This is a genomic window from Streptomyces sp. SID13031, assembly GCF_010548305.1.
Lineage (GTDB): Bacteria > Actinomycetota > Actinomycetes > Propionibacteriales > Kribbellaceae > Kribbella.
The window spans coordinates 110500-168170 of the sequence record NZ_JAAGLV010000018.1 but is presented as its reverse complement, the minus strand read 5'-3'; the positions used below and the strand labels follow the sequence as shown (position 1 = coordinate 168170).

General features: G+C 68.5%; 50 protein-coding genes and 1 pseudogene (2 of these 51 only partly in view). 35 read left to right on the top strand and 16 right to left on the bottom strand.

Features of this window, described 5'->3' with window-relative positions:
* From dnaJ to G3I17_RS30910, 3 genes are all read left to right on the top strand, one after another.
* Positions 1-1096, top strand: partial view of a molecular chaperone DnaJ gene (dnaJ, locus tag G3I17_RS30920; protein WP_164601161.1) — the 3' portion only. It extends 92 nt beyond the left edge of the window; only the last 1096 of its 1188 coding nucleotides appear in the window; its start codon lies beyond the left edge, outside the window; its stop codon occupies positions 1094-1096.
* Positions 1096-1554 carry a helix-turn-helix transcriptional regulator gene (locus G3I17_RS41810; RefSeq protein ID WP_164601160.1) on the top strand — a complete coding sequence of 153 codons (459 nt, stop codon included), beginning with the start codon at positions 1096-1098 and terminating at the stop codon, positions 1552-1554. The genes dnaJ and G3I17_RS41810 overlap by 1 nt, the downstream gene beginning before the upstream one ends.
* A 248-nt stretch (positions 1555-1802) precedes the next feature.
* Entirely contained in the window at positions 1803-2339 is a 537-nt protein-coding gene (locus tag G3I17_RS30910; RefSeq protein WP_164601159.1) for a GNAT family N-acetyltransferase, read from the top strand.
* Here G3I17_RS30910 and G3I17_RS30905 read toward each other — a convergent pair.
* Positions 2306-3490 (bottom strand): glycosyltransferase 87 family protein, encoded by a 1185-nt coding sequence (locus G3I17_RS30905; protein ID WP_164601158.1) that lies wholly within the window; start codon positions 3488-3490, stop codon positions 2306-2308. The two genes, G3I17_RS30910 and G3I17_RS30905, sit on opposite strands and share 34 nt — an antisense overlap.
* Positions 3487-4713, bottom strand: coding sequence for a glycosyltransferase 87 family protein (locus G3I17_RS30900; protein WP_164601157.1), 1227 nt, complete (start codon positions 4711-4713; stop codon positions 3487-3489). Before G3I17_RS30900 ends, G3I17_RS30905 begins: the two co-directional genes overlap by 4 nt.
* 142 nt (positions 4714-4855) lie before the next feature.
* Between G3I17_RS30900 and G3I17_RS42320 the strand changes: the two genes are divergently transcribed.
* From G3I17_RS42320 to G3I17_RS41210, 6 genes and pseudogenes are all read left to right on the top strand, one after another.
* Positions 4856-6727, top strand: coding sequence for a sensor histidine kinase (locus G3I17_RS42320; RefSeq protein WP_164601156.1), 1872 nt, complete (start codon positions 4856-4858; stop codon positions 6725-6727).
* Positions 6724-8634: a sensor histidine kinase gene (locus tag G3I17_RS30890; RefSeq protein ID WP_164601155.1), complete on the top strand. Its 1911-nt coding sequence runs from the start codon at positions 6724-6726 to the stop codon at positions 8632-8634. The genes G3I17_RS42320 and G3I17_RS30890 overlap by 4 nt, the downstream gene beginning before the upstream one ends.
* A 59-nt stretch (positions 8635-8693) precedes the next feature.
* The gene (locus G3I17_RS30885; protein ID WP_164601201.1) at positions 8694-9341 is read left to right on the top strand and encodes a response regulator transcription factor; all 648 of its coding nucleotides are present in this window, start codon (positions 8694-8696) and stop codon (positions 9339-9341) included.
* 217 nt (positions 9342-9558) lie between these two features.
* Positions 9559-12141, top strand: a complete 2583-nt coding sequence (gene clpB / locus G3I17_RS30880; protein ID WP_164601154.1) for an ATP-dependent chaperone ClpB — start codon at positions 9559-9561, stop codon at positions 12139-12141.
* A gap of 1271 nt (positions 12142-13412) precedes the next feature.
* The gene (locus G3I17_RS30875; RefSeq protein ID WP_164601153.1) at positions 13413-13970 is read left to right on the top strand and encodes a hypothetical protein; all 558 of its coding nucleotides are present in this window, start codon (positions 13413-13415) and stop codon (positions 13968-13970) included.
* 11 nt (positions 13971-13981) lie between these two features.
* Positions 13982-14074, top strand: a pseudogene (locus G3I17_RS41210) (arsenate reductase family protein); the annotation flags it as partial.
* 387 nt (positions 14075-14461) lie between these two features.
* Here the strand turns inward: G3I17_RS41210 and G3I17_RS30870 are convergent.
* A complete protein-coding gene (locus G3I17_RS30870) occupies positions 14462-15613 on the bottom strand; it encodes a pyridoxal phosphate-dependent aminotransferase (RefSeq protein ID WP_164601152.1) in 1152 nt (383 codons plus the stop codon).
* Between the two features lie 97 nt (positions 15614-15710).
* The gene (locus G3I17_RS30865; protein WP_343238473.1) at positions 15711-17720 is read right to left on the bottom strand and encodes a glycosyl hydrolase family 28-related protein; all 2010 of its coding nucleotides are present in this window, start codon (positions 17718-17720) and stop codon (positions 15711-15713) included.
* 146 nt (positions 17721-17866) lie between these two features.
* Here G3I17_RS30865 and G3I17_RS30860 point away from each other — a divergent pair, with 146 nt between their 5' ends.
* Complete coding sequence (locus G3I17_RS30860) at positions 17867-18733, top strand: DMT family transporter (protein ID WP_164601150.1); 867 nt, start codon at positions 17867-17869, stop codon at positions 18731-18733.
* On the opposite strand, the gene G3I17_RS30855 is transcribed toward G3I17_RS30860, so the two are convergent.
* The 3 genes from G3I17_RS30855 to G3I17_RS30845 form a co-directional block, all read right to left on the bottom strand.
* Complete coding sequence (locus tag G3I17_RS30855) at positions 18730-19170, bottom strand: VOC family protein (RefSeq protein ID WP_164601149.1); 441 nt, start codon at positions 19168-19170, stop codon at positions 18730-18732. The genes G3I17_RS30860 and G3I17_RS30855 overlap by 4 nt on opposite strands.
* A 45-nt stretch (positions 19171-19215) precedes the next feature.
* Positions 19216-19944, bottom strand: coding sequence for an FCD domain-containing protein (locus tag G3I17_RS30850; protein WP_164601148.1), 729 nt, complete (start codon positions 19942-19944; stop codon positions 19216-19218).
* A gap of 112 nt (positions 19945-20056) precedes the next feature.
* Positions 20057-20761 (bottom strand): pyrimidine 5'-nucleotidase, encoded by a 705-nt coding sequence (locus tag G3I17_RS30845; protein ID WP_164601147.1) that lies wholly within the window; start codon positions 20759-20761, stop codon positions 20057-20059.
* Between the two features lie 53 nt (positions 20762-20814).
* On the opposite strand from G3I17_RS30845, the gene G3I17_RS30840 reads away from it, so the two are divergent.
* Together G3I17_RS30840 and G3I17_RS30835 are read left to right on the top strand one after the other, a co-directional pair.
* The gene (locus G3I17_RS30840) at positions 20815-21582 is read left to right on the top strand and encodes an SDR family oxidoreductase (RefSeq protein ID WP_164601146.1); all 768 of its coding nucleotides are present in this window, start codon (positions 20815-20817) and stop codon (positions 21580-21582) included.
* An 84-nt stretch (positions 21583-21666) separates the two neighbouring features.
* Positions 21667-22458 (top strand): hypothetical protein, encoded by a 792-nt coding sequence (locus tag G3I17_RS30835; RefSeq protein ID WP_164601145.1) that lies wholly within the window; start codon positions 21667-21669, stop codon positions 22456-22458.
* Here G3I17_RS30835 and G3I17_RS30830 read toward each other — a convergent pair.
* A complete protein-coding gene (locus G3I17_RS30830) occupies positions 22451-23311 on the bottom strand; it encodes an SDR family oxidoreductase (protein WP_164601144.1) in 861 nt (286 codons plus the stop codon). The genes G3I17_RS30835 and G3I17_RS30830 overlap by 8 nt on opposite strands.
* Positions 23312-23437: 126 nt before the next feature.
* Between G3I17_RS30830 and G3I17_RS30825 the strand changes: the two genes are divergently transcribed.
* From G3I17_RS30825 to G3I17_RS30815, 3 genes are read left to right on the top strand one after another with little or no spacing between them, the layout of a single operon-like run.
* Positions 23438-23809, top strand: coding sequence for a helix-turn-helix domain-containing protein (locus G3I17_RS30825; RefSeq protein WP_164601143.1), 372 nt, complete (start codon positions 23438-23440; stop codon positions 23807-23809).
* A gap of 21 nt (positions 23810-23830) precedes the next feature.
* Positions 23831-26314, top strand: a complete 2484-nt coding sequence (locus G3I17_RS30820) for a helix-turn-helix domain-containing protein (protein ID WP_164601142.1) — start codon at positions 23831-23833, stop codon at positions 26312-26314.
* Between the two features lie 35 nt (positions 26315-26349).
* Entirely contained in the window at positions 26350-28704 is a 2355-nt protein-coding gene (locus tag G3I17_RS30815) for a helix-turn-helix domain-containing protein (RefSeq protein WP_164601141.1), read from the top strand.
* Here the strand turns inward: G3I17_RS30815 and G3I17_RS30810 are convergent.
* The 4 genes from G3I17_RS30810 to G3I17_RS30795 all read right to left on the bottom strand — a co-directional run bounded on the left by G3I17_RS30810 (position 28690) and on the right by G3I17_RS30795 (position 32097).
* Positions 28690-29598 (bottom strand): LysR family transcriptional regulator, encoded by a 909-nt coding sequence (locus tag G3I17_RS30810; protein ID WP_164601140.1) that lies wholly within the window; start codon positions 29596-29598, stop codon positions 28690-28692. The genes G3I17_RS30815 and G3I17_RS30810 overlap by 15 nt on opposite strands.
* Before the next feature lie 44 nt (positions 29599-29642).
* Positions 29643-30467, bottom strand: coding sequence for an aldo/keto reductase (locus G3I17_RS30805; protein WP_164601139.1), 825 nt, complete (start codon positions 30465-30467; stop codon positions 29643-29645).
* Between the two features lie 62 nt (positions 30468-30529).
* A complete protein-coding gene (locus tag G3I17_RS30800) occupies positions 30530-31615 on the bottom strand; it encodes a winged helix DNA-binding domain-containing protein (protein ID WP_164601138.1) in 1086 nt (361 codons plus the stop codon).
* A complete protein-coding gene (locus tag G3I17_RS30795; protein WP_164601137.1) occupies positions 31612-32097 on the bottom strand; it encodes an RDD family protein in 486 nt (161 codons plus the stop codon). Before G3I17_RS30795 ends, G3I17_RS30800 begins: the two co-directional genes overlap by 4 nt.
* 362 nt (positions 32098-32459) lie before the next feature.
* Between G3I17_RS30795 and G3I17_RS30790 the strand changes: the two genes are divergently transcribed.
* The 13 genes from G3I17_RS30790 (at position 32460) to G3I17_RS30735 (ending at position 46301) form a co-directional block, all read left to right on the top strand.
* A complete protein-coding gene (locus G3I17_RS30790; RefSeq protein ID WP_203590992.1) occupies positions 32460-33431 on the top strand; it encodes an ABC transporter ATP-binding protein in 972 nt (323 codons plus the stop codon).
* A complete protein-coding gene (locus G3I17_RS30785; RefSeq protein ID WP_164601136.1) occupies positions 33428-34261 on the top strand; it encodes an ABC transporter permease subunit in 834 nt (277 codons plus the stop codon). Before G3I17_RS30790 ends, G3I17_RS30785 begins: the two co-directional genes overlap by 4 nt.
* A 42-nt stretch (positions 34262-34303) precedes the next feature.
* Positions 34304-36301: a hypothetical protein gene (locus G3I17_RS30780; RefSeq protein WP_164601135.1), complete on the top strand. Its 1998-nt coding sequence runs from the start codon at positions 34304-34306 to the stop codon at positions 36299-36301.
* A gap of 5 nt (positions 36302-36306) precedes the next feature.
* A complete protein-coding gene (locus G3I17_RS40105; protein ID WP_203590991.1) occupies positions 36307-36483 on the top strand; it encodes a hypothetical protein in 177 nt (58 codons plus the stop codon).
* Between the two features lie 30 nt (positions 36484-36513).
* On the top strand, positions 36514-36699 hold the full coding sequence (locus G3I17_RS30775) for a hypothetical protein (RefSeq protein ID WP_164601134.1): 186 nt from the start codon (positions 36514-36516) through the stop codon (positions 36697-36699).
* 165 nt (positions 36700-36864) lie between these two features.
* On the top strand, positions 36865-37080 hold the full coding sequence (locus G3I17_RS30770; RefSeq protein ID WP_164601133.1) for a hypothetical protein: 216 nt from the start codon (positions 36865-36867) through the stop codon (positions 37078-37080).
* Complete coding sequence (locus tag G3I17_RS30765; RefSeq protein ID WP_077018662.1) at positions 37077-37262, top strand: hypothetical protein; 186 nt, start codon at positions 37077-37079, stop codon at positions 37260-37262. The genes G3I17_RS30770 and G3I17_RS30765 overlap by 4 nt, the downstream gene beginning before the upstream one ends.
* A gap of 133 nt (positions 37263-37395) precedes the next feature.
* Entirely contained in the window at positions 37396-39303 is a 1908-nt protein-coding gene (locus G3I17_RS30760) for a TOMM precursor leader peptide-binding protein (RefSeq protein ID WP_164601132.1), read from the top strand.
* A 46-nt stretch (positions 39304-39349) separates the two neighbouring features.
* The gene (locus G3I17_RS30755; protein ID WP_164601131.1) at positions 39350-40978 is read left to right on the top strand and encodes a SagB/ThcOx family dehydrogenase; all 1629 of its coding nucleotides are present in this window, start codon (positions 39350-39352) and stop codon (positions 40976-40978) included.
* Positions 40975-43770, top strand: coding sequence for a lantibiotic dehydratase (locus G3I17_RS30750; protein ID WP_164601130.1), 2796 nt, complete (start codon positions 40975-40977; stop codon positions 43768-43770). The genes G3I17_RS30755 and G3I17_RS30750 overlap by 4 nt, the downstream gene beginning before the upstream one ends.
* Positions 43760-44791 (top strand): thiopeptide-type bacteriocin biosynthesis protein, encoded by a 1032-nt coding sequence (locus G3I17_RS30745; protein WP_164601129.1) that lies wholly within the window; start codon positions 43760-43762, stop codon positions 44789-44791. The genes G3I17_RS30750 and G3I17_RS30745 overlap by 11 nt, the downstream gene beginning before the upstream one ends.
* Entirely contained in the window at positions 44788-46029 is a 1242-nt protein-coding gene (locus G3I17_RS30740; RefSeq protein ID WP_164601128.1) for a M50 family metallopeptidase, read from the top strand. The genes G3I17_RS30745 and G3I17_RS30740 overlap by 4 nt, the downstream gene beginning before the upstream one ends.
* Complete coding sequence (locus G3I17_RS30735) at positions 46029-46301, top strand: hypothetical protein (protein ID WP_164601127.1); 273 nt, start codon at positions 46029-46031, stop codon at positions 46299-46301. Before G3I17_RS30740 ends, G3I17_RS30735 begins: the two co-directional genes overlap by 1 nt.
* Here the strand turns inward: G3I17_RS30735 and G3I17_RS30730 are convergent.
* Together G3I17_RS30730 and tdh are read right to left on the bottom strand one after the other, a co-directional pair.
* Positions 46298-47479, bottom strand: a complete 1182-nt coding sequence (locus tag G3I17_RS30730) for a glycine C-acetyltransferase (protein WP_164601126.1) — start codon at positions 47477-47479, stop codon at positions 46298-46300. The two genes, G3I17_RS30735 and G3I17_RS30730, sit on opposite strands and share 4 nt — an antisense overlap.
* Entirely contained in the window at positions 47479-48522 is a 1044-nt protein-coding gene (tdh, locus tag G3I17_RS30725; protein WP_164601125.1) for an L-threonine 3-dehydrogenase, read from the bottom strand. Before tdh ends, G3I17_RS30730 begins: the two co-directional genes overlap by 1 nt.
* 107 nt (positions 48523-48629) lie before the next feature.
* On the opposite strand from tdh, the gene G3I17_RS30720 reads away from it, so the two are divergent.
* The 6 genes from G3I17_RS30720 (at position 48630) to G3I17_RS30695 (ending at position 55795) form a co-directional block, all read left to right on the top strand.
* Positions 48630-49262 (top strand): class E sortase, encoded by a 633-nt coding sequence (locus G3I17_RS30720; protein ID WP_203590990.1) that lies wholly within the window; start codon positions 48630-48632, stop codon positions 49260-49262.
* 19 nt (positions 49263-49281) lie between these two features.
* Complete coding sequence (gene pyrE, locus G3I17_RS30715; protein WP_164601123.1) at positions 49282-49827, top strand: orotate phosphoribosyltransferase; 546 nt, start codon at positions 49282-49284, stop codon at positions 49825-49827.
* 66 nt (positions 49828-49893) lie between these two features.
* Complete coding sequence (locus tag G3I17_RS30710) at positions 49894-50667, top strand: LemA family protein (RefSeq protein ID WP_164601122.1); 774 nt, start codon at positions 49894-49896, stop codon at positions 50665-50667.
* 318 nt (positions 50668-50985) lie between these two features.
* Positions 50986-53967: a BTAD domain-containing putative transcriptional regulator gene (locus tag G3I17_RS30705; RefSeq protein WP_164601121.1), complete on the top strand. Its 2982-nt coding sequence runs from the start codon at positions 50986-50988 to the stop codon at positions 53965-53967.
* Positions 53968-54110: 143 nt separating this feature from the next.
* Entirely contained in the window at positions 54111-54515 is a 405-nt protein-coding gene (locus G3I17_RS30700) for a hypothetical protein (RefSeq protein WP_164601120.1), read from the top strand.
* Positions 54516-54568: 53 nt separating this feature from the next.
* Positions 54569-55795, top strand: coding sequence for a hypothetical protein (locus tag G3I17_RS30695; RefSeq protein ID WP_164601119.1), 1227 nt, complete (start codon positions 54569-54571; stop codon positions 55793-55795).
* Between the two features lies 1 nt (position 55796).
* Here G3I17_RS30695 and G3I17_RS30690 read toward each other — a convergent pair whose 3' ends face one another.
* Complete coding sequence (locus tag G3I17_RS30690) at positions 55797-56486, bottom strand: DedA family protein (protein ID WP_239063082.1); 690 nt, start codon at positions 56484-56486, stop codon at positions 55797-55799.
* 33 nt (positions 56487-56519) lie between these two features.
* Between G3I17_RS30690 and G3I17_RS30685 the strand changes: the two genes are divergently transcribed.
* Positions 56520-57188, top strand: coding sequence for a TrmH family RNA methyltransferase (locus tag G3I17_RS30685; protein ID WP_164601118.1), 669 nt, complete (start codon positions 56520-56522; stop codon positions 57186-57188).
* 89 nt (positions 57189-57277) lie between these two features.
* Here G3I17_RS30685 and G3I17_RS30680 read toward each other — a convergent pair whose 3' ends face one another.
* Positions 57278-57671, bottom strand: the 3' portion of a protein-coding gene (locus tag G3I17_RS30680; RefSeq protein ID WP_164601117.1) for a hypothetical protein. The gene runs 377 nt beyond the window's last position; 394 of the gene's 771 nt are visible here — the last part of the coding sequence; the start codon falls outside the window, past its right edge — the gene reads right to left on this strand; the stop codon is at positions 57278-57280.

Sequence of the window (57671 nt, the reverse complement as noted above, 5' to 3'; positions counted from 1 at the left end):
CAAGCTGGCGCGTAAGTTCCACCCGGACTCCAACGCCGGGGACCCGTCGGCCGAGGCCAAGTTCAAGGAGGTCTCCGAGGCGTACGACGTCGTCGGGGACGCCAAGAAGCGCAAGGAGTACGACGAGGCACGCCGGCTGTTCGGCAGTGGTGGCTTCCGGATGCCGGGCAGCGGCGGGGCGCAGGGTGGACAGGGGTTCGGCTTCGACGTCGGCGACCTGTTCAACCGGTCCGGCCAGACCACCGGCGGTGGCAGTGGCGGTGGTGGTCTCGGCGACATCCTGGGCGGCATGTTCGGTGGTGGTGGCCGCTCGACGACCACCACCTCGACGGCCCGTCCGCGGCGTGGCGCCGATATCGAGACCGAGGCGACGATCGAGTTCGCCGAGGCCGTCAACGGTGTCACCGTCGCACTCCGGATGACCAGCGACGAGCCCTGCAAGACGTGCCGCGGGACGGGCGCGAAGTACGGGACCGTGCCGAAGGTCTGCCTGAAGTGCGAAGGCACGGGGATGCAGACCTCGGTCCAGGGTGGCGTCTTCGCGATGACCGAGCCGTGCACCGAGTGCAAGGGTCGTGGCCTGGTCGTCGACCAGCCCTGCGAGACCTGCCACGGCTCCGGCCGCGGCCAGTCGAGCAAGACCATGCAGGTCCGCATCCCCGCGGGCGTGCAGGACGGGCAGCGGATCCGGCTCAAGGGCAAGGGTGCCGCCGGCGAGCGAGGTGGCCCCTCGGGCGACCTCTACGTCAGCGTGCACGTCAAGGCACACCGGATCTTCGGCCGGCAGGGTGAGCACCTGACCCTGCCGGTGCCGGTGAGCTTCACCGAGGCCGCGCTGGGCGCCGAGATCAAGGTCCCGACGCTCGACGGCCTGCCCGTCACGGTCCGGATCCCGGCCGGTACCGCGAACGGCAGCAAGTTGCGCGTTCGCGGCAAGGGTTCGACCAGGCGGGACGGGTCGAAGGGCGACCTGTTGCTCACCATCGAGGTCCAGGTGCCGCACGAGCTGACCGACGAGCAGCGCGAGAAGCTGCAGGAGTACAGCACGGCGTCGGCACAGACTGATCTGCGCGCCGGGTTGTTCGGGAGTTCCTGATGGGTATCCCGTTCAGCCAGGTGCCGACCTGGGACGACCGCACCCCGATCTACGTCATCTCGGTGGCGGCCCAGCTGGCCGGCATGCACCCGCAGACGTTGCGGCAGTACGACCGGCTCGGGCTCGTGACGCCGAGCCGGGCGAGCGGACGCGGGCGGCGCTACTCGGCGTACGACGTGGCCAGGCTGCGCTATGTGCAGCACCTCTCGCAGGATGAGGGGGTGAACCTGGCGGGGATCCGGCACATCCTCGACCTCCAGTCGGAGGTCGAGGACCTGCGCCACCGGGCGAGCCAGCTCCTCGCCGAGGTCCAGCGTGGCGTCGGCGTTTCCCGCCAGCAGACCCAGCGCAGCCGGGTCTTCTCGGCGGGCCCCGCCGGCGACGTGACCGCGATGGGTCGCCAGCAGACCACCACCCGCTGGATCCGTACCCAGCCGCTGGAGCTGGGCCCGCGTTAGTGCCTTGGGCACTAGTGGTGTGTCGCTAGTACTTCCGGAAGCCCCCACCCCCGCGGGGCTTCCGGTTCGGCCGGTGGCTTCACCCCCTGAAGTCACCGGTGCCCGGAGTCACCGCATCCCCCCAGGTGGCTCCGGCCCTGGCCGGAGCCTGTCTCACCCCCAGACGGCTCCGGCCGAAGCCCCCGGACCTACCCCGGTCCGGGGGCTTCCTGCTGTCGGCGTTCTAGGTGACCGCCTACGCTGGCGAGGTGACGCTCACCTTGCAGACCGACCGGTTGCTGATCCGGGACTGGGAAGAAGACGATGCCGACGCCGCGCTGGAGATCTACGGCTCGGCCGATGTGGCTCAGTGGTTGTCGCCGGCGATCGACAAGGTCACCGATGCCGCGACCATGCGGGTCATCCTGCAGGCCTGGATCGAGGCCCAGCCGAACTTCGTCGTACCGGCCAGGCGATGGGCCGTGACCCGCAAGGACGACGGCGAGGTGGTCGGCGGGTTGCTGATCCGCCTGCTGCCGCCGTACGAGGAGGACCTGGAGATCGGCTGGCAGTTGCGGCCGACCGCCTGGGGCAACGGGTTCGCGAGCGAGGCGAGCCGTGCGCTGATGACGTGGGCGTTCGCCGAGGGCTCGACCGACGAGCTGTTCGCGGTCGCCCGGCCGAACAACAAGCGCGCCATCGCTACCTCGGTCCGGCTGGGGATGGAGTGGGTCGGGGAGACCGACAAGTACTACGACCTGAACCTCCAGGTTTACCGGATCCGCGCCTCCGAGTTCAAAGCCTGAGCCTGCTGGCTCCGGTCGTGCCGGAAGGTCCCTGACAGGGCCGCTGTGGTGAGGAATGCCAGGCCCAGTACGACGTAGCCGGCACCGAAGAACTGTTCGGGCCAGGACCAGTGGCGGCCCTCCGGGTCCAGCATGGTGTGTGGGCCGAGCGTGAAGACGATCGTTGCCGCGAGCATCCACCAGTGGCGGTGATGCCAGAAGTAGAGGGCAGCGGGAGCGATCCACACCCAGTGGTGCGACCAGGTGATCGGTGACGCGAGCAAGCCCCAGGTGGCGATGGCCAGCAGCGCCAGGACGTCGTCACCTGCCGCGCGCGCCCGGCGAGCGACCACGGCAGCCAGTACGCCGGTAGCCGCCACCAACCCGAGCCACAGGAGCGACTGGATCGGGCCGTCGGCCATCACGCGGCTCAGGAACGCCTGGACGTTCTGGTTGTAGGCGTAGGTCACGCCGCCGATCCGGCTGGGGTCGAACAGCACTCCGAACCAGTACTTCGCGGAGTCGGCCGGGGCGAGCGCGAATCCCACCACGGCCAGGCCGGCGAAGGTCGCCACGGCGACAGCCGCCTCGCGGTACTGACGGCGTACCAGGAAATAGACCACGAACACAGCGGGCGTGAGCTTGATCGCCGCGGCGAGACCGACCAGGGCGCCGCGGGGCCAGCGGGTCTTGGGCAGCAGGCAGTCCAGTGCCACCAGAGCCATCAGCATGAGGTTGATCTGGCCGAAGCCGATCGTCGACCGGATCGGTTCGAACGCGAAGGCCGCGACAGTCGCGGTCAGACCGAGCACGATGGCCGCCTTGTTCCACCCACGCAGCCGGGAGGCGACCACGAGCAGGGTCGCCGTCAGCGCCGCCGCGCTGCCCACACACACCGCCAGATCGGCCAGCGGCATCGGCAGTAGGTGCAGTGGGACGAAGAACACCGCGGCGAGCGGCGGGTAGGTGAAGGGCAGTGCTACCCAGGGTACGAGCTGCCCGAAGCCTTCCGAGTAGAGGCTGATGTCGTGGAGCCAGGCGTAGCCACCGGTTCGGTAGACGTTCAGATCGACGTTGCCGGACCAGCTGAAGTAGAGCAGCGGGGTGAGAGCGACCGCCAGCCACAGGAACTGTAGGCGGCGGCGCATTAGTCCGTCGTAGACCGCTTTCATCGGAGCACCTTCGCTGAATCGGAACTCTTGGCAGTCGAGCCGGCGATGATCAAACCCGTTGCCAGGAAGGCGATCGCGGCGATCCCGTACGAGTTTCCGACCAGGGCCTGCGGGAAGGTGTGGTGGAATTCCTGGTCGTGCGCCCACGGGGCCATCCATGGCAGCCCGATCAGGAAGACGACCGTCCAGGCGGCGGCGAAGGCCTTCAGCGCGTTGCTCCGAGCGGCCCAGGACCAGACCACGGCGACGGCGGGGAGCGCCCAGACCCAGTGGTTCGACCAGGAGATCGGCGAGACCAGCAGCCCGGTGATGCCGGTGGCAACGATCGCGTCCAGCGGTCGCCCGGCGGCGTACAGGCGGCGGGCGGTCATCAGGCCGGCACTGCCGATGACGACTGCGGCGAGCAACCAGAGCGGGCCGGTCATGCTGGAGTTCTCGAGCAGCCGGGCCAACGTGCCGCGCACTGACTGGTTGCTGATGTAGTGCGCCGGGCCCGGGCGGCCCGGGTCGAAGATGTAGCGGGTCCAGAAGTCCACTGTCGGGCCGGGCATGACGAGGTAGCCCAGCAGCAGCGTGCCGGCGGTCGCCGCCGACGCGACGGCTGCCTCCCGGAAGCGCTTGGTCACCAGCAGGAAGACGATGAAGATGCCCGGCGTCAGTTTGATGCCGGTGGCAACACCGATCAGTACGCCGCGGAACCGCCGGGGCGTGTGGCCGAGCAGGTCGGTCATCAGCAGGGCCAGCAGGACCAGGTTGATCTGGCCCATCCCGAACGTGGAGCGGACGGGCTCGAGGGCGATCCCCAGCGTCCCGAAGGCCAGCCCGGCGGCCAGAACCCGGTTCCTCGACCACTGCGGGCGGACCGCACGGACGGTGACCAGACCGATCACCATCACCGAGATGGCCGACAGTACAGTGATCAGCAGCCGGGCGAAATGCTCGCCGATCGCCAGCGGGGCCATGATCATCGCCGCGAACGGCGGGTAGGTGAAGCCGAGGCCCATCCCCGGGTACTTGTGATGGATCGTGTAGATGTCCTCGCCGTCGACGAAGCCCTTGGCCGCCGCGTAGTACACGCGCAGGTCGGACATCGTGGACGACGGGGGCCAGATCGCCAGGCAGAGGGCGATGATCGCGGCAGCTGCCAGCCCGACGGCGGCAAGGGTGAATCCGGGCGACAGATTCCGGGTTTTCACCGGCTCGAGAACGGAACTCTTGGTCATGATTCGACCCTCGCCGCCGGACCAGGGCCGGCACATCGCCGTCAAGAGCCCTCCTGGGTCACTGCAACGGATGACCAATCGCAATGGGTCATCACTCCAAAGAGTGACGGCCCGGACCCTTCCGAAGTCGCAGAATGAACAGGTGAGTGGACACAGCACGCCTGCCGTCGCCTCCGCCGCGGGCGCGCGCTCCGGTGGGCTTCGGGGCGTCCGCCCGGAGGTCTTCGACTGGGTGCTCGGAGCCGTTGCGACGGCCTTGTGCGCCGTCGACCTGTTCGTGCTCGGGCGGGACGATCCGTGGGGGATCGCCAACCGCTGGGTGCTGGTCGTCATCGGGCTCGCGCCCGCAACGCTCGCAGTACGCCGTCGCTGGCCGTTCCTGCCCGCACCCGCGCTGGCCCTTGCCGCCATCCTGGCCTATCCGGTAGCCGGCCGGTCCTGGGTGCTGATCGCCTTCCTGGCGGTAGCCCTCTGCCTCCTGGCTGCCACCCACCCACCCCTGTACGCCGCCGCGGTGGGCGCGCTCGCTGTCGCCCTCCCCACGGCTGTTGCCTTGATCAACTGGTTCCGGCTGACCACGCTGGCAGCCAAGTTCCCCGGGATCGAGTGGGCCGGGTGGTCGCTCCCCGGCTACCCGCAGTACCGGATCCCCGCGTTCGCCGATCCACTCGAGTGGTCGGCGTCCGTCTGGCTCTATCCGCTACTGATCGGCGCTTGGTTGCTCGGCGTCGCCTGGAAGCACCTCGACGCGGGTCCGACGATGCTGCAGGCGATCCAACGGTTCTTCACCGATCCGGCCAACCGGCTCTGGCTGGACGGGCTGCTGGCCGCCGCCCTGGTCGCGGCCATGGTCTACGACATCACCGCCAACAGGAGCCTCGGGACCGAGTGGGCCTGGGCCGGCGCCCGGCAGTGGCTGCTCCTGTTCGCTTGCGCCGCGCCGGCCTCGCTCACCCTGCGGCGGGTGATCCCGGAGATCCCGTGCGTGGTCCTCGGCCTCGCCGGGCTCCTCAGCTATCCGGTGACGCAGACTCACTTTGTACTGACGCCGGCTCTCGCCGTGGCGCTCTACTCGCTCGGGGTCTGGCGGCCCTGGCCACGGTCGCTGGCAGTGGCGGCGAGCGGTCTCGCAGCCCTGCCGCTGCTCGGCTGGCTGATCGGGGGCAAGCCGATCGTCCGGTTGGTCACTGTCATCGGCAACCTCGATGAAGAGGAGCCGTCGATGCTGCGGGCCTGGCCGGTCTGGCTGTCGGCGATCATGCTGGCGGCCTGGGCCGTGGGTCTGCTGGTCCGGCTGGCCCGGGAGAACCGGCTGGCGGCGGTGCGCGAGTCCGAGCTGGTCAAGCAGAACCAGCAGCGCGAGCAGGTCCAGGTACTGCTCGAAGGCCGCTCGCAGATTGCGCGCGACCTGCATGATGTCGTCGCCCACCACGTGAACCTCATCGTGATCCAGGCCGAGACCGGGCCCGATCTGGTCCAGCGCGACGAACGGGACGTACTGCAAGGGTTCCAGCGCATCGGCGACGCCGGCCGCAAGGCGCTGGGCGAGCTCGACCGGATGCTGTCGGCTCTCCGCGACGCGCACGGTGTCCCCGACCCGTCGTTGACACCCCAACCGGGCCTGAAGGATCTGCAGCAGCTCACCGATGGCCTGTCCGAGCAGGGACTGCCCGTCTCGCTGGAGCTGCGGGGCGACCTCGCGCAGATTCCCGACGGGGTCCAGCTGACGGCGTACCGGCTGGTACAGGAGGCGCTGACCAACGTGGTCAAGCACGCGCGAGCGAGCGCAGTACGGGTGCTGGTCGACGTGAGCTCCGGCGGCGTCGGCGTGTGGATCACCGACGACGGCCAGGGCTTCGACCAGAACAGCCCACCCGACGGCCGGCACGGCCTGACCGGCATGCGCGAACGCGTTCGCGTCCACGAGGGCACCCTCACCATCAGCTCCCACCCAGGCGCCGGTACGGCGATCAGCGCCCATCTCCCGTACGCCGAAGAACAGGCCAACGCATGATCGCCAGGATCCGCAAGCTGCTCGCCAACCGGATCACGGACGTGGTGCTGGCCGTCCTAGGCCTGGCGATCACCCAGGTGTGGATCTACGCCCAGCCGGCGGCCTGGCCGAACGCTCCGGTCGTCCTGGTGGCCGTGGTCGCGCTCGCACCTGCCCTGATCGCCTTCCGCCGGGTCGTACCGGTGGTGGCTTCCGTCGGTCTGGTCGGCGCGGCCTACGTGGCGCTCCTGCTGGGACCGGTCGACTGGGTCCTCCTGGTAGGCGCCGCGCTGGCCGTCTGGGCGCTGCCGAGGCGGTGCCATCCCGTCACGGTCCTGGCCACTCTGGCTGTGGTGACGGGTCTGCCGCTGCTGGTCAACGTCGTGTGGATCAACCTCGTGGAGTGGCTCTACGTCGATCAGGATGTGCGGCACGACAACCCTGGGCTCAGCCTGATGGGGATCACCGAGCGCCGGTACGACCAACTGGTGAACGGGGGCTGGTATTGGTGGCAGTCGCTGGCCCTGCTGCTGGTCGGTCTGATGGCCATCGCTGTCTGGCTCCAGCGGCGGCCATCGAGACCGGTCCGGGGCCCGGAGGAGCTGACCCGCTTCCTCACGGCACGCGAGAACGCCGTGGCTCTCGATGTGCTGCTCGCCGCGATGGTGACGCAGGCGATCCTGGTAGAGCTCTGGCGTGACCAGTTCTGGGGGAACTGGTGGACTGCGCCAGGCTGGATGCCTTATGTCATTGCGTATTCGGGCCTCACGCTCGTACTGCGACGTAGGTGGCCGGCTTTGCCGGTCGCGGTCCTCGCCTGCTGTGCGCTGCTGAGCTATTGGCAGACGTCGACGAGCTGGAGTGTGCTGACGGCGTTCTCGATCGCGCTCTTCACCTTGGCGATGGATCGGTCGTTGCGGTTCTCGTTGCCGGTAGCAACTGTTCCGCTGGTCGCGCTGCCGGTGATCGCCGAACTCGTGCGCTACTCGCAGCTGGTGCTGGTCTTCCCGGCCCTGAAGTTGCAGCCGCTGGAGTTCGGCTTCAGTGGCGGCGGACTCCACAACTTCGCCTACGAGAAGATCGTGGACCGGCAGTGGCCGGCGACGTTGTCGCTGATCCTGGCTCTGCCGGTCTGTGTCGGCATCCTCGCGCGGGTCTACCGGCGCTACCGGGTGGCGGCCGCACGAGAGGCTGCGCTGGAGAAGCTGACCGCCGAGCAGGATGCGGCCAAGGTGGTGCTGACCGAGCGGTCGCACATCGCGCGCGACCTGCACGACGTCGTCGCCCACGCGGTGAACCTGATGGTGATCCAGGCTGAGACCGGCCCCGATCTGCTGCTTCGCGGCGATCGCGACGTACTGGACGGCTTCCAGCGGATCGGGGACGCGGGACGGCGGGCGCTCGGCGAGCTGGACCGCTTGCTGTCGGCACTCCGCGACGCAGACGGGGTCCCGGATCCGCAGCTGACCCCGCAGCCCGGGCTCGCGGAGCTACGGCAGCTGACCGAGGTGGTGTCGCACGAACGACTGACGGTCGGGCTGGAGGTACGGGGTGATCCGGGCCGCTCGCCGACCGGGCACCAGCTGACGGCGTACCGGCTGGTGCAGGAGGCGTTGACGAACGTCGCGCGGCACGCCAAGGCGACGAGCGCGATGGTCGTGGTGGAGGTCGACGAGTTTGGCATTGTGGTGCAGGTGACGGACGACGGGGTTGGGTTCGATCTGGACGCGGCGCGCAGTGCCGGGCGGCACGGGCTGGCCGGGATGCGGGAGCGGGTGCGGATCCACTCCGGCCGGCTGGACATCAGGACCGCGCCGGGCGAAGGGACGACGATCAGTGCGCGCCTCCCGGTCAGCGGGGCCGCGGCCTCGGTGAGTGCGGCGGACGGTGCGGCCGAAGACGCGGCCGACGGTGAGGCGGGCCGGTGAGCGGCGACGGGGGTGAGTCGATCGTGAGCGCTGCCCGGGTGAGCGCGCCGATCAAGGTGATGGTGGTGGACGACCAGGATCTGGTCCGGGACGGGATCGCGATGATCCTGGACGGGCAGCCGGATATCGAGGTGGTGGCGCAGGCCATCGACGGTGCGGATGCGATCCGGCAGGCGGCTGCCGTGCTTGATCTGGGCGTCGTGCTGATGGATGTCCGGATGCCGGTGATGGACGGGATCGAGGCGACCCGGCGGCTGGCCGCGCAGGTGAATGCGCCGCGGGTGCTGATCCTGACCACGTTCGACCTCGACGAATACGTGTACGACGCGCTGCGGGCCGGCGCGAGCGGTTTCCTGCTGAAGCGGTCGTCGCGGGACGAGCTGATCAACGCCGTCCGGGTGATCGCGGCCGGCGAGGCGCTGCTCGCGCCGCCGGTGACCCGGCGCCTGATCGACCGTTTCGCCGACAGCCGGCTCGATCCGGCCGTGGCGGCCCGCCTCGACGTCCTGACCGCGCGCGAGCGCGAGGTCCTCGTACTGGTTGCCAAAGGCAACTCAAATGCCGAGATCGCGGCCGAGCTGCACCTGACCGAGCACACCGTGAAGACGCATGTCAGCCGGATGCTCGCCAAGACCGGCCTGCGCGACCGGGTCCAGGCGGTGATCCTCGCCTACGACGCGGGCCTGGTGACCGCAGGCCAACGCTGACCCTGAGCTGCGCTCCTCCCGGAGGCCTTGGTGATCTCCTGCCCGAATTGTCGGTGGCGTCGGGCACGCTGGGTGATGGCCGGCCACTTGCTGTCATCGATCCGAGGGGAATCCCTGACTTATCCCCAGGTTTCATCAGAGTTGAGTGGAATGGACTCAAGTTTGGATAAGTTGTCTCTAGTAGGACTTGTTACTGAGCTTGAAAGGCTGGAACCAGATGGATGTTCAGCGGTTGACGACGCTGGCCCGGGAAACCCTGTCGGTCGCGATCCGCCAGACCTCCGCGGCGGGCAACCCGACCGTGGAGCCGATCCACTTGTTGTCGGCGCTGCTCGCGCAACCCGAGGGGACCACGGTGGGTCTCCTGGAGGCTGCCGGCGGCGACCTCGACGCAGTACGCCGCCGCACGGCGGAGCAGTTGTCACGCTTGCCCAAGGCGAGCGGCGGAAGCGTGCAAGCGCCAAGCCTGTCGCCGAGGACGAGCGACGTGCTCAACCAGGCGGAGCAGCGCGCGCTGGGGCTGGGAGACGAGTTCGTCTCCACCGAGCACCTGCTGATCTCGCTGGCGACCGTCGAGGGGGTGGCGCAGACCGCGCTCGGGGTGACCGCCGACGCGCTACTGCAGGCGTTCGACGGGATGCGCGGCAATCGGCGGATCACCTCGCCGGAGGCCGAGGGGACCACGAAGACGCTGGAGAAGTACGGCGTCGACCTGACCGAGCGCGCCCGCGACGGCAAGCTCGACCCGGTGATCGGGCGCGACTCGGAGATCCGGCGCGTGGTCCAGGTGCTGTCCCGGCGGACCAAGAACAACCCGGTGCTCATCGGTGAGCCCGGCGTCGGCAAGACGGCCGTCGTCGAGGGGCTCGCGCAACGGATCGTGGCGGGTGACGTGCCGGAGTCCCTTCGGGGTCGCCGGCTGATCAGCCTCGACCTCGGCGCGATGGTCGCGGGCGCGAAGTACCGGGGTGAGTTCGAGGAGCGGCTGAAGGCCGTGCTGACCGAGATCAAGGAGTCGGACGGCCAGGTCATCACGTTCATCGACGAACTGCACACGGTCGTCGGCGCGGGCGCCACCGGCGAGGGCGCGATGGACGCCGGCAACATGCTGAAGCCGATGCTGGCCCGCGGCGAGCTGCGGATGATCGGCGCGACGACTCTGGATGAGTACAGGACTCGCATCGAGAAGGACCCGGCGCTGGAGCGACGGTTCCAGCAGGTGTTCGTGGGCGAGCCCTCGGTCGAGGACTCGATCGCGATCCTGCGTGGCCTGAAGGAGCGCTACGAGGCGCACCACAAGGTCGCCATCTCCGACAGCGCGCTGGTCGCGGCCGCCACGCTGTCGAACCGCTACATCTCCGGCCGGCAGCTGCCCGACAAGGCGATCGACCTGGTCGACGAGGCCGCGTCCCGGCTGCGGATGGAGATCGACTCCTCGCCGGTCGAGATCGACTCGCTGCGGCGGACGGTCGACCGGTTGAAGATGGAGGAGCTCGCGCTGTCGCGCGAGGAGGACGCCTCGTCGCAGGACCGGCTGGCCCGGTTGCGCGCCGACCTCGCGGATCGCGAGGAGGAGCTGCGTGCGCTGGAAGTCCGCTGGGAGAAGGAGAAGTCCGGCCTGAACCGGGTCGGCGAGATCAAAGAACGGATCGACGACCTGCGCGGCCAGGCCGAGCGCGCCCAGCGTGACGGCGAGCTTCAGCGTGCCTCGGAGATCCTGTACGGCGAGATCCCCGAGCTGACCAAGGAGCTCGAGGCCGCCGCGGCGGAGCCCGCCGCATCGGAGGCGCCGGACGCGATGGTCAACGAGGAGGTCGGGCCGACCGAGATCGCCGAGGTGATCGCGATGTGGACCGGCATCCCGACCGGCCGGCTGCTCGAGGGCGAGACCGGCAAGCTGCTCCGGATGGAGGACGAGCTGGGTCGCCGGCTGATCGGCCAGCGCGAGGCGGTCAAGGCCGTCAGCGACGCCGTCCGCCGGGCCCGTGCGGGCATCTCCGACCCGGAGCGGCCGACTGGTTCGTTCCTGTTCCTCGGTCCGACGGGTGTGGGTAAGACGGAGCTGGCCAAGGCGCTGGCCGACTTCCTCTTCGACGACGAGCGGGCGATGGTCCGGATCGACATGTCGGAGTACGGGGAGAAGCACAGCGTCTCCCGGCTCGTCGGTGCCCCGCCCGGCTATGTGGGCTACGAGGAAGGCGGTCAGCTGACCGAGGCGGTCCGCCGCCGGCCGTACTCGGTGATCCTGCTGGACGAGGTGGAGAAGGCGCATCCCGAGGTCTTCGACATCCTGCTGCAGGTGCTCGACGACGGCCGGCTGACCGACGGCCAGGGTCGTACGGTCGACTTCCGCAACGTCATCCTGGTGCTGACCAGCAACCTCGGCTCGGCGTACCTGGCCGACCTGTCGACCGATGACGCCACGAAGCGCGACCAGGTGATGAACGTGGTCCGGCAGGCGTTCAAGCCGGAGTTCATCAACCGGCTGGACGAGATCGTCCTGTTCGACGCCCTCGGCAGCGAGGAGCTGACCAAGATCGTCGGCCTCCAGATCGCCGCCCTCCAAAAGCGCCTCACCGACCGCCGAATCACCCTGGAGGTAGGCGAAGACGCGATGGAATGGCTGGCCATGACCGGCTACGACCCGGTCTACGGCGCCCGCCCCCTCCGCCGCCTGGTCCAATCCGCCATCGGCGACGAACTGGCCCGAGGCCTGCTGGCCGGCACCATCCGAGACGGCGACAAAATCCACGTCCGCCTAAGCGAAGCCAAAGACACCCTAGAAGTCACCCCCGCCTAACCCCACCCCACGGCCCGGCCCCGGATTCCCCAATCCGGGGCCGCGCTGTACCCCCTCCACCCCAGCCCTGGCCCCCAATCCGGGCTGCGCCGCGCCCCCTCCACCCCCAGCCCCGCATCCCCCAATACGGCTGCGCCGTGCCCCCTCCGCCCCGGCTCCGGATCCCGCAATACGGCTGCGCCGTGCCCCCTCCGCCCCGGCTCCGGATCCCGCAATACGGCTGCGCCGTGCCCCCTCCGCCCCGGCTCCGGATCCCGCAATACGGCTGCGCCGTGCCCCCTCTGCCGTGGCTCCGGATCCCCCGATCCGGGGCCGTGCCGCGCCCCCTTCGCACACCACCAGGGGGCTAGCCCGCGTCACGCCCCCGCGCGCGATGGCGGCCTGCCGCTCCTTGACCCCGCCGTCTCGGGGGTTAACCCCTCAGACGGTGGGTTGCCTAGCCAGAAACTCAGGGGGCAACCCGCACTCTGAGGGGTTAACCCCCGAGACGGCGGGTCAAGGTGAGCGTCGCGCTGTCAAGAAGGTCGGCCGGTGACACGCAGCGGCCGTACGGACCGGTCCGCAGCGTGATGGCTGGCTGCTGCCAAGTTGCTGGTCGTCGAAGGTGCGGTCGGCCGAGGCGTCTAGTGCTTCAGCGGGGGTTCGTGGTGGTGGGCGGCGGGCGCGGACGGCCACCACTCACCAACCTGCTGTTTCCGTCCGGGAGCGGGCCTGCGCACGGTGGGCTGGGTGTGATCAGGTGAGGTTGGTGAGTGGTGGCGGTCCGGCGTATCGCGTCGACCGCACGCTGAACATCACGAACTCCGGCGGTAGCACTAGAGACGCTGGGGCAGGGCTGTGGAAGGCGCAGGCGTGGACAGCGTGGTGCTCATTAACCGGTCCGGGGAGGATTTTCGCTGGCGCCCGGGGTGTGCGCCCGGGGCGGATTTTCCCCCGGATCAGAACACACCCCGGATCGGGGGTGAAAGTCTCCCCGGTCGCTGTTCCTCACGGCGCTGTCGCGCGGCTGGCAGTTCGTCGGCGGCCAGTGGTCGGAGAGCGCGTCATGGGCCGACCTTCTTGACAGCGTGACGCTCGGCTTAGCTAACCGACATTGGGGTTAACCCCTCAGACGGTGGGTTGCCTAGCCAGAAACTCGGGGGGCAACCCGCACTCTGCGGGGTTAACCCCCGAGACGGCGGGCGTGAGGTGCGGGGCTGGGGGAGCGTGGTGGTTTTGTGTGGGTCTGGGAGGATCGGGGGAGGACTCGGGTGGAAGGAAATGTGTAGGAGATGAGTGACCAGTACGGCGGAGCTGGTGAGGATGGGCCGGGGCCTTATCAGGGCGCCTTCGGCTCGTCCGGTCAGCAACCTCCACCGCAGCAGCCGCCAGCACAGCAATCGCCGTACGGCGGACAGCCCGGTCCGTATGCGGGTGCCTTCGGGCAGAACCCGTACTCCTCCGCGCAGCTCTCGAGCGCGCCACCCAAGCAGGTGGCGATCGCCAGTGTCATCTCCTTCGCCCTCGGCGGCCTGTGCGTGCTGCTCGGGCTCTTCACGCTGACGTCGGCCGGCTCCGAGATCGCCAAGACCCTCACCGGCGACCCTTCCGCCAAGAACCTGGTCGTCGGCGTCATCCTCGGCACGAGCATCGCCTACCTCCTCCCGGCGTACTTCGTCCGCAAACGCCGCCGCTGGGCCCGCACGATGCTGATCGTCGTCGCCGCCCTGGGCATCGCCGGCGGAATCACCGCCCTCCCCGCCTCCCTCCTTGGCCTGGCCCTCCACGGCACCCTCCTCTACCTGATGCTCCAAGAACCCACCAAACGCTGGTTCGCCGCCCCGCGCTGACGGAGATCTGAATCAACCCGGAATGCTCCAAGTGCCAGTCCGCCACAACAACCCTTGACGAAGCCGGCTTCCCCTACCCAGTCCGCCGCTACCTGGACGCCCCAGCCTGGTTCGAGTCGCGTGCGGCAGCGCAGAACCGGCGGGACCTGAGGCTGGTCGACGGCGCGCGGCAGAAGGGGCTGATTGCGCCCCAACTGTCGGTCGACTTCGCGCAGCCGGATCGAGAGCCGCTCCTTTGGTTGCCCGATGCCATAGCTGGTGCTGTGACGGCCGCGCAGTTGGGGGAGCCGCGGTGGTTGCTCACATTGTCCGAGTCGGTTGATATCCACCAGGTCACCGTGCGCTAGAAAGCGCGAAAGCTGGGCCCCACCGTCCGGAGGGAATCCCAGCTTCACTTCTCCACAAGGAACCCTAGGGAGCTGACGCAAGTCTTGCATGCGGTCGAGTGGGCTGTCACGTCGATTGGCGGGGCAGATGTGGGGCAGATTGGATCAGAGTTTGGTGAGGCGGGTTAGGGCTTCTTCGAGGACTTCGGGTTTTTTGCAGAAGGCCCAGCGGACCAGGGGGCGGCCGGCTTCGGTGTTGTCGTAGAAGACCTGGGTGGGGATGGCTACTACGCCGGTGCGTTCGGGGAGCATGCGGCAGAAGTCGATGCCGTCGGTGTGGCCGAGGGGGCGGATGTCGGTGGTGACGAAGTACGTGCCCTGGGGGCGGTGGACGCCGAAGCCGAGGGACTGCAGGCCGTCGCAGAGGAAGTCGCGTTTGGCCTGCATGGTGGAGCGCAGGGTGCCGAAGTAGTCGTTGCCGAGGGCAAGGGCTCCGGCGACGGCCGGCTGGAAGGGGGCGCCGGAGACGTAGGTGAGGAACTGTTTGGCGGTGTTCACCGCCGTGACCACCGAAGGGCTGCCGGTGATCCAGCCGATCTTCCAGCCGGTCACCGAGAAGGTCTTGCCCGCGCTGCCGATCGAGACGGTGCGCTCGGCCATTCCCTCGTACGCCGTCAGCGGAAGGTGCTGCAGTCCGTCGAAGATCAGGTGCTCGTAGACCTCGTCGGTGATGACGACCAGGTCGTGCTCGACCGCGATCGCCGCGATGCCGCGCAGTTCGGTGTCGTCGAGCACCGTGCCGGTCGGGTTGTGTGGGGAGTTGATCAGCAGCACCTTGGTCCGCGGCGTCACGGCAGCGCGGAGCTCATCGAGATCCAGCCGGAAGTCGGGCGCGCGCAACGTGACCGGCACGCGACGCCCGCCGGCCATCGCGATACAGGCGGCGTACGAGTCGTAGTACGGCTCGAGTGCGATTACCTCGTCGCCGGGCTCGACGTACGCGAGCAGAGAGGCGGCGATCGCCTCGGTGGCGCCGGTGGTGACGAGCACCTGCGTGTCCGGGTCGTACGACAGGTCGTAGAAGCGCTTCTGGTGATCGACGATCGCCTGCCGCAGTGCGGGGATGCCGCGCCCCGGCGGGTACTGGTTCGCGCCACCGCGGATGGCGGCGACGGCGTCCTCGAGCAGCGAGTCCGGCCCGTCCGTATCGGGGAACCCCTGACCGAGGTTGACCGACCCGGTCCGTACCGCCAACGCGGACATCTCCGCGAAGATCGTCGTCCCAAGCCCCTGCAACCGCTGAGCGTGTTCGCGCATGCCCCGACCCTAACCCGCAAGCCGATCGACCGCTGAAAACAGGGGTGCCGTGCGGTGGGGCTGAGGGGGCGGGCCCCACCGCACGGCGGGTTGTGGGTCAGTTCCAGGGGCTCGGAGGTGCCGGGGGAACCACCGGGGGACGGTCTTCGCAGTGGCCGGGAGCGCCGGCGTCTGCTGTCCAGTTGCCGTCGTTGCCGGTGCCGACGAGTCGTACGTCGAACTCCGGCGTGCCGGTGAAGTGGAAGGTGCCGCAGTTGTTGACGAACGGCGCACCCACGTTGCGGGCGTCGACGTTCTCGAAGGTGGCCCAGCCGCCGACCCGGGCGTTCAGCACGTTGGTGCCGGTGCCGTCGACCTTGATGTTGCGGAAGGCAACGTTCGTCAGCGCGTAGTCGTCCTTGACCGGCCAGTCGACGACGAACATGAACGCGTTGTACGTCGAGTCCAGGAACGAACTGTCCGTGACCTCGATCTTGCCGGACATGTTCGACTGCAAGGCGTAGAGCCAGATCGCGCCCAGCCCGAGATCCCAGTTGAGATCCCGCGGCCCGCCGCGCACCGTCGTGTTGCGCGCGAACGACAGCGTCCCCTCGAACGGCGTCGAACCGAACCTCGACCCGGCGTGCAACGTGCTGCCCTCGCGAATCGGGTCAGCCACCAGGTTGTCCGTCACCGCATTGTCCCGACCGCCGTAGATCGCGATGTTGTTCGCCAGTACCGGCGTCTGGACCGTGTTGTGGTCGTACACGTTGTCGTGGTTGACCAGCCCCTCCGCGTTGGCCTCCGACCACATCGCCAACCCGTCGTCACCGGTGTTGCGGACGAAGTTGTTGGTCGCCCGGACGTGCGAGACGCCCAGATGCAGGTTCATCCCGTCGGCGACCGCGTCGGTGATCACGTTGTTGCGGATCAGCAGCCCGCTCATCGGCCCGTCCAGCCAGATCCCGACCTTGGTGTGGTGCAGGTAAAGGTTCTGGATCGTCGACCCGCCGCCGATCGCGCCGCCGACGCCGTTCACCTGGTCGGTGTCGATCCGGTCCCGGACGTCGCTCTCGATCGCGAAGTCGGACAGGTGCACCTTCGTGCTGCCACCGTCCGCGGCGTACTTGCCGTAGAAGCCCGGCGCGCTGTGCACCGAATTGTCGGGAGCGGGCTGTGCGAGCGGCAGCACCTTGCCCTTGATGATCGTCCACCAGTTGCCGGCGCCCTGGACGGTGACCTTGTCCACGATGATGTGCCGGTTGACCTGGTACGTGCCCGGCGGGATGAAGACCGTCCAGCCGAGCTTCTTCGCGACCGCGATCGTGGCGTCGATCGCGGGTGCGGCGTCTCGCTTGCCGGTCGGGTCGGCCCCGAAGAGCCTGACGGACAAGGACTTCGCGGGCTGCCGTAACGGTTGGGCGACGAGCTCGAAGTCCGCGACGTCGAGTACCGTCCAGGCGGCCGTAGTACCGGCCGGGAGCTGGAAGCGGACCTTGTCGCCGGCCTTGTAGGTCTTGCCGAGCAACAGTCGCTGCTCGTCGTAGAAGTGGTTCGGCCGGAACGGCTTGGTGACCGGGTCTGGCTCGGGCTTCCACCAGCCGGGGTTCGGGTCGACGTTGGGGTCGTTGGAGAACGGATACATGCCGTACAGCCACGAGTACTCCGACGTCAGCGTCATCGTGTTCGTGCGCTTGCCGTTCACCAGAACGTCAAGCGGGGAACGCAATCCGCCACCCGACGCGCTGTCCGGGATGCTGTAGCGCAGGGTCAGGGCGTTGGCCGGTTTGGAGAGCGTGAACTCCACGTACTGCCCGGCCTGACTCAGCCGTACGGCGGTGCGCCCCGAAGCCTCGGCGGGTAGGGAGTAGGCCTCGCGACCGGGGCCGAGCTTCTCGCCATTGGTGGCGGCGTTCTCCGCCTCCTGCTCGATGAAGGGCACGGTGGCGCCGCGGCCCTGCACCAGAGCAGGGTCGAGCCCGGCCCGCGTCACCACGGGGGCGGTTTGCGGTGGATGGCTGGGGTGGGTAGTGGACGTGGCGGCGGCAGAAAGACCTGGAACTGCGAGCAGGGCGCCGACGACGGCGCCGATCACCGCCGGGCGGCGGCGAAAAGGAAGGTGGGACACAGGCGACATCCCCTCGAACTCACGGCCGCCCCACAGGCGGTGCCGTACTGAGCCCGGACATTACGCATGACGACGTTTCTCTGCAAGATCCCGACAGATGAAAGAAAATTCCGCGCAAGACCCGCGACTCGATACGATGACACGCCTTGAATATCCACGCTCTGTCCCTCGTCCTGACCGCCGCCGTCCTGCACACCGGGTGGAACTTCGCCGCGAAACGAGTCCGCCATGGCGGCGCGACCTTCGTCTGGGCCTACTACACGGCCGCCGCCGTTCTACTGCTCCCGGCGCTGGTCATCAGCTTGCTCACGACGGACGCGCGGCCGCACTGGAACTGGCTACTCGCCGCTGCCATCACCGCGGTACTACATGTGGCCTACGGGATCGTCCTGCAACGCGGGTACGACGTAGGCGACCTGTCCGTCGTCTACCCGGTCGCGCGGGGGACCGGCCCACTGCTGTCAGTACTACTGGCTGTGCTCCTACTGAACGAGCGCCCAGGACCCGTCGGCCTCGCGGGTGCGGGGCTGATCATCATCGGAGTCCTCACCATCAGCACCGGTGGCGCCAAACTCGCCCGCCGTCCAGCTGTCCGAGCGGGCGTCCTGTACGGCGTAGCGACCGGCGCGCTGATCGCCGGCTACACCCTCTGGGACGCGTACTCCGTGACGACTCTCGCTGTGCCGCCGATCATCTACTTCGCCAGCGGCTCCATCCTGCAGAGCGCGATACTCACGCCGAAGGTGCTCCGCAACCAGGACCAGCTACGCCTGCTCTGGAAGGAGAACTGGCGCGAGGTCTGCATCGTCGCCCTGCTCTCGCCGATCGCCTACCTGATGGTCCTGTTCGCGATGCGCCTGGCACCGGTCAGCCTCGTCGCCCCCGCCCGCGAAGTGAGCATCGTCCTCAGTGGACTGGCCGCCTGGCTGGTCCTCGGCGAGCCCGGCGCCCGCCGACGCCTACTCGGCAGCGCCGTAGTACTAGCCGGCATCGTCGCCATCGCTCTCGCCTAGCTGAGCTGCTCGGCGAGTGCGACGATGATCCCCTCGGGGCCGCGGAGATAGCAGAGCCGGTAGCTGTCCTCGTACTGGGCCAGCTCGCCGACGAGTTCGGCGCCGTGAGTGCGCAGGCGGGCGACGACGTCCTCGATGTCGTCGACGGCGAACATGACGCGATGCATGCCCAGCGTGTTGTGTGGCGGGTTCCGCGGCCCGGCGTCGATCGCCGCGGGGGTCTGGTACTTCGCCAGCTCGAGCCGGCTGTGGCCGTCCGGGGTCCGCATCATCGCGATTTCGCATCGGATGCCGTCCAGTCCGACGGTGCGGTCAGCCCAAGCGCCCTCGATCTGCGCCTGACCCTCCAGTTCCATCCCGAGTTCCCGGAAGAACGCAATCGCGGCCTCGAGGTCGCCGACGACAATGCCGACGTTGTCCATCCGCTGAATCGCCATGGTGGTTCTCCTTTCGTCGCGCAACCTGTCGTGGCCGCTGTGTAACTAGGACGAAGCGGGCGCTGCCTTCTCGACGTCCGGAAGCAGGACTTGTGGATCCGGACGGAGGGCGCGGAGCCAGAGTTCGGTCTGGGCGATGTGGGCGGAGGCGGCGGTGGCGGCTGCGGCTGGGTCGCGGTGGGTGATGGCGGCGAGGATCGCGCGGTGGCCCCGGTCGCTGGCCTGCTTGATCGCGTCGAAGTCCGCGCCCGGCTCGAAGATCCGGTAGTGCCCGCCGCGGCCGCGGATCACCCCGGTCAGCGCGGTCACCGTCGGATTGCCGCCCGCAGTACAGATCGCGCCGTGGAACTCCGCGTCCAGCGCCTGGATCTCCGCCGCGTCGGTGGTCGCCTCCAGCCGGTCGAGGATGTCGCCCAACTGCTCGCCCAGCGACGGATCCTGCCGGGCCGCGGCCGCCGCGGTCGCGTGCGCCTCGAGGACGCGGCGTACTTCGAGCAGCTGCAGAACCCCTTCGAGCGGGATCAGCTCGACCGAGAGCGAGAACCGGCTGATGATCTCGGCCGGGTCCAGTGCGGAGACGTAGGTGCCCGAGCCGTGCCGCGACTCGATCACGCCCAGCGCCGCGAGCGAGCGAGCCGCCTCGCGCAGGGAGCTGCGGGAGACCCCGAGGTGGTCGCAGAGCTCGGGCTCAGGCGGGAACTTCTCGCCGGGCCCGAGCTCGCCGGACGCGATCATCTGCCGCAGACCGGCCAGCGCCTTGTCCGTCGCTGCCATCAGCACCTCCCCTGTGAGAACACCCCTCAGAGAGTAAGTCCTCAGACCACTTGCGGCCAGAGCACCGTCAAACCGTGATCGACCGGCTTTGCGAGACCCAACTCATCAGATGTCAGCGCAAACCCTCAGCCGTTGTCAGGGCGTGGAGGAAGGCTGGGAGGTTCCAGACCCGCCACCGTCGCGGTCCGATCACCTCGTACCAGCTCTGCCCCGCCTCGTCGTCCCGATCAGGTTCCGCGGTACCGGGCGCCGCCTCGCCGCCGACGTGAATCGTCGCCATCCCGAGCTCTTCCGGCACCGTCAGGTTGACGGCCAGGTCGTCGAAGAACGCGGCGCGCGTGGGGTCGATGGAGAACTGCTCGACGAACCGCCGATAGCTCTCCGGGTACGGCTTCGGGATCAGCTGACCGGCCAGGATGTCGAACACGCCGTCGAAGTGCTGCCCCAGCCCGAGCCGGGGGAGGGCCTGCTCCGCGTGGTACGCCGATCCGTTGGTGAAGACGAACTTGCGTCCGGGCAGCGCCGCGATCGCCTCGACCAGCAACGCGTCAGGGCGGAGTACCGAGTAGTCGAGGCGCTGCTCGAAGGCCAGTACTTCGTGGGCGTCGAGGCCCTCGGTCGTCATCAGCCCGCGCAGCGTGGTGCCGTGGGCGGCGATCAGCTCGGCCTGGATCCGGCGGGCGCCGGCCTCGTCGGTACCGAAGTGCTCGCTGAGGTAGCCGCGGATCCGCGACTGCATCTGCTCGGCCAGCCCACTGCCCGGTGCGTACAAGGTGTCGTCGAGGTCCAGCACCCAGGTGTCGACATCCGCGAACATCCCACCACGCTAGTGACAGACTGGGCCTCGTCATCGACGGGAGGACTGAAGCTGTGGCGACCGCGCTCATCACTGGACCCACCGCCGGGATCGGGCGGGCCTTCGCGGACAAGCTCGCGATCGAGGGCTACGACCTGGTGCTGGTCGCGCGCGACGAGGCGCGGCTGAAGGAGGTCGCCGCCGAGCTGACCGCGTTGCACGGCGTCGCCTGCGAGGTGATCGCGGCGGATCTGACCGAGCCCGGCCAGCTCGCCGTCGTCGAGGAACGCTTCCGCACCGGGCCGATCGAAGTACTGGTGAACAACGCCGGCTTCGGGCAGAAGAAACCCTTCTGGGCGAACACGATCGAGGTCGAGGAGAAGCAGTTCGACCTGCTCGTCCGCGTCGTACTGCGACTCACCCACGCCGCCGTCCTGCCGATGATCGAGCGTGGTTCCGGGGCAGTCGTCAACGTCTCGTCGGTGGCGGGCTTCTTGCAGCGCGGCAGTTACAGCGCGCACAAGTCCTGGGTGACCAACTTCTCCGCCGGGCTCGCGATCGAGCTGCACTCGCGCGGGGTCGCGGTGATGGCGTTGTGCCCGGGGTTCGTGCACACCGAGTTCCACGAGCGGATGGAGATGGACAAGACGATCATCCCGTCGTTCATGTGGCTCGACGCGGTGGACCTGGTCGACGCGGCCTGGGCCGACCTGATGGCCGGCAAGTCGATCTCGATCCCGTCCCGGCGCTACAAGCTGATCTCCGCCGCGGCCCGCTACATCCCGCGGACCCTGATCGCCCGGCTGTCCACCATCGGCCTGGACGGCCGCCGCCGCGCCTGACCCGGTAAATCCCCCGGCAACCAAAGCGTTCTCGCTAGCGTCCATCACAGCACAGGGTTCGTCGGCGAGAAGGTGGGTCGGAACATGTCCGTACGGGGACGCAAACACGCACACCTGGCCTCGGTGGCGACGATGGCCCTCCTTTTAGTGGCCTGCGGCAACGACACCAAGCCGTCCGGGAACGGCGCACCGGCCGGTACGCCGACGGCGAAGGTCGTCACCAGCGGCATACCAACGACGCCGCAGCCCCCCAGCCCGCTCCCGCCCAAGCCTTCGACCAAACCGAGCGGCAACCCGACGCCGGGCCCGACCAACGCGCCGACTCCCTCACCCAGCAAGCCCGTCAGGCTGACCACCGCGATGCTGCTCACCGGCCCCGAGCTGGCCAAGGCCGACCCGAAGCGCGGCTGGATCGCCACCGGCGGTTCCGCCAGTACGCCGATCTGCGGCCGCGGCTCGACCCGCGGCGACAACCCGCTCGGCAGCCTCAGCCGCAACTTCACCACTGACCTCGACGCCTCCGGCGGCCAATGGCTCACCCGGTACTCCGATGCGAAGGCCGCGCGCTCGGCGTACGACAAGATCCTGAAAACTCTCAAGTCCTGCAAGGCCGCCGTCCCGGCCGCCACCCACGCCCGCAAGATCACCGAGAACCGCGCCCTGCCTCTCGGTGACGCAACCCAGATCCTCCGCTGGTACGACTACCCGCTTCCCTCGGATCCTGGCAGCGAGGACGGCGGCTTCCCCTACGCCGTCACCCTCAAGGGCAACCTGATCAGCGTCCTGGCCTTCGGGGAGATGGGCCCCGGCATCAAACCCGCCAACTTCGAACGCATCACCCGCTCAGCCGTCGCCCACCTGCCGGCCGCTAGCTGAGCAGCTTGGTGATGGTGGTGGCGATCGGGGTGGTCGGGCGACCGATCAGCTGGGAGAGGGTGTTCGGAGTCGCGCTGAGGGCGCCGGCGGTGGTTTGGGTGTCGATGTCGGCGAGGACCTCGGCGAAGGCTTCGGGGATCCCGGCGGAGAGCAGGCCGGCCAGCAGGTCGTCGTGGGAGATGACCTGGTGGACCACGGGCTTGCCCGTCTGGCGGGAGAGTTCGGCGGCGAATTCGGCGAAGCTCCAGGCCTCGTCGCCGCCCAGGTCGTAGGCCTGGTCGAGGTGGCTGTCGGTGGTCAGTACTACGGCCGCAGCGGCGGCATAGTCCTCGCGAGTGGCCGTGGCAAGACGGGCTTCGGGGCCGGCGGCGTTGACGATCGCGCCGGATTCGATGGCGGCGGGGATGTCGCGGACGGCCAGTTCGGAGTACCAGTTGTTGCGGAGGAACGTGGACGGGACGCCCGAGTCGAGGATGAGCTGCTCGGTGGCCTGGTGGTCCGCGCCGAGCAGCATCTTGTTGTTCGGGCCGCCGAAGATGCCGGTGTAGGCGAGTTGGGCGACGCCGGCCGTCTTGGCTGCGTCGATGACGGCGGTGTGCTGGGGGATGCGGCGGCCGGGCTCGCTGCCGGAGATCAGCAGGACGCGGTCGCCGGCGCTGAAGACGTCGGCGAAGGAGGCCGGCTCGTCGTAGTCGGCGATAGCGATCTTGACGCCCTGGGCCGCGAGGTCGGCGGCCTTCTCCTTGGTGCGGGCGACGGCGGTGATGCCGTCGGCCGGTACGCCCGCGGCCAGCAGGTCGGCGATGACGAGGCGGCCGAGCTGGCCGGTGGCGCCGGTGATGACGATGCTCATAGTGAAGTGCTCCAGGGAGTAGAAGATTGTCTGGCACTAACTATATGATGGGTACTGTCTTCACAGAAGTACCAACCTTGAAGTAAGGTACTAATCTTCAGGTAAGCATAGGAAAGGCGAGCCGCCGTGACCGACACCTTCGTGCCGAACGTCAACCGGGTCGACTGCCCGTCCCGCGGCATCCTCGAACACGTCACCAGCCGCTGGGGCGTGCTCGTACTGGCCGCCTTGCTGGAGCGGTCGTACCGTTTCAGCGAGCTGCGCCGGCACGTCGGTGGCGTCAGCGAGAAGATGCTCGCCCAAACCCTCCAGGCCCTCGAACGCGACGGCTTCGTCCACCGCGACGCCAAGCCCGTCATCCCACCCCGCGTCGACTACTCCCTCACCCCACTGGGCCAGGACGTCGCCGCCCAGGTCCACGCCCTGGCCCACTGGGTCGAGTCCAAGGTCGATGATGTTCTCGAGGCTCGTACTACGTACGACGACACCCGCCCCTGACGCCTTGGAGCCAAGCTCGTCATGCCCGCCGCCCCGACCACTGATCTCGCCCGCCTGCTGCGTCGCTTCCGCGCGCGATCCGGCCTCACCCAGGAGGCTCTCGCCGCAGTCACCGGTCTGAGCACGGAGGCGATCGGCGCTCTCGAGGGAGGGCGCAGGCGCCAGCCGCGGCCGACCACGATCGCAGTGCTCGCCAAGGCGCTCGATCTCTCGGAGGACGAGTCGCAGCTCTTCGAGCGAGCTGCCCGTCGTCCGGTTGCGGGCAGCCTTCAGCTCCCGGCGCCGATCGCCGACTTCACCGGCCGGTCCAGCCAGCTGGACGAGTTGGTTCAGCTGCTGCGTTCGCCGTACGCGGCCTCGCCTGGCGTCGTCATCTCGGCGATCGGTGGGATGGGTGGGATCGGCAAGACGACGCTCGCGGCGCAGGCCGCTCAGCAAGTGGTGGACGAGTTCCCCGACGGCCAGTTCTCGGTGAATCTGCATGGTGGCAGCGCGAAGCCGCTCAGTACTGCGGACGCACTCCGCATGCTGCTGCAGGCGCTCGGAGTACCGCCGACTGGAACTGACGATCTGGAAGAGACAGCAGCCCGGTACCGATCGGCGCTGGCCGGCCGACGAGTGCTGTTGCTCCTGGACGACGCGACGAGCGTTGACCAGGTACGCCTTCTGATGCCCGGTACGCCGGGAACTGCAGTCGTGATCACCAGCCGACAGCAACTGGCCGCCTTGCCAGGCGTCCGACGGCTCGACCTCGACGTGCTGACGGAACCCGAAGCGCTACAGCTGCTCGGAGAGGTCGCCGGCCACCACCGCGTCATCGAGGAACCCGACGCCGCACGCGAGGTGGTTAGCCGTTGCGGGTTCCTGCCGCTGGCGATCCGGATCGCGGGCCAGTCCGGCCGTACCGCCAAAGGTCTGCAGGGCCTGGTAGCCCAGCTCACCGAGGAGGGCGACCGGCGAGCACTGCTGACCGGCCCGGGTGCGGGAGTGAGCCGCAGCATCCTGGTCTCACTCGTCCAACTAGAACGCAACGACCACCCAGAGGATGAAGCAACCGCGAAAGCCTTTCCGAGGCTCGCACTTTTCGACGGCGATCATTTCCCCCTCCGGGCAGCGGCCAAGATCCTCGGCAAGTCCCTCGACACAACAGAGGCGATGCTGGAACGCCTGGTCGACATCCATCTCCTGGAGACTCCGGCTCCTCAGCTCTACCGGATGCACGACCTGGTCCGCGACGTCGGCCGCGCCCTCGCCCGTACCGAGCTCAGCGACTCCGAGCTGGCCGAGATCCACGAGCGGGAGCTGACCTGCTACCTGGGCGTGTTGTCGCGCTTGGGCGAGATGGTCGACTACCCCGACCTGTACGGCGCACGGGGCGAGCGACCTTGGTCCGCCGGCGCCGAAGACCTGATCGACCGCGAGGAAGTGGTCAGCTGGCTCCGGGACGAGCTGCCCAATCTCGTCCGGCTCATCCGGGTGGCGGCCGGCGGTGACGCGGCCGAGCGACTGACGGCGGTGCGGATGGCGCTTGGCATGCCACGGATCTCGACGGCTCTGATGCGCTTCGGCGAAGCGTATACAGCCGCGAGGACAGTCGTGCGAATTCCTGTCGAGCTGGACCCGCGCCTCGAGGCCGGGCGGCTCTATCAGATGGGGTTCATGGAAGCGAGTCTCGGACTGTACGAGGCCTCAGTCCCCTGGAAGGGAGAGGCGTTGCCTCTGGCCAGAAAGCTGGAGGACCCGACTCTGCTGACGGTTTGCCTGATCGATCTGGGGTATGGCCTGGGCCGAGCTGGACGGTCGGCGGAGGGGATGCCCTACGCGGAGGAGGCGCTCGCCCTCATCGAACGCCACCGGATTCACCGGTTCGAGGTCGGCGCCAACGTGGCCGTCGGCGCGCTGGCGGGCTGGCTCGGTGACCTGGAGCGGCAACGAGCAGCCTTCGATCGGGCAATCTCCCTGATGCCGTCACGGTCGGCGCTCGGACCGTCGGCCGCACATCGCTCTCTGATCGGACGCTCCTTGCAGGAGGCGGGACAGTACGAAGCGTCGTTGGAGGTGTTGAACGGCGCGCTGGCAGACGCCCGGGCGGCGAAGCTCGAGATCACCGAGGCGGACCTCCTCAGAGAACTCGGCTGTACCTACCTGGAGCTCGGCGACTGGCCGAAAGCCCACGAAGCGCTGGCATCCGGACTGGAGATCGCCCTGCGATTCCCATCTGACTATCGCGAGCCGCCGTTGCGGCACTACCTGGGCCGGGCCTTCGCGGGCCTCGGCCGGCCGGCTGAAGCCCGTCGCGAATGGAAGCAGGCGCTGACGAAGTACCGGCAAACGGCCGATCACCGGACCGAAGAAGTTGTAGAACTCCTGGCAGGGCTAGAAGGTGACCGGGAGGGTGGTGGCGGTCTTGAGGAGGGCCGCGGTGGTCGCAGCGATGAGGGGGTGGTCGATCCAGGCCCGGCGAGTGGCGGCGAAGACCCGGCGGACCGGGGTGGGATCGCATGAGTTCGACGAGTTCGGCGGGGAGATCGAGTGCCGGCGTGGCTGAGCTGCTTCGGCGGTTTCGGGTGCGGGCCAAGCTGACTCAGGAGGCGTTGGCCGAAGCGGCGGGGTTGAGTGCGCGGGCGATCCGGGTCCTGGAAGGTGGTCAGCGTAGGTATCCCCGGCGGACCACGCTCGATCAGTTGGCCGCAGCGCTTGAGCTTTCGGCTGATGAGATCCAGTTGCTCGAGGTGGCGGCGCGACGGCCAAGTGTCACCGATCACCTTGGGATTCCGCGCCAGGTCCCCGCGGGGATCGCCGACTTCACCGGACGCACCGAGCAACTCGCCCAGCTGATCGAGGTACTGGGCATACCTCTCGCCGTTGCGCCGGCGGTGGTCGTTGTCGCGATCTCGGGGATGGGCGGAGTCGGCAAGACCACTTTGGCAGTTGAGGCCGCTCGCCAAGTCGCCGACGAGTTCCCAGACGGCCAGCTCTACGTGAACCTCCGAGGCGGCAGTGAGCCACGGAGTACTGCGGATGCTCTGCTGGCGTTGCTCCAATCGCTCGGAGTCCAGCCGGTCGGGACCACGGACGTGCAGGTCCTTGCGAAGCATTACCGGACTGCTCTCGCCGGTCGGCGGATGCTGATCGTCCTCGACGACGCTGCCGGCGCCGCCCAAGTCGTCCCGTTGATCCCCGGGACGTCGAGTTCGGCGGTCGTCATCACGAGCAGACAACGCCTGTTCGAACTGCCGGGAGCCCGTCACCTCGACCTCGACGTCCTGCCGGAGCCCGAAGCCATCGCACTCCTCGGCGAGGTCGTGGGGTCTGCCTTGGTCAATCAGAACCCGGCGGCGGCGCTACAAGTCGTCCGGAGGTGCGGACTTCTTCCGCTGGCCATTCGCATTGCAGGTGGCCACAGCAGCAAGACTGCAGCCGGGTTTCTGCAACTGGCCGCAACGCTGGCGGATGACTCCGGTCGTTTGGATGCGCTGACCGGCTCAGGTCGCGTCGTGAACCGCAGCGTCGCAGTGTCGCTGGCAGCTCTGTCTGTCGGCAATGCAGTCGATGTCGCGGCAGCCGAGACCTTCCCGCTGCTTGCGTGCTTCGACGGTGACTGGTTCCCGCTCCGGGCTGCGGCCAAGGTCCTCGGTAGGTCGATGGACGACACCGAGGACCTGCTCGAACGCCTGGTCGACCTCCATCTGCTGGAGACTCGCTCCCCCTATCGCTACCACCTGCATGACCTGGTCCGGGATGTCGGTCGTGACCTCGCCCGCACAGTTCTGAGCGAGGCTGCCCTGGCCGACGCCTTCCATCGCGAGCTGGAGTGCTATCTCGCCATGCTGTGGCGCTACGCCGAGTTGCTGGGGGTCGTGGATCTCTATGGCTCCTGGACCGCGACCTCATGGTCGGCCGAGGCCGCGGATCAGACCGATCCAGGTCAGGTACTCAGCTGGCTGGAGGGCGAGCTTGCCAACCTGGTCAGGTTGGTTCGGGCGGCTGCTGCAGGCGATGAGGCCGAACGCCTGGCTGCCGTTCGCCTTGCCCTGGGGATGCCGCGACTGGCCCGCACTCTGATGCGTTTCGCCGAGGCCTATGACGCGATGTCGGCGGTCGTGACGCTTCCGGTCGAGCTGGACATCAGCCTCGAGCAAGGACGCCTCTACCAGATGTCTTCCGTCAGCGGTGCTCTCGGCCTCATCAGAGAGTCCTTGACCTGGGGCGAACAGGAGCTGCCACTCGCACGCGCGATCGGCGAGCCGACTCGGCTGTCGGCGTCGCTCGTCGACCTTGCGGAAAACCTGGGGTTTGACGGGCGAGCTGCCGAAGGCCTCCGCTATGCGGAAGAGGCGCTCAGTCTCGTCGTCGATACCGGCGCATCGACGAACGAGGCCGGCGCCAACCTCGCGGTCGGAATCCTGGCCGGTCAAATGGGCGACCTGGCGCGTCAGCAGGCGATGTTCGCCCGGGCGATCGAGCTCTTGCTGGCGACTAGGCCGGTCAGTGCTGCTCTTGGCTGGCGGCTGATCGGCGTTTCCCTTCGGGAAAGCGGTCAGCACAAGGCTGCGTTGACGGCCTTGAACAGTGCAATTGAACTAGCCCGGGGAGCGAAGACCGAGGCTCTGGAAGGGACTGCGATCACCGAGATCGGGGTGACTTGGTTCGAGACGGGAGACTACTCGAAGTCCTGTGACGTCCTGGCCGAAGCTGTGGCAATCGCGGTTCGCCACCCGCAAGAACATCAAGAGGCGAGACCGCGGCATCAGCGGGGCAGGGCATTGGCCGAACTCGGGATGGTTGCCGAGGCACGCCTGGAGTGGGAGAAGGCGATCGCCTTGTACGAGCGGATCGCCGATCCGCAGGCTGACGAGGTGCGGGGATTGCTGGCCGGGCTAGCCCAGCGGTAGCGCGGCGGCAGTTTTGCGGAGGGTGTCGATGGTGGCCCTGATCAGGGGGTGATCGGCACGGCCGGCGCGGATTGCGGCGTAGACGCGGCGGGTGGGGGTTGGGGGCGTGAGGGGGCGGAGTACTGCGGTGCCGGGGTTGGGGAGGGCCAATTGGGGGACCAGGGAGACACCGGCGTCGGCGGCCACTAGGGCGGCTACTGCTGTGTAGTCGTCGGAGTAGTGGGCGATTCGGGGAGCGAAGCCGGCTTGTTCGCAGGCCAGGAGGACTACGTCGCGGATCGGGTTACCGGTTGACGTCATGATCCAGTCGTCGCCGGCCAGGGTGGTGAGATCTACCTGATCGACCGCGGCCGCGGGGTGGCCGGCGGGGAGGATCGCGGCGAAAGGCTCGGCGTACAAGGGGATCCGGGTCAGGCGTTGGTCGTCGGGGCGCGGTGAGCCGCGGTGTTCGACGGCGATGGCCAGCTCCACTTCGCCGTCCAGGAGTTGGGTGATCGCCTGATGGCCTTCGGCGTCTCGTACGGCGAGGTGCAGGCCGGGGCTGGTGGCTCGCAAAGCGGCGAGGGAAGGCGCCACCAGGAGGCTGATCGCCGTCGAGAAGGCCGCTATCCGTACTTCGCCGGTGGTGCCGTCGGCGTGCAGGCGCATGGCGTCCTCGGCGCGTTCCACCTCGGTGAGGATCGTGTCGGCGTGGGTGAGGAGGAGGCGGCCGGCGGAGGTGATGGCTACCCGGCGGCCGCGGCGCTCCAGGAGTTCCTGGCCTACTTCGGATTCGAGGGCGGCCAGTTGCTGGGAGACGGCTGACGGGGTCAGGTGGAGGACCTCGGCGGCCGCGGTGACGGTGCCGTGGTCAGCAAGTGCTCGCAGGACTCGCAACCTGCGTACTTCGATCACGGGTTCAGCTTCGCACAAGCCAGCGCCGATCCGCGCGCGCTGCCTCAGTCGATGCTGTCGGGGTCACCGCCCGTACGAACGCCCGTCTCGAGGTCGGCGATCGCGGCCATGTCCTCGTTGTCGAGCGCGAAGTCGAACACGTTGATGTTCTCCGCGATCCGGCTCGGCGTCTTCGACTTCGGCAGCACCACGTTGCCCAGCTGCAGATGCCAGCGGATCGCTACCTGGGCAGGCGTCTTGCCGTACTTGGCTCCGAGCGCCTTCAGCGTCGCGTCGTCGACCAGCCCACCCGAGGCGAGCGGGCTCCACGCCTGCGTGACGATGTCGTTCTCGGCGTTGAACGCGCGCAGCTCGTCCTGCGGCAGTTGCGGGTGCAGCTCGATCTGGTTCACCGCCGGGCGCAGGCCGGTCTCGTCGAACAACCGTTGCAGGGCAGGGACATGGAAGTTCGAGACGCCGATCGCGCGCACCCGCTTGTCGGCGTACAGCTGCTCGAACGCCTTCCAGGTCTCGACGTACTTGTCCTTCTTCAACGACTGCCAGTGGATCAGGTACAGGTCGACGTGGTCGAGGCCGAGCCGTTCGAGGCTGGCGTCGAACGCCGTCAGGGTGGAGTCGTACCCCTGGTCGCTGTTCCAGAGTTTGGTGGTGACGAAAAGCTCGTCGCGCGGCAGTCCGGCGGCGGCGATGGCGCGGCCGACGCCCTGCTCGTTGCCGTACACGGCGGCCGTGTCGACGTGCCGGTAGCCGGCCTCGAAGGCCGCCTCGACGACGCCGGTGACGATCCCGTCCTCGACCTGCCAGACGCCCAGGCCCAGCTGCGGGATCTCGACGCCGTTGTCCAGGGTGATCATGGGGACTGTGCTCATTTGTCTATTCCACTGGCAGCGGCGGCTCCAGCACAGTCATCCGACGTGTGACAACAACCTCATCAACTGGCCGTAACCAGCTCGTAGGTCTTCGCATCGGGCTCCAGGAAGCGCAACAACGCGGTCCCTTCACGCTCAAGCTCGGTCGCCGTCTTCTTCAGCGTCCGGCCGAACGGGGTCAGCGTGAGAGTGGCCACACCACGCTTCATCTCCGCCGTCCACATCCCGGCGACGAGTCCGTCCACCAAGTACGTCGACTTCACCCGCAGATTCTTCGTAAACACGGCTGGACGGTACTCATCGGCAATGATTCGTTGGCGTTTCGCGTGTGCCAGCAGCAGATTGTCGAACTCAGGCAGGAATCTGACCGGCGCGACGGTGTCCTCGGAGGGGCGTGGCGCCCCCGGTACGTCGTACAGGGTCTTACCGCTCTCGTCGGTGAAGACCTCGAGGTCCATCGAGTCGAACAGCTGCTTGGCCCTCGGCAGTCCCGACCAGGTCTGGAAGTCCGCCGGGCCGGCCGGCCCGAACGCCTCCAGATATCGGACGACCAGCTCCTCGGGTGCCGCGCTCCGCCGCAGCTTCTTGCCGATCCACTGCTCGGCCGGCGTGAATCGCGCGTTGGCGGTCCATCCCCAGCGGGTCTCGGCCGGGGAGATGATCAACGGCACCATCATGCGCGTGCAGAACCCGAGAGCCCGGTAGTTCACCTCCGGGAACTGCGCCTGCAAAGCGTCCCGCACCTCGGTGAACGTCAACGGCTCCACCGCCAGGAGCTGCCGAGCTGCAGCGGCCACCTTCTCGGGCTCCAGCCCCGCGGCCCGGTCTCCGAGCAGTTTCAGCCCCGCCTCGAGCACCGGGTTGAGCGTCGTCCGGAAGCGCAAGTAGTCCTCTGCGGTGACCAGATGCAAGGTGCCGCGGAAGAGCGTCGCCCGCACCACCTCGCGCGCGGCGGCCGCCGCAGTCAGATCAGCATCGGCAAAATCGGAAAGCCGCGACCACAATCCGACGTACGGGTGTTTGGGCTCCTGCCCCTGCATCCCCGCAAGTCGCTCAACGGCCTGCGCAACGGACAGGTCGCTCCGCTCCAGCAGAAGCTGCCGGGCGAGCGTCGCGCGGTTGATCGCCCGGGGGCTGAGGACAGTCATGCAGAGGTGACGCGGGTACGGGCGACGTGATCGGGATAGGTGCGACGGCCGCGCACGATGGCGGCCGCCTGCAGCCCGAGGGCCAGGTAGGCGCCCGCGGCGAGCACGGTGCCCCGCCGGGTGTTGTCTGCCCGGAACTCCCAGACGGCTTGATGCCCCAGTTCCCAGGGCAGCGCCGTTTTGAGCAGCGATCGGGTCAGAGCCTGGGAGTACGAGGGCGGTTCCGCATTCGTGTCGTCACGCAGCGTGAGACCCATTGCTCGCTTGCCGGGCGATCCACCGGCCGCTTCGGTGGCCGCGAGGACGGCGCTCAGAGGCATCGTCAGCCCCACCGCGACCAGCACCCGGACCTTGGTCGCCGAGGGCTGCGGGAGTGGTCGCCGGCGGTACCGCAGCGCCGTGAGAGCGGCCAGCAGGCCGAGGGGTGCGGCCATTGCCGCGTAGTCGATTGCCGTGGCAAGGCCGCGCCGCGCAGTCAGCATGGCCCGAGATTACACGACCCGGCCCGGCCGCCAACGGTCATTTGAAACGCCTGCCGGATTCCGATTAAAACGATGGTTTTGGTGCTATTTCAAGGACAAATTGTCACCGTGTGTTCATTGGCCCCGGGCAGGTAATCTTCCTGGGATTTCCCTTGCCTGGTTGACGTTCTGTAGCGAATCTGAGCAGTCGAAAGGATGATCTCGCCGTCCGGCAATTGTTCTGTTAGCCTCAGGGCCCGGCTTCTGGGGAGCCGAATTAGCCGAGTTCGGACGACGCTCGTGACGGCCTGGTGGGGTTGTCGTGAGGGTGCTCGGTGAGTTCCCTCTGTTGACTGCAACAACAGACCCGGAAGGCAGGTTTCGTGACCACCGAGATTGCTCCGTCGCGCCCCGAGAACACTGTCACTGCCGCCGCCGTCCAGGTCAGCGGTGTGCGGAAGGCGTTCGGCAAGGTCGCTGCGCTGCGCGGTGTGAGTCTGGAAGTGCTTCCCGGTCAGGTCTACGGACTGCTCGGCCCCAACGGCGCCGGGAAGACGACTTTGCTGCGGATCCTGCTCGGCCTGGTCCGCCCGGACGACGGCTCGGTGACCGTGCTCGGACGCCGTCCCGGTACGCCGGAAGCGCTGCGCCAGGTGGGTGCGCTGATCGAGACCCCCGCGTTCATCCCACACCTGACCGGCCGGACGAACCTGCAGGTACTGGCCAGAGCCAGGGGACTGTCCGACGCCGAGGTCGACCGGGTCCTCGAAGTCGTAGAGCTCCGGCATCGTGGTGACGACAGGTTCGCCGGCTACTCCCTCGGCATGGGCCAGCGGCTCGGCGTCGCGGCCGCGCTGCTGGGTGGTCCGTCGCTGCTGATCCTGGACGAGCCGACCAACGGCCTCGACCCCGAAGGCGTCGCCTCGATCCGTGCGCTCGTCCGGAGCCTCGGTGCGGCCGGCACCACCGTCCTGTTCTCCTCCCACCAGCTCGGCGAGGTCCAGCAGATCTGCGACCGGGTGGTGGTGATCGACCGTGGTCTGGTGATCGCCGACGACACCGTGACCGCGATCAGGGACCGCCCGGGAAGCGTCGCGCTCGACGTCTGGGCGACCCCGGCCGACCAGGCCGGCCGGCTGCTCGCGGAGTACACGGGCCAGACGCCTGCCGAGACAGGCGATCCAGGAGATCGGCACTGGCACTTCGATGGCGCCCCGGACGACATCCCTGGGCTGGTGCGCGCATTGGTTGCCGCAGGCATCGATGTCCACGAGATCCGGCGCGAGCGCCAGACGCTGGAAGGCGTCTTCTTCGCCCTCACCAAGCACGACGACGAGCCGGCGGAGGAGTCATGATCAACGCGGTCGCCTCCGAAGGCCTGTTGATGCGCAAGCGGTCGGCCCCGCTGATCGTCGGGATCACCTGGATCCTGATGGTGGTCGGGTTCGCCTTCGTCGTCCCGTACATCATCTACAGCGTTCTCGACCCGTCCGACGCGAGCCGGGGCGAGTTGCTCGACATCCTGCTGCCCAACGCGGTCGCCGCCACCTCGCTGAGCAGCTATCCCTTGTTCGGCGGCGCGATCATGCTCATCCTGGGCGTCCTGGTGACAGGTTCGGAGTACCGCTGGGGCACCTGGACCGCACGGCTCAGCCAAGGGCCGGGCCGGGTGCAGGTGCTGCTGGCCAAGCTCGTCGTCGGCGCGATCGCCACGACGGTGATCGCATTCGCCGCGGCCGTCGCCGCGGTCGCGGCCTCCGCCGTGATCGGCGCGCTCGAGGGACGCTCGGCCGACTGGCCGTCGATCGGCGCGCTGGCCGGTTCGCTCGGCGCGGCGGCGTTGATCTCGGCGGCCTGGATGAGTGTCGGCGCGGCGCTCGGCGTGATCTTCCGAGGTACGACGGTCGCCCTGGCCGTCGGTCTGTTGTGGACGCTCGGCCTGGAGAACGCGCTGTCCGGACTGGCCGGGATCCTGCCCGGTATCGAGCCCGTCCGCACCGTCCTGCTCGGATCGGCCAGTGGCTCGCTGGTCGCCGGGATGGGTGCGCCGACCCAGAGCGACGGCGGGACTCCCGGCGTCGTCGACTACCTGAGCACCCCCGCGGCCTGTTTCGTCCTGGTCGCCTACATCGTCGTGAGCACCACCGCTGCCGCAGTACTGATCCGGCGGCGCGACATCACCTGACTGACAGCTCTGTCCGCTGCCCTTCCGCCCCGAGGAGCGACCGTGACCAACCCGCCCGATGAACTCGTCCGTCCCCGGATGCGCCAGGACGTGGCCTTCCTGGAGACGCTCGACGGTGTCTACGTCCGTGGTGCCGACGGCCCCTTCGTCATCCGGGGCGCCGGTGCCTACCGGTACCTGTCGGCCCTGCTGCCCCACCTCGACGGCAGCAACTTGCTGACCGAGATCGTTGCCGGACTCCCGGAGGCGCACGCCGGAGCGGTGAAGTCCCTGCTCACCACGCTGGCCTCTCGCGGCGTCGTGCTCGACGGTGCTGGTGCCGTGGTGGACGAAGAGACGCGGGCGAAGTTCCCTGGTCAGGTAGCCCTGCTCGAACATCATGGCGACGACGGCAGCGGTTTCACTCGGGTGGCGGCCGCCCGGGTGCTCGTGATCGGCGAGGATCCCGAAGCCACTGCCACGCTGGCGACTGCGTTGACCGCCAACGGCGTCGGCTCTGCCGCCGAGGGTTTCGTCCGGGCTTCCTCAACCCTGGACGCCGAAGAGGCCGATCTGGTCTGCCTGCTGGCGCTGGACGGCCCGTCGCGACAACTGTTCTCCCTCGCCGAGCAAGCAAGACAAACCAGTACTGCGTTCCTTCCCGTTGTGAGAGTTGGCGACCAATTGGTGGCCGGCCCGTGGCAGGGCCCGGTCTCGATCCAGTCGGCGCTCCTACGCATGAGCGACAACGAAGTGCCCGGAACCGCAGACCTCTGGCAGGCAGCCGTCACCGGCCCGTCGGCCGCACCGGCCAGACCCGCACTCCCCGGAGTCGCAGCCACGATGCTGCTCAACATCACCGGCTTCGAAATCTTCAAACACCTCTCCAGCAGCATCCCCTCAGACCTGGACGAGACCGTCATCCTCGTCGACCCGGCTCGCCTCACCGTCCACACCGAGCACGTGATCGCCCACCCCGCTGTCGAGCCGGTCTCAAACCCGGAAACGTCAGCAGTCACAGGAGATGGGGTCGAGGGTGCTTACCGGCGGTTTGATCCGGTGGTGGCTGATGCGGTTGGGGTGATGCGGCGGTTTGATGATGATGCGGTGCCGCAGATTCCGGTGAAGACGGCGGTGCTGCTGGCTCCGGCGGCCGATGCTGCTCCGCTCGTGACGTTCGGCGTTGAGACGGTGCTGGAGGCGAGGTTGGCCGCGCTGGAAGCGGCTGCGGTTCGGTATGCGCTCAACCTGCACAGGCGCTGCTCGTTGCTGTCTCAGCCGGCGTCGGACGCGGAGTACGTAGTACCGGAGCGGTTGGAGACCTGGCTAGGTGTCGGGCCGGCTCGGCCGGTGGCGACGGCAGCGGTTGAGGTAGGGACTGGTGTGCCGCTGGCTGTCGAGCGGGCGGCAGTGCTGGCCGGGCCGTTGGACTGGAATGCTGCGGAGTTCGAGCCTGACCTAGGCGGCCTTGCCGCTGCACCGACTGTTGCCGAGGCGACTTCTCGTGCACTGGCGGCGGCGGCTGGAGCTGCTGCTGTCGCCGCTGTGGCGCGCGGTGAGCTGACAGTTGTGCCTGTTCCTGACGAACTGATCGAGCGAGCCCTCGATCCACAGCAGTATCGCCGCTTGATGATCCTGGTCCGCGAACTCACCGCCGCCGGCGACCGCGTCACCTTCCAGCTGGGGCGAGGCGTGGTCCCCGTCGCAATAGTTGCCATCAGCAACGGAGCGGGAACGGTGCGGCTGGCCCGCGCCGCGAGCTCCTGGGTGGCGGCGGCCGAGTCGGCGCTCCTCACCGCGGTCGGCGAACGCCAGCTCGCCGGTACGCCGTTCGCCCGCGCCGACCACCGACTAGGCCTGGACGCCGACCTCGGCGGCCTACGCTCAGCCGGCCCGGACGCCGAGGCAGCCGACCTGACCAGCTCCACCACCGACGCCCAGATCCTCTCCAGGCTGGCCGGCGCGGATGCCGGCCGCCGGGCCGCCGCGGTTGACCTGACTCCGCCTGATCTCGTCGGCGTTACCGCGATCGTCCGGGTCCTGCTCTTCGGGAGGAGGTGATCACCATGGCGCTCTGCGAAGAGCTGCTCGTGCTCGAGACGGCGACGTTCGAGGTCGAGGACATCAGCGACCTCGGCCAGGACGCGCTCGGTTGGTGCAGCTCGAGCTGTGCCTGTTCCAGCTGCACGTCCTGCAGCACCTCGGGTTGCTGCTCGTCCAGCACCAGTACCAGTAGCAGCTGACGACCGTCCCCCTGCCGTGAAGGAGTCGTGATGACCGATCTGACCGCTGAACTGCTGTCGCTGGAGACCGCCACCTTCGAGGTGGAGGAAATCGCCGACGTCGGCATGGATGCCGCGAGCTGGTGCAGTTCCAGCACCAGCACGTCGAGCTGTTCGTCCTGCAGTACGTCGAGCTGCTGCGGATGCTCCAGCTGCAGTTGCAGCAGTACCAGCTGAGCCCGGTACTGCCTCCCCAGGTTCCGCCGCCTGCCCGGGCGGCGGCCCCACCCGCCCAGGAAGGAGGTGAATCACCATGGCGCTCCGCGAAGAGCTGCTCGTGCTCGAGACGGCGACGTTCGAGATCGAGGACATCATCGATCTCGGCCAGGACGCTGCCGGTTGGTGCAGTTCGAGCTGTTCGTGTTCCAGCTGCTCGTCCTGCAGCACGTCCAGCTGCTGCTCGACCAGCACCAGCACCGGGTGCGGCGGCGGCTGACCGCCGTCCGCCCACCTCAGTGGTACGGCGACGTCCCCAGCACGCCGTCGGCACGGTACGACCAGTTCCGCCCAGTCGCGGCTGACCAGCCGCGCAGAAAAAGGAAAGGAAGACCGCTATGAGCACTCAGTCGCTCGGCCTCGAACTGCTCGACCTCGAGGCCGTCACCTTCGAGGTCGACGAGATCACCGACCCGTCGCTCGACCTCGCAGCCACCAGCTCGAGCTGTTCCTGCTCCAGCTGCTGCTCCTGCAGCACCTCGAGCTGCTGCTCGACCAGCACCAGCACCTCCAGCTGCGGCTGACCGCCGAGCTCGTGTGCTGAGCCTAGTGAGCTGAGCCTCGTGAGCTGAGTGCTGCGGGCCAAGGGCCCTGGTCCGCAGCATGTTCACCCCTCCCGCAACCACCCCGCCCCGGACCACTAAGGAGCAGCATCCAGTGACAACAGTGGAAGAGACAACGACGGCTCCTCAGATGGTCACCAGCGTTGGTACTTCGATCGCCGCGTTGCTGCCGCCCGGTCCGGCGCTGACGCTGGACGTCGCCGTCCTCGGCCTGCCCGGTCAGGAGGAGCGGACCACGATCGGCCCGCCGGACACCGCCGCCGAGGTCAGCATCCGGATCTACGCCGGCACCCTGGTGGTTGCCGCGACACCAGGCGGCGACGGCCCCTGCCCGACCTGTTTCGACCGTCGCTGGGTGGTCTGCCGCCCGAGCATCGAGCGCCGCATCCTCGACCACCCGCACGGCCTCCTGACCACCGCACCGATCGCTCCGGCCGGCCATGCTCTCGCGGTGGCCGCCATCTTGAGCCGCATCGCGAGCGAGACGGCCGCCGACGGCCCGGCGTACCCGGTGTGGGAGATCGACACCCGTACGGCGAAGGTCGAGCGGTACGGGCTGATCCGCGACTCCTCCTGTGACGCCTGCGCCGAGCCCGAACCCGACACCGCCGACGGCGCCCGGATCCAGCTGGTCTCCACTCCCGCGTCGAGCCCCGGCAGCGGCCGCTCCCGTAAGCCGGAAGACCTCGGGCTGCCGATGGAGGCGCTCGCGAACCCGGTCTGCGGCATGCTCGGCGGGCCCGCGATCCGCGCGTACCACGCCACCGCAACGGCACCCGCGAGTGGGCACTTCGAGGTCCGGAGCAAGTACGGCCTGCACGAGATGTGGTGGAGCGGCCACGCCGAGAGCTACCAGCGCAGCGAGCTGCTAGGTGCCTTGGAAGGTCTGGAACGCGATGCGGGTCAACGGCCCCGCCGGCTTGACGTCGCGCTGCGGGCAACTCCCGCCGAGCTGACCGTCCCGCACGTCGAGATGGAGGAGTGCGGCCTCTACACACCGGACTTCTACGTCGACCATGCCGACAAATATGTGCCCTGGGCAACGAATCCGAAGGTGCCGTGGGTCTGGGGCTGGTCCGTCCGGGACCAGCGCGCGCTCCTCGTCCCCGAGCAGATCGTGTACTACCTCGACCACCGCGAGGACCACAGCAACACCGTGCAGGAGTGCTCGAACGGCTGCGCCTCCGGCAGTTCGGTGACCGAGGCCGTGCTGCACGGACAGCTCGAACTGATCGAACGGGATGCCTTCCTGATCAGCTGGTACAGCGGCCTGACTCCCGTCGAGATCGACCTGGACACCGTCGACAGCCCGCTGGTCCGCCAGATGCGTGCCCATATCGATCTGCTCGGGTACGACCTGCGCTGCTTCGACATCCGCGTCGATCTGCCCGTACCTGCCGTCGGCGCGGTCGCCGTACGCCGTGATGGTGGACCAGGCACGCTCTGCTTCGCCGGGGGAGCCTCGCTGGACCCGGCGGACGCAGTACGGGCTGCTGTCTGTGAGGTGGCGTCCTATGTCACCGGGTTCGAGGACCGGGTGACGGAGAGCCTGGACCAGGTACGGCCGATGGTGACGGACTACCGCAACGTCGGCGAGCTGGCCCACCACGCGTTGCTGTTCGGCATGCCGGAGATGGCCGAGCACGCCCAGCACTGGCTGCGGCAGACCGAGCTGACGCCACTCGACGACGTGTTCGCGAACTGGACCACGGGCCGGGCGCCTGCTACCGATCTGCGAGAGCCGGTGGAGGAGATCGTCGCGCTGTTCGCCGAGCGCGGGATGGACACCGTCGTGGTCGACCAGACCACACCCGAGCAGCTCGCGCTGGGGCTGCGCACGGTCGCCACGATCGTGCCCGGCCTGATCCCGATCGACTTCGGCTGGCAACGCCAGCGGGTGCTGACGATGCCCCGAATGCTGTGGGCGCCGTACCAGGGCGGGCTGACGTCACAGCCACTCACGCCTGAGCAACTGCATCGGGTGCCGCACCCCTTCCCTTGAGCCGCTAGCAGCCAGTCCATCGTCTTCCAGAAGGAGTTGAGCGCAGGTGACCAGCCAGATCGATGCCGCCGCCGGGCCGAGCCGCCCCGCGGTCGCGATGGACTACGCCCGCCGGATGTTCGAGCGGCAACGGGTGCCCCTGCCGCCGCTCGGCTTCCAGGTGGACTGGGGTGACCAGCCGTCGAGGCACAAGCTGTACCTGGACGCTCCCAAGCTGCCATTGCCCATCCCGTTCGCGAACCTGCCGTTGCTCGGGGTAGAGGCTGCCGCGGCTCGTGCTGCCGGCCCTGTGGAAGCAGAGCTGCCTTCGCTCGACGTACTGGCTTCAGTGCTCGGCTGCTACGGGCTGATCGATCGCCGCACTCAGCTGAACTGGAATGAGGACAGCACTGGCAAGCTGCGGGCAGCCGCGCCGGTCTGGGCACGGCCGACCGCGTCCGGCGGTGGCATGTACCCGGCGGAGAGCTACCTGGTGGCCGGTGGTGGAGCTCCGTTGCGGACCGGCGTCTACCACTACGACACGGCCCACCACAGTCTCGACCGGCTGTCCGCGGCGAACCGCTGCGCCGACCTGGCCGCAGCGACCGGGGTCGACGCCGGGCTGTATCTCGTGGCCACGTTGAAGTTCTGGAAGAACGCGTTCAAGTACAACTCGTTCAGCTATCACGTGGTGACCCAGGACGTGGGCGCTCTGCTCGCTTCCTGGCGGCTCGTGTTCGCGGCGGCCGGCCAAGCCGTCGAGCCGGTCCTGTGGTTCGACGAAGCACCAGTCAGTACTGCGCTCGCTGTGGACGGTCGCACCGAAGCCCCCTTCGTGGTCATCCCACTAGGCCCCACCCGTGCGGTGGACACAGCGGTGGAGCCCGGTAGGCCGTTGCCGTTGCGGGTCTGGGAGAAGTCCGAACACGTCCGCGACTTCGAGCTGGTGGAGCGGGTCCACGCCGCAGCCCTCGTCGGCAACCAGGCCAGGCCGCCCCGAAGTACCGAGGTCGCCCCAAGAACACTCGATCGAACCAACGGGGTACAGCTGCCTACACCTGCCCCCTCGGCCAAGGACCTGTCGACCAGCTTGCGTACCAGGCGATCGAGCTTCGGCCTGTTCTCCGCCCGGCCCAACCTGTCCATTGCAGACTTGGGGTCGGTACTAGCGACTACTGCCCAGATGAGTCGCGCTGGAACGGATGTCGAGCCCTCGCCGCGGCAGGACCCGTGGACCCGGCTCTGGGTGCTGCCCAACACCGTCGAAGGTCTGGAGAAGCGTGCGTACGCCTACGACCCGGCAGAGCATCAGCTGATCGGTGCGGGGAAGTTCGACTACGGCGAGGTCCAGCGGCACTACGCGCTGACCAACTACAACATCAGCGAGGTCGCCGCTGTCCTGGTGATCACGGGACGGCTGGAGGCGCTGGTGGAGGCCTACGGCGCCCGCGGCTATCGCATGCTGAGCGTCGAGGTCGGCCAGCTCGCCCAGACCAGCTACCTCGCCGCGACCGCCCACGGGCTGGGCATCGGAGCGGTGCTCGGGATCGACAACCTCGCCGTCGACGAGTTCCTCGGGATCGAGGAGACGGACGAGCGCAGCATGCTCTTCCTCCTGCTCGGTCACGAACGGGCCGGCCGCGCCGGCTACGACCACGGCCTGCATCACCGCCCGGCCCAAGGAGACCCACGATGACCGATGTCCTCTCCAACCCCTACACCCCGGACGCCGGTACTACGTCCGGCTGGCGACTCGGCTCCGGCTTCCTGCTGCGAGTCGCCGGGCAGCCGGCCGAAGCAGTCGCCGTCCTGCGTACTCCCGCCGCCGTTGCCTGGACGGAGCAGGTGCTCGCCGCCGAGGCGGTCAGGGATTCCGTGGCGAGCGAAGTCAGGGAGGCGCTGGAGACCGAGCTGGCTGCCCGTGGCCCGGAGGATGCCGAGCGGGTCGCGCTGATCAACCTCCGCCGTGACGCCTTCAACGGACGGCGCCCGCGGCCGAGCACGGTGACCCGGGCCGAGCCGTTGCTCCCGGCATCGACCCAGGCTCTGACTCATCAATGGATCACGGCGGTCGACCGCGTTCGCGACCTGCTCGACGAGGGCGTCGCGGTACTGGGTGACGACCTGACCGCCGCGAGAGCCCGGGCTCGTGAACTGCTGGCCGACGACAAGCTGCGCAGCGCTGTCCTGCTCCAGTCGGAAGTACTCGAGAAGAACATGGACCGGTACCTCGATCCAGCCCGGAAGGTCGACAAGCACGGCCGCCAGGTCGAGCGGACGCTGCTGGAGCTGCTCTACCGGGCAGCGCTCAAGACGAGCCCGTTCAGCACACTGACCTCCGTCGGCCTGGGGCGCTTCGCCGAGACGGCGACCAGGCCGAGGCCGGAGCCCGCGTCACTGGAGCAGCGGTCGACGGTCCGGTTGAACATCGCCGTCCTCGCCCGGCTGTCCGCTGTGGTGCTGGCCGATTCCACCCTCCGCTCCGGTCTCCGGGTGGCGCTCGCACCCGGTGCCAGCTCGGACGGCGAGACGATGCGCTACGTCCGCCGCCGGACCGCGTCCGGCAGCGACCCCGACGCAGTGGTTGCCATCGACAACGTTCACGAGAACTTGTTCTTCCTGCCGGGCGGTCCGGCGCTCGACGACGTCGTGACGCTGACCCGCGACGCCAGGCCGACCCTGGAAGAGCTGAGCCGGCAGCTCGCCGCCAAGGCCGAGGGCCGGTCCGTGGCCGAGTCCGATCAGCTGATCGGCCACCTGCTCCGGCTGGGTTTCCTGCTCGCGCCGGATCTCCAGATCGACCTGCGAGCCAGCGATCCGACCAAGGTTCTGGTCGCCGCGCTGCTGCTGCAGGACCACCCGACCCTGCAGCAGTTGGCAGCTTCGCTGCAGGCCGCGGTCGACCTGATCGACGCCTACCCCGGTACTCCGGCGCGTGGCCGGGCGGCAGTGCTCAGCGGAGTCCGTGACCATGTCCGCGCCTGCTTCGGACAACTCGGCGCCTCCGACCAGCTCGTACCGCGGACGGTGATCTACGAGGACACCACGATCACCGGTGCCGGGATGGAGGTGGACCGCGGGCTGTGGGAGCGCACCCTGCTACCCGATCTCGCGGACCTGGCCGACCTGTTGCCCGCGTTCGACCTCAACGTCTCCAGACGCCTGACCGCCAAGGGATTCTTCAAGGCCCGGTACGGGATCGGTGGCGCTTGCGAGGACGTCGTCCGGTTCTGCCACGAGTTCCAGCGCGACTTCTTCGACCCCTACACCCGGCGATCGATGCGGCGCCGCCAGTTCGACGACGACAACGCGTTCGTGCCGCAGGAGAACTGGTTCAAGCTCGACGACATCGTCGCGGTCGACAAGGCCCGCGAGGCCGCGTCACTGCACCTGCGCGACCTGCGGGCAGGCGATCCCGGACCGGTCGAAGAGATCCGCCTCGGCCCGGACTTCGTCGACGCGGTCCGGCGGGAACTTCCGCCAGGCGAGCAGCTTGCGCAACCGTGGTCGTTCTTCGTCCAGCTGGCCGCCGGAAACCGGGAGCCAGGCCGGCTGATCCTCAACCAGGCCTACGCGGGCCTGACCCTGATGTTCTCCCGGTTCGCGCACAGCCTCGATGCCGAAGGCACCCGGGCGCGAGACCTGATCAGCGAGATCCTGCGCGACTACGCCCCGGACGGGGCAGTGCTGGCCGAGCTGCGAGGCGGGTACGAGACCACTAATCTCAATGTGCACCCCGCCGTCACGCAGTACGAGATCGTCTGTCCGGGAGATGCGAGCACCCGGCCGGCCGACGAGCAGATCGGGCTCGACGACCTCGTCCTCGTCCACGACCCGGAGGCCGACCGGGTCCGGCTGATGTCGACCCGGCTCGGGCGCGAGGTGGTACCGGTCTATCTGGGCTTCCTGATGCCGATGGCGCTGCCGGAGATCCAGCAGATCCTGCTCTGCTTCTCGCCCAGCGGAATGGCCCAGATCGACCTGTGGGCGGGGACCGGCGACCCGATCCCGGTCGACGGCATCCAGTCGTACCCGCGGCTGGTACTCGGTGACCTGGTACTGCAGCGGCGGATGTGGAAGCTGAACACGGCGGACTTCCCGTTCCGCAATCCGCAACACTCCGATGCCGAGCATCTGCTCAAGGTGCGGCGGTGGCGGCTCGACCACGGGCTGCCCGTCCGGCTGTTCGCCCAGATCGACAACGCGGCCGCCAAGTCCGCGGTCGACGACGGCGCTGCCCCGGACGTACCGGACACCCCTGGTGCCGAACGCAAGGCCGGGCGCAAGCCGCTACCGGTCGACTTCGACAGCTGGATGTCGCTGCAACTGCTGGAACAACTGGCTCTGGGCGCGTCGGCCCGGATCGTACTGACCGAGGCGAACCCGGACACCGACGAACTCTGGCTGACCGACGAACACGGCCGGCCGCACGTGTGTGAACTGTTGCTGGAGCTTTACGACACCGGGAGGGACTCCGATGACCGATGACTGGGTGGCCTTGCACGTCTTCTACGCCAGCGACGCCAATCCGATCCTGGTCGAGGCGGTCCGGCCGCTCGTCGCGGAGTTGCGGCGCGACGAGCTGATCGACCGCTGGTTCTTCATCAAGTACTGGATGGAGGGACCGCACCTGCGGGTCAGGCTCAAGCCAGCCGCGCCCGAGAAGAAGGAAGAAGTGCGCGCGCGGGCAGTGGCGGCCATCGAGGCGTTCCTGGCCCGGCGGCCGGCGCTCTACGACACCGACATCGAGGGCCTCGGCGACATCTACAAGAAGATGTACGTGGCCGAGTACGGCGAGGAACGCTTCGTCGAGGAGTACGGCGTCGACGGGGTGATGCCGTTCCGGCCGAACAACAGCGTCGCGCTGATGCCGTACGAGCAGGAGTTCGACCGGTACGGCGGCCCGGTCGGGATGGAGCTGGGCGAATGGCACTTCGAGGCCTCGAGCGACCTGGTGGCGAAGTTGCTCGCCACCTCGAACACCCACGTCCGGCCGGTCCTGCTCGGGCTGGCGACCCAGCTGTCGTTGCTGACGGCGTACTCGTTCCTGGAGACCGACGAGGCGGTCCGGCGGTTCTTCCAGCGGTACCGGGGGTTCTGGGAGACGTCGTACCAGGAGCCGTCGGACGACTACCACGACTCCTTCGACAAGAGCTTCGAGCTGACCCGGGCGTCGCTGACGGAACGGGTCGACCGGATCCGGACGATCAGCGCGGGTGACGCCGGCCAGCAGTTGTCCGGGATCGAGCGGACCTGGCTGACGCACTGCCGCGAGCTCCGGGCCCGGGTCGATGCCGAGGCCGGGCAACTGCTGTTCCCGAGCCGTACCGGTGGCAGTGGCCGGGAGCCGATCGCTGATACCGAGGCGCGTGCGGCGGTGCTGCTGAGCTCCTACATTCACATGACCAACAACCGTCTTGGCGTCGCCATCCTGGATGAGATCTATCTGTCCTACTTGATCGAGCGGGCGCTGGAGCCCGCGGCGGCGCAGGTATCGGCACCGGTATGACAGCCGTCAGCGATCCCGCCTGGCTGGCGGAGGCTCGGCCGGCGCTGCGTGAGGCGGTCCGGATCGGGCCTGGCCTGCAGAAGGGGACGGCCGTCGTCCACGTGGTCGGCGACCGTGACACCCACGCGTTCCTGCGGGTCGGTCCGCGGGAGGCGTTCCTGATGGCGCAGCTCGACGGCCACCGGACGCTGGCCGACATCGGCGTCGACTACGCGGGCCAGTTCGGCAAGAGGCTGGGGGAGGCGCATTGGCAGCAGCTCCTCGGCCTCCTGCACTCGCATGCCCTCATCGACCCGGCTGCACCTGAGCAGCTGGACGCAGTACGGGAGAAGACCGAGGTCGCCCGTCGTGCGGCCGGCCGGTCACCACTGCTGTGGCGTCGGCCGCTGCCCGGTGCGGCCGAGCTCGTAGTACCGCTGGCCCGACGGATCGGGTGGCTGCTGCACCCGCTGGCCGCAGTACCGCTGGCGCTGCTCGGTACTGCGCTCGCTGTGCTCGTGCTGCTCGACTGGTCCACGCTGTGGTCGGCCGTAGCGGACTCGCCGTCGCGCTGGACTGCGGGAATCGTCGGGTTCGCCGTCGGGTGGCTGGTGATCGCCGGGCACGAGTTCTTCCACGGCATCGCCTGTGTCCGGTACGGCGGGCGACCGACCGAGATCGGGGTGATGTGGCGGTTCCCGATGATCGCGCCGTACTGCAAGGTCGACGACGTCGTCACCTTCCCGCGGCCGGCCCAACGCGTCGTCACGTCGTTCGCGGGGATCTACGTCAACCTGATCGCGCTGATCCCGTTCGCAGTGCTCTGGCGGTGGGGTCCGCAGTCGGGCTGGTGGCATGGTCTGGCCGCGGCGTTGCTCATGTTCGGCACGGTCGCGGCAGTGGCGAACCTCGTGCCAGTGCTCAAGCTGGACGGCTATCACATGCTCGAACACGCCACCTCGACGTCGAACCTGCAGGGAGAGTCGTTCCGCTTCGCCGGCGCCTTCCTGCGCCGTGGGCCGGCCGGTGTCGCCGGCTACCCGCGCCGGGCCCGGGTGATCTACACCGGGTACGCCGTACTGGCCACCGCGATCCTCGGCCCGGCCATCGTGCTGCTGGTCCGCAGTTGGTACTTCAGCCTCGCCAACCTGTGGAACCCGGCCTTGGCGATCGCAGTACTGGCCGTCGAGGCTGTTGCGGTCTGCGGATTGCTGCGCTGGGCCGTAGTGTGGAAACGGAGAGCGACGGAGGCCGCCTGATGGAGTCACTACAGACACTGCTCGGCATCTTCTTCGTGCTCGCCCTGAGCTGCGGCGGCTGGGTCGTCTGGGGCGTGATGCAGAGCCGGCAGCGCAAGCATGAGCTGGCGATGATGCGGGAGCGTGAGCTGACCAAGCGCGAGCAACTGCGGATCGAGTCGCAGGAGCGGATCCAGGAACGCGCCGACCGGATCTATCTGGACGCCGTCCGCGAGCACACCGGCGCCGACGACGGCCCGCCCCGGATCGAGGGCGGGCCGACACAGCCTTAGGCCAGCGCGGCCCGGGCTTCGATGAAGGCGGCGACGACGCGCTCGACGTCCTCGGTGGAGTGCGCAGCGGAGAGCTGGGTGCGGATGCGGGCCTTGCCGTGCGGGACCACGGGGTACGAGAAGCCGATCACGTACACGCCGAGCTCGAGCAGCTTGTCGGCCAGCCGGCCGGCCTCGGCGGCGTCGCCGATCATCACCGGGGAGATCGGGTGGTCGCCGGCGAGGATGTCGAAGCCCGCTTCGGTCATCTTGGCGCGGAACAGCTTGGTGTTGGCGGCGAGTTTGTCGCGCAGGTCGGACGAGCCGCCGATCAGCTGCAGCGCCTTCAACGACGCGGCGGTCACGGACGGCGCCAGCGAGTTGGAGAACAGGTACGGCCGGGAGCGCTGGCGCAGCAGTTCGACGATCTCGCGACGCGCGGACACGTAACCACCCGACGCTCCACCGAGCGCCTTGCCGAGCGTGCCGGTGAGCACGTCGATCCGGTCCTGTACTCCGAACAGCGACGGCGTTCCCGCACCGTCCGGGCCGACGAAGCCGACGGCATGTGAGTCGTCGACCATCACCAGCGCGTCGTACCGCTCGGCCAGGTCGCAGATCTCGTCCAGCGGGGCGACGTACCCGTCCATCGAGAAGACGCCGTCGGTGGCGATCAACCGGTACCGCGCGTCGGCGGCGTCCTTGAGCTGAGCCTCCAGGTCGGCCATGTCGCGGTTCTTGTACCGGTAGCGCTTGGCCTTCGACAGCCGGATGCCGTCGATGATGCTGGCGTGGTTCAGCTCGTCGGAGATGACCGCGTCCTCGGCGCCGAGCAGCGTCTCGAACAGCCCGCCGTTGGCGTCGAAGCAGGAGCTGTAGAGGATCGTATCCTCCTGACCGAGGAAGGCGCTCAGGGCGTCTTCCAGGTCCTTGTGGATCTGCTGGGTGCCGCAGATGAAGCGCACCGAAGCCATCCCGAAACCCCAACGGTCCAAGGCGTCCCGGGCCGCCGCGACCACCTCGGGGTGGTCGGCCAGGCCGAGGTAGTTGTTGGCGCAGAAGTTCAGTACTTCCTTGCCTGAGGCAACCGAAATGGAGGCGTTCTGCGGCGAGCTGATCACCCGCTCGGACTTGTACAGCCCGGCGTCGCGGATCTCGCCGATCGTGGTGGTCAGGTCGTCGCGCATCCGGCCGAACATCAGTGCTTCTCCTCCAGGTTGGTCCAGTCCAGGATCACTTTGCCGCAGTCGCCGTTGCGGGCGACGTCGAAGGCCTGCTCGAACTCGGTATAGCCGAACCGGTGTGTGATCACCGGCGCGAGGTCGAGGCCGCGCTCCAGCATCACCGACATCGAGTACCAGGTCTCGAACATCTCCCGGCCGTAGATGCCCTTGATGGTCAGCATGTTGAGCACCACGGTGCCCCAGTCGATCGCGATCTCGTCTGCGGGCAGGCCGAGCATCGCGATCTTGCCGCCGTGGTTCATGTTCGCGAGCATGTCCCGCAGCGCGGCCGGCTGACCGGACATCTCCATCCCGACGTCGAACCCCTCGCGCATCCCGAGCTCGCGCTGGGCGTCGGCGATGGACTGCTCGCGGACGTTCACCGCGTGCGTGACGCCGATCTTGCGGGCCAGGTCGAGCCGGTAGTCGGACAGATCGGTGATCACCACGTTGCGCGCGCCGGCGTGCAGCGCGACGGCTGCGGCCATGATGCCGATCGGGCCGGCGCCGGTGATCAGTACGTCCTCGCCGACCACCGGGAACGACAGCGCGGTGTGCACGGCGTTGCCGAACGGGTCGAAGATCGCGGCGACGTCGAGGTCGACCGGGTCGCGGTGCACCCAGACGTTGGTGGCCGGCAGCTTCACGTACTCCGCGAAGGCGCCCGCCACGTGCACGCCGAGGCCGCGCGTCTTGATGCACAGGTGCCGGCGGCCGGCCCGGCAGTTGCGGCAACGGCCGCAGACGAGGTGCCCCTCGCCGCTGACCAGGTCACCGACCGCGACATCGCGGACCCCGGCGCCGATCTCCACCACCTCGCCGCAGAACTCGTGCCCGGTCACCATCGGTACCGGCACGTTCTTCTGTGCCCACGGATCCCAGTTCTGAATGTGCAGGTCGGTCCCGCACAGACCGGTCCGCAAGACCTTGATCAGTACTTCGTCGGCTTCGATCTCGGGCACCGGAACGTCCTGCAACCACAGTCCGGGCTTGCTCTCGGCCTTGACCAGCGCCTTCACGGCTACCTCCTAGAACGGATGCTCAGCACATAGTCGTCCTGGGCAAGGACCTGCGTCCATCGACACGACGTACACAGCCTTTGCAGCTCATCTGCATACTTGTCGGCATGGGACGGGGCATTGTGCGGGGTTTAGGCGTCGTCCTGCTGGTGGCCGGGCTCGGGTTGCTCGGCTGGGTCGGGTGGCAGTACTTCGGTACCGGGATCACCTCGAACCACGCGATGGACGACCTGAAACGCGACCTGCACGACAACTGGAAGCCGTCGGCGCAGAAGCCGGGGACGAAGGCGGCAGCCGGCAAACCCATCGTGCTGCTGCGGATCCCCAAGCTGGGCAGCGACTGGGAGAAGCCGGTCGTCGAAGGCGTCGGCAAGGACGACCTGACCCGGGGGATCGGGCACTATCCGCAGACCCAGCTGCCCGGGGAGCCGGGCAATTTCGCCGTCGCCGGGCACCGGGTCACGCACGGTTCGCCGTTCCGCAAGCTGCTGGAGCTCAAGAAGGGCGACCAGGTGATCGTGGAGACGGCCGACGCGATCTACACCTACGAGCTGGACGGCTCGCCCCGCGACCTGACCGTCAAACCGGCCGACAACTGGGTGCTCGAACCCGTCCCGGGCAAACCCCGCGAGACGCCGACCACCTCGACCATCACCCTCACCACCTGCCAGGACCTGTTCCACTCCCCGGACCGCTCAGTTGCCTTCGGCCACCTGGTGAAAGCCGACAAGAAGTCCTGACGGTTTAAGCTGTGGCCTCATGAGCTCTGATCGCGCTGCCCTCCTGGACCAGGTCAAGACCAAGGCGATCGTGCACGGGCGGGTGACGCTGGCCTCGGGCAAGGAAGCCGACTACTACGTCGATCTGCGCCGGATCACGCTGGACGCCGAGGCGGCGCCGCTGATCGGGCCCGCGTTGCTGGAGCTGACCGCGGACCTCGAGTACGACGCCGTCGGCGGGCTCACCCTCGGTGCGGACCCGGTCGCGTTGTCGATGCTCTACGCGGCGGCGCAGCAGGGCCGCAAGCTGGACGCGTTCGTCGTCCGCAAGGCAGGGAAGGCGCACGGGCTGCAGCGTCAGATCGAGGGTCCGGACGTGAAGGGCCGCCGGGTGCTCGCGGTCGAGGACACCTCCACCACCGGCGGCTCGGTCCTGACCGCCGTCGAGGCGCTCCGCGAGGCCGGTGCCGAGGTGGTCGCCGTCGCGGTGATCGTGGACCGTGCGACCGGCGCGCAGGAGAAGGTCGAGGCGGCGGGCCTGGAGTACCGCACGGTCTTCGGCCTCGAAGAGCTCGGCCTCGGCTGAGCCACCCCGGCCCCGAACCCGGTTAGAGTCGCTCCCGAGTCGTACCCAACACTCGGGAGCAGGGAAATGACCCTCGTCATCGTCATCATCGTCGCGGTCGTCGTGATTGCGGCCATCGCGCTGATGGTCTCGTACAACCGGTTCGTCAAGCAGCGGAACCTGATCCAGGAGTCCTGGCGGCAGATCGACGTCGAGCTGCACCGCCGCTACGACCTGATCCCGAACCTGGTCGAGACCGTCCGGGCCTTCGCCGCGCACGAGCGGCACGTGTTCGAGGAGGTCGCCCGGCTGCGTACCCAGGCGGTGAACGTGCAGGGCGCGAACCCGGAGCAGCGGGCGGCCGCGGAGGGTGAGCTGTCCGGCGCGCTGCGGCAGATGATGATCTCGGTCGAGGCCTACCCGCAGGTCCAGTCGAACCAGAACTTCCTCAACCTGCAGCGCGAGCTGACCGACACCGAGGACCGGATCGCGGCCGGCCGGCGCTTCTACAACGCCAACGTCGGCGACTACAACACCCGGATCGAGTCGTTCCCGTCGAACCTGATCGCGGGCCGGTTCAAGTTCGACAAGGCCGGCTACTTCGAGGTCAAGGACGAGCAGGTCCGCGCGGTCCCGCAGGTCTCGTTCGGCACGATCGGCTCGGTCGAGGGCGAGCAGACGCCGCCGCAGATGCAGCCGGGCGCGCAGTCCTCGGGCCAGATCCAGCCGCAGCTGCCGGGCCAGCCCCCGCAGTACCAGAACCCGCAGTTCCCGCCGCAGGGCCAGCCCCCCGTCGGCGGACCGCCTGCGGGAGCCCCCGCTCCGCAGGACGGTCAGCCGCCTTTCACTGGCGGTCAGTAAACAACCACCGGTGGTCGATAGGGCACTGAGCTCCCCCCGGCCAGTGCCCCCACTGCCGATGCTCAGTGCCCTAAGGTTCGGAAATTCAGGCCCGGGCGCGACGACGGTCAGTTCGTCACCCCCGGGCCTGCCCTCCCCCCGGTACCGCGGACCACGATGCCGGGCCGAGATACATCGTGCGTACATCCGGCTGCATACCTGCTGCCCCACCCCACCGCCCCTGTCTGGCAGGGCGACGTACATCGCACTGGCGAAGCTTCCCGGCGGGGCCGGTGGGATGACACCATGGGGCGGGCCAACAGTTGAGAGGGCGAGCAAGTGGACAGTCTGAGGTACGAGATCCTCGGACCTCTGCGCCTCGCTCACGTCCCGGGCCAGCCGCTCCGCGCCAGTAAGCCGCGCCAGCTGCTCGCCACGCTCCTGCTGCACCCCAACCGGTTCGTCTCCACCGACCTGATCGCCGACGCGCTCTGGGAGGGCAGCCCGCCCCGCTCGGCGACCGCCAACATCCGTACCTACGTCCGGGCCTTGCGTGGAGTCCTGCAGGAGGTCGGGCTGGCCGCTGCGATCGACACCTCCGCGGCCGGCTACAGCATCGCGGTCGGCGTCGACGAGCTCGATGCGAGCCTGTTCGAGTCTCTGCTCGCTGAGGGTGGTCACCTGCGCGACGCGGGTGACAAGCGCGAGGCCATGCTCGTCCTGTCGCGCGCGTATTCGTTGTGGCGTGGGCACCCGCTCGAAGACCTGACCATCCCGTCGGCCTGGGAAGGCTCGATCGCCCGCCTCGACGCGCAGTACCGGGGACTGGTCGACACCCTGCTCGACCTGCGGCTCGAGTACGGCGACGCGAGCGGTGCCGCAGTCCTGCTCAGTGGACGCCTCACCGAGGACCCGTACGACGAACAGCTCTGGCGGCGACTGGTTGACGCGCTACTGGCTGCCGGGCGGACCGGCGAAGCCAGAGCGGCGTATCTGAAGGCCGTGCAGACCCTGGCCGACGAGCTGGACGTCAAGCCGAGCCCGGAGCTCCAGGCAGCCGGTGCCCGCGCGGAGAATGGCCGCTCGGCCAACTGGCCCGACCCCGGCATCCCAGCAGCCACCCGTACGCCTTCTCAAGCTGAGCCCGAGCCGGTCGGGCTGATGACCTCCCCGGTGCTCGCCGAGCCGCACCGGCCGCCAAGCCAGCTCCCACTGGACCTGGCCGACTTCAGCGGCCGGGAGCAGCACCTGGAGCAGTTGCGCGACCTGGTCTGTGGCCGCGACCCGGTACGACCGCCGATCGCCGTGATCTCGGGTGCTCCGGGCACGGGCAAGACCTCGCTCGCGGTCCGGCTCGGCCACCTCGTCCGGGAGTCGTTTCCGGATGGGCAGATCTACCTGGACATGCGTGGCGCGACCGAGCCGCGCGACCCCGCAGCCGCGCTGACCGACCTGTTGCTGAGCCTCAACATGTCGGACTCCGCAGTACCGGCCGATCCAGAGCGGCGGTCGGCGGCGCTGCGGTCCGAGCTGGCCAGCCGGCGGGTGCTGATCGTCCTCGACGATGTCGCGGCGGCGAGCCAGATCGCGCCGCTGATGCCCGGGACCGGCGCATCGGCCGTCGTCATCACCAGCCGGAACAGGCTGATGGACCTGGCCGGCGCGGACAGCACACCGCTCGACACCTTCGACGACGGCGAAGCGGCCGAGCTGCTCCGCCGGGTGGCGGGAGCCGGCCGCGTCGACACCGACTCGGCGGCGGCCATCGAGATCCTCGCGGCCTGCGCGAACCTGCCGCTCGCGATCCGGATCGTCGCCAGCCGGCTGGCCCAGCGGCCCGACCTCAGCCCGGCCGAGCTGGCCCGGCGGCTCCGCGACGAGACCCACCGGCTGGACGAGCTGAGCATCGGCGAGCTCGCCGTCCGGACCAGCGCCGACCTGAGCTACGACGCGCTGAGCGCCGAGGAAGCCCGGCTCTACCGGCTGATCGGGCACTTCGCGGTCGGTGAGTTCTCGGCCCGCATCCTGGAGTCGATCTCCACGCCGGCCTCGGTCCGCCGCAGCATGGACCGGCTGATCGAGGTCAACCTGGTCCAGATCAGCACGGTCGACCAGAACGGCACAGCGCGGTACAGAGTGCACGATCTGTTGCGGCTGCACGCCATCGGGGTCGGTGACGAGGGGCAGAAGGCGCAGGCGATCAAGGATCTGCGAACCGTCTTCGAATCCCTGCTGCACAAGGTCCGCCGGGCCACCGCGGCGTTGCCGTTCGGGTACTTCGGGGTCGTCGAGCACACCGGCCCGCTGCTCGCCCCGGACCCGCAACCGTTCACCCCGACGGATGCGATCGCCTGGTTCGACGCCGAGCGGTCCACGTTCGCCCCGGCGATCCGGGCCGCCGCACAGAACGGGCTGCACGACTACGCCTGGCGGATCGCGGCTGCCTGGGGTCCGTACCTGGACATGCGCGCGTACTTCGACGACTGGAACGAGTCGCACCAGCCCGGCCTGACCAGCGCGATCGCCTGCGGGGACCAGCGCGGCGAGGCGATCATGCATCGCAACCTGGCCCAGCTCGCGATCTACCGCGACGACTGGGATGCGGGCTGGGAGCACCTCACCGAGGGCGCCGCGATCTTCACCGAGATCGGGGATCTGCAAGGCGTCGGGATCGTCTCCGTCGGGCTCGGGACCTGGCTACGCGAACGAGGCCGGCCGGACGAGGCGCTCGCGCAGTACGAGCGGGCGGTAGAGGCGCTGGTCGAGGTCGGCGACAAGAACGGCGAGGCGGTGGCCAGGAGCGCGGCCGCCTCGATCTGGCTGAGCCGCAACGACACGGTCGTCGCCGGGCGCTACCTGGCCGAGGCGTTCCTGCTCGGAGTACGGCTCGGGGACTCACACCGCGAGGCGAAGGTCCGGCGCCGGATCGCCGCCCTCCGGATGCGTCAGGACCGCAACGACCAGGCGGTCCGGCAGCTGCAGGCGTCGCTGGCGATCTTCAACAGCCTGGGCGACGACCACTGCGCGGCCTGGGGACGGGCCGAGCTCGGGCAGGCGCTGGTGGTCGTCGGCGACGAGGCGGCGGCCCGGCGGATGCTGCTCGACGCGATCGAGATCGGCCAGCGGCTGGGCGATCGCAGCGTCGAGGGACAGGCGGCGTACGACCTCGGCAAGCTCTACGCGAGCACCGGCAATGTGGACTTCGCCCGTCGCTACCTGGACCGCGCGGCCCGCGTCTGGCAGCTTGTTGCCAGCGACACCAAGGTCGGCCAGGCCCGCGCCGCCCTCGCGGAGCTGACCACGGATCTCGCGGCCGGCTGACCTCCTCAACGGCCGCAGCCTTTCACCGCAGCAGCAGTTTCGTCGCCGGGTGTAGTTGATATTTGGAATGTACGGCCGGTGTATGTGCCCGGGCGAAGATTCTGGTACCACGGCAAAGGCCGGTGGACGGGGGGAGCACGGCCATGGGGGAAATCGTTGTGGAGCGCCAGACCGCGCAGTGGGCCGCTAACCCACGGGACACGGAGGCCGCGCTCAGCTGGCAACTGGAACGGGTGGGGTCGGCGGCCTGGCAGGACTGGTCGCTGAAATTCCAGCGGATGGCCTTCGGCTATGCCCAGGACAGCGGCTGGCACGATCCGGAGGATGCGTTGCGATGGCTCGACCACCACGCCCTGCTGCAAGAGGGGGCTGCGCCACGGGGGGCGCTGGTCTGGTACCAGGCGGCAGACCGGATCCGGGTGGCTTGTTCACTCGGGTCCGGTCAGGTGGTCGGGCCGTTACCGTCCGGTCAGGTCGGCACCTCGGACCTGACCGAGCTCAGCACCGACTACGTCTGGTCGGATCCCCAGTTCCCCTTCGGGCACTGAATAAACCGTAACGGTTCACCCGCGGGCTCGATGAGTCGGCTAAGGGGGGAACCATGGGAGAGTTGCAAGTCGTCGCGATTCATCCGGAGCAGCGCCTGCGGCACGGCGTCCCGCTCTGGCTCCGGCACCGGTTCTGGGCCGCTTGGGGATGGGCCAGGCTGCTGGTGCCGAAGAGCTGGCCGACTGCCGCCGGCTCCGTCTTCGGTGTCATCACCATCGTCAGCCTGGGGGTCGACAGTCTCAGTACGCCGGTTGTCGCGGCCAGCCTGGCTATCGTCGGCCTGGTACCACTCATCGGAGATTGGCGTGAGGTGCGACAGGCGCTGCGAGACCTCGAAACCGTCCAGAAGCCGGTTCCCGATGCCGTCCTCGACGGCGACTGGCAGCTGACCCGTTGTTCGGCCGGCCGGGTGATCTCGAGCCCTTCGCTCGACGCCCGGCTCGACCGGCCGATCGAGTTCTCCGAGCATCCGTTCAAGCTCCCGACGGATCTGGCGGCGATCAAGCCGGCGGTGATCGCGCTGGCCAGGTCCAAGCGGTCCAGGGCCGCGTCGCAGCCGTTCGACGGGCTGAACGTCCGGCTCTGCACCGACCTCGACCTGGCCGGTAGCGCGGTCCGGCTGCAACCGGCCCGGTACTTCGACACGATGGCCTCCAACTACCTGGCCGGCCACCAGTGGTGGAGCAGGAGCCTGAGCCGGGTGGTGGTCGACGTCAACCGGAACATCCTGGCCCGGGACGGCCGGCTGATCCCGCTGGGGCGAAGCACTCTCGCGAACCAGATCGGCATCTCCACCCTGGCGCTGACCGAGGACAACTGGATGATCCTCGTCCTGCAGGGTCCGGCGGCCGAGTCATCGCGAGGGCTGGTGGCTCCGAGCGGATCCGGCAGTCTGGAGCCGCGGGATCTGACCGGCCGGACCCGGCTGGTCGAGTCGATCGCCGCCGGGATGGAGCGGGAACTGCGCGAAGAGCTCGGGCTGATCAAGCGGCGGATGCGGCAGGTCAGGATCGAGACCGCGGTGGTGGGATTCGGCCGCTGGCTGGAGAAGGGCGCGAAACCGGAGTTCTTCGGGATCTCCCGCATCCACGCGTCGAGCGCCGACCTCGACCTGCGGATCGATCTGTCCGAGCGGCAGTTCGTCAGCCACCATCTGATGATCGATCCGGACGAGGTCGACCGGTTGCTGACCGGGGAGCCGTTCGAGGACCTGGACAAGGGCAAGTCGTCGGTACCGCTGGAGGTCTGCCTCGACTATCTGCGGCGGGCGCCGCGCTGAGTCAGCGGGTGCCGTCGTTGGTGATGGATTCTTCGACCTGGGTCTCGATGCCTTCGGCGACCTTGCCGTGGCCACGGCGCCTGGCCAGGATGAACTCGATGGCCATCGGGACCAGGGAGATGAGGACCAGCAGGATCAGGGCCGTCTCGAGGTGGTCGTGGATGAACTTCACCTTGCCGAGGGCGTGGCCGAGCAGGGTGATGCCGGTGGCCCAGAGGACGGCGCCGATACCGGTCCAGAGGAAGAACTTCTTCGGGTCCATCTTGCCCGCGCCGGCCACGACCGTGATGAAGGTGCGCACGATCGGGACGAACCGGGCCAGCACGAGCGCGCGCGGACCGTACCGCTCGAAGAAGTCGTGGGTCTGCTCGATGTACTTCGGTTTCAGGAACTTGGCGTTCGGGTTCTTGAACAGCGTCGTACCGAGCCCGCGGCCGATGTAGTAGCCGGAGACGTTGCCCAGGAACGCCGAGACGGTCAGGACCACGCAGGCGAGCCAGAGCGGGACGTCGATATTGCCGCGGGCGATGAACAGCCCGACCGCGAACAGCAGCGAGTCGCCCGGCAGGATCGGGAAGAGCAGCCCGCACTCGATGAAGACGACCGCGGCCGTGCCCCACAGGGACCAGTCACCCAGCCAGTTCAGCAGGTATTCCGGGTCCATCCAGTTCGGCATCAGCATCGCGATCATTGGGAGCACGCGGACAGGGTAGCGTCCCGACCCATGCAGGAAGCCAATCGTGACAACCCTCCTGACCTGATCGGAGCCGATGTGGTCGGTACGGCGGAGGTCGGTGTCGGCCCGTGGCGGGGCGATCCGCCGGACGACCCGCGGCTCGACCCGGAGCTGCTCGCCGCCGGTGACCGCCGCAACGTGGTGGACAAGTACCGGTACTGGCGGCTGGAAGCGATCGTCGAGGACCTCGACACCCAGCGGAACCCGTTCCACGTCGCGATCGAGAACTGGCAGCACGACCTGAACATCGGCTCGGTCGTCCGGACTGCGAACGCCTTCCTGGCGCGTGAGGTGCACATCGTCGGCAACCGGAAGTGGAACCGCCGCGGCGCGATGGTGACGGACCGCTACCAGCACGTCCGCCACCACCCCGAGCTGGCCGGCCTCGCGGCGTACGCCGAAGAGCACGCGCTGGCCGTGATCGGCATCGACAACCTGCCCGGCTCGGTACCGCTGGAGACCTACGAGCTGCCCACCGACTGCGTCCTGCTGTTCGGCCAGGAAGGCCCGGGGCTGACCGACGAGGCGCACAAGATCTGCACGGACGTGCTGTCGATCGCCCAGTTCGGCTCGACCCGTTCCATCAACGCCAGCGCGGCGGCGGCCATCGCGATGCACGCCTGGATCCGCCGCCACACCTTCGGTCAGTCGATCTAGTGCCCTGCGTCCGAAGTTCTTTGGCGCTTGCGGCGCCCAGGCACGCACCTGACCACCGCAATCACTCAAACAACTTCGGACGCAGGGCACTAGCCCGGTACCGACGGCTGGGTGACCAGCCGCGGGATGAAGAGCTTCTCGCTTCGGTCGATGAATGCCTGGTCGAGTTTCAGCTGCCAGCGGGGACTGACGGCGATGGTCTTCAGCTGGGCCAGGGTGATGGCAGGCTGGGCCGGAGTCTGGTTGACGGCGATCAGGTTGAGGCTGAGGCCGTCCTTCCGGGTCAGGTTGGCCTGAAGCTGCTGGTAGTCGTCTTTGCCGCCCGGGCCGGGGACGGACGTGTCCAGCAGCCGGAGCTTGGAGCCGTCCGGCAGCTTGACGACATTGCAACCGGTGTAATAGGCGTCGCAGGGGAAGGCGACCTGCTGCTCCTTGAGGACCTCCAGCCGCAGCGACGCGTTGCCGTAGCTGACTGTCGTGTAG

What these genes read in the sequence shown, in the direction of transcription:
- G3I17_RS30685 (WP_164601118.1), top strand. Translation starts at nt 56,520, where the DNA reads ATGCAGGAAGCCAATCGTGACAACCCTCCTGACCTGATCGGAGCCGAT.
- G3I17_RS30765 (WP_077018662.1), top strand. Translation starts at nt 37,077, where the DNA reads ATGAGCACTCAGTCGCTCGGCCTCGAACTGCTCGACCTCGAGGCCGTC.
- G3I17_RS30700 (WP_164601120.1), top strand. Translation starts at nt 54,111, where the DNA reads ATGGGGGAAATCGTTGTGGAGCGCCAGACCGCGCAGTGGGCCGCTAAC.
- G3I17_RS30750 (WP_164601130.1), top strand. Translation starts at nt 40,975, where the DNA reads ATGACCGATGTCCTCTCCAACCCCTACACCCCGGACGCCGGTACTACG.
- G3I17_RS30890 (WP_164601155.1), top strand. Translation starts at nt 6,724, where the DNA reads ATGATCGCCAGGATCCGCAAGCTGCTCGCCAACCGGATCACGGACGTG.
- G3I17_RS30740 (WP_164601128.1), top strand. Translation starts at nt 44,788, where the DNA reads ATGACAGCCGTCAGCGATCCCGCCTGGCTGGCGGAGGCTCGGCCGGCG.
- G3I17_RS30845 (WP_164601147.1), bottom strand. Translation starts at nt 20,761, where the DNA reads ATGTTCGCGGATGTCGACACCTGGGTGCTGGACCTCGACGACACCTTG.
- G3I17_RS41810 (WP_164601160.1), top strand. Translation starts at nt 1,096, where the DNA reads ATGGGTATCCCGTTCAGCCAGGTGCCGACCTGGGACGACCGCACCCCG.
- G3I17_RS30870 (WP_164601152.1), bottom strand. Translation starts at nt 15,613, where the DNA reads ATGCGCGAACACGCTCAGCGGTTGCAGGGGCTTGGGACGACGATCTTC.
- G3I17_RS30695 (WP_164601119.1), top strand. Translation starts at nt 54,569, where the DNA reads ATGGGAGAGTTGCAAGTCGTCGCGATTCATCCGGAGCAGCGCCTGCGG.
- G3I17_RS30690 (WP_239063082.1), bottom strand. Translation starts at nt 56,486, where the DNA reads ATGATCGCGATGCTGATGCCGAACTGGATGGACCCGGAATACCTGCTG.
- G3I17_RS40105 (WP_203590991.1), top strand. Translation starts at nt 36,307, where the DNA reads ATGGCGCTCTGCGAAGAGCTGCTCGTGCTCGAGACGGCGACGTTCGAG.
- G3I17_RS30735 (WP_164601127.1), top strand. Translation starts at nt 46,029, where the DNA reads ATGGAGTCACTACAGACACTGCTCGGCATCTTCTTCGTGCTCGCCCTG.
- G3I17_RS30850 (WP_164601148.1), bottom strand. Translation starts at nt 19,944, where the DNA reads ATGGCAGCGACGGACAAGGCGCTGGCCGGTCTGCGGCAGATGATCGCG.
- pyrE (WP_164601123.1), top strand. Translation starts at nt 49,282, where the DNA reads ATGAGCTCTGATCGCGCTGCCCTCCTGGACCAGGTCAAGACCAAGGCG.
- G3I17_RS30905 (WP_164601158.1), bottom strand. Translation starts at nt 3,490, where the DNA reads ATGAAAGCGGTCTACGACGGACTAATGCGCCGCCGCCTACAGTTCCTG.
- G3I17_RS30885 (WP_164601201.1), top strand. Translation starts at nt 8,694, where the DNA reads ATGGTGGTGGACGACCAGGATCTGGTCCGGGACGGGATCGCGATGATC.
- G3I17_RS30805 (WP_164601139.1), bottom strand. Translation starts at nt 30,467, where the DNA reads ATGAGCACAGTCCCCATGATCACCCTGGACAACGGCGTCGAGATCCCG.
- G3I17_RS30835 (WP_164601145.1), top strand. Translation starts at nt 21,667, where the DNA reads ATGTCCGTACGGGGACGCAAACACGCACACCTGGCCTCGGTGGCGACG.
- G3I17_RS30720 (WP_203590990.1), top strand. Translation starts at nt 48,630, where the DNA reads ATGGGACGGGGCATTGTGCGGGGTTTAGGCGTCGTCCTGCTGGTGGCC.
- G3I17_RS30710 (WP_164601122.1), top strand. Translation starts at nt 49,894, where the DNA reads ATGACCCTCGTCATCGTCATCATCGTCGCGGTCGTCGTGATTGCGGCC.
- G3I17_RS30875 (WP_164601153.1), top strand. Translation starts at nt 13,413, where the DNA reads ATGAGTGACCAGTACGGCGGAGCTGGTGAGGATGGGCCGGGGCCTTAT.
- G3I17_RS30830 (WP_164601144.1), bottom strand. Translation starts at nt 23,311, where the DNA reads ATGAGCATCGTCATCACCGGCGCCACCGGCCAGCTCGGCCGCCTCGTC.
- G3I17_RS30900 (WP_164601157.1), bottom strand. Translation starts at nt 4,713, where the DNA reads ATGACCAAGAGTTCCGTTCTCGAGCCGGTGAAAACCCGGAATCTGTCG.
- G3I17_RS30785 (WP_164601136.1), top strand. Translation starts at nt 33,428, where the DNA reads ATGATCAACGCGGTCGCCTCCGAAGGCCTGTTGATGCGCAAGCGGTCG.
- clpB (WP_164601154.1), top strand. Translation starts at nt 9,559, where the DNA reads ATGGATGTTCAGCGGTTGACGACGCTGGCCCGGGAAACCCTGTCGGTC.
- G3I17_RS30775 (WP_164601134.1), top strand. Translation starts at nt 36,514, where the DNA reads ATGACCGATCTGACCGCTGAACTGCTGTCGCTGGAGACCGCCACCTTC.
- G3I17_RS30730 (WP_164601126.1), bottom strand. Translation starts at nt 47,479, where the DNA reads ATGTTCGGCCGGATGCGCGACGACCTGACCACCACGATCGGCGAGATC.
- G3I17_RS30855 (WP_164601149.1), bottom strand. Translation starts at nt 19,170, where the DNA reads ATGGCGATTCAGCGGATGGACAACGTCGGCATTGTCGTCGGCGACCTC.
- G3I17_RS30820 (WP_164601142.1), top strand. Translation starts at nt 23,831, where the DNA reads ATGCCCGCCGCCCCGACCACTGATCTCGCCCGCCTGCTGCGTCGCTTC.
- G3I17_RS30745 (WP_164601129.1), top strand. Translation starts at nt 43,760, where the DNA reads ATGACCGATGACTGGGTGGCCTTGCACGTCTTCTACGCCAGCGACGCC.
- G3I17_RS30800 (WP_164601138.1), bottom strand. Translation starts at nt 31,615, where the DNA reads ATGACTGTCCTCAGCCCCCGGGCGATCAACCGCGCGACGCTCGCCCGG.
- G3I17_RS30795 (WP_164601137.1), bottom strand. Translation starts at nt 32,097, where the DNA reads ATGCTGACTGCGCGGCGCGGCCTTGCCACGGCAATCGACTACGCGGCA.